This is a genomic window from Cytophagales bacterium (assembly GCA_033344775.1).
Lineage (GTDB): Bacteria > Bacteroidota > Bacteroidia > Cytophagales > Cyclobacteriaceae > JAWPMT01.
The window spans coordinates 403699-461369 of the sequence record JAWPMT010000007.1 but is presented as its reverse complement, the minus strand read 5'-3'; the positions used below and the strand labels follow the sequence as shown (position 1 = coordinate 461369).

55 protein-coding genes (2 of these 55 only partly in view) are annotated in these 57671 nt (G+C 43.6%); 27 read left to right on the top strand and 28 right to left on the bottom strand.

The window, feature by feature from the left end; genetic code table 11:
* The 8 genes from R8G66_34010 to R8G66_33975 form a co-directional block, all read right to left on the bottom strand.
* Nucleotides 1-432 carry the 5' portion of an RHS repeat domain-containing protein gene (locus tag R8G66_34010; GenBank protein ID MDW3197443.1) on the bottom strand. Its footprint begins 3108 nt before the window's first position, so the window shows 432 of its 3540 coding nt (coding positions 1-432); the start codon lies at nt 430-432; the stop codon falls past the left edge of the window.
* A gap of 77 nt (nt 433-509) precedes the next feature.
* Complete coding sequence (locus R8G66_34005; protein ID MDW3197442.1) at nt 510-1931, bottom strand: cell division protein ZapB; 1422 nt, start codon at nt 1929-1931, stop codon at nt 510-512.
* Between the two features lie 3 nt (nt 1932-1934).
* Nucleotides 1935-3065 (bottom strand): hypothetical protein, encoded by a 1131-nt coding sequence (locus tag R8G66_34000; GenBank protein MDW3197441.1) that lies wholly within the window; start codon nt 3063-3065, stop codon nt 1935-1937.
* A 137-nt stretch (nt 3066-3202) separates the two neighbouring features.
* Nucleotides 3203-3928: a hypothetical protein gene (locus R8G66_33995; GenBank protein MDW3197440.1), complete on the bottom strand. Its 726-nt coding sequence runs from the start codon at nt 3926-3928 to the stop codon at nt 3203-3205.
* Nucleotides 3925-4470 carry an RNA polymerase sigma factor gene (locus tag R8G66_33990; protein ID MDW3197439.1) on the bottom strand — a complete coding sequence of 182 codons (546 nt, stop codon included), beginning with the start codon at nt 4468-4470 and terminating at the stop codon, nt 3925-3927. The genes R8G66_33995 and R8G66_33990 overlap by 4 nt, the downstream gene beginning before the upstream one ends.
* Nucleotides 4471-4593: 123 nt before the next feature.
* On the bottom strand, nt 4594-5268 hold the full coding sequence (locus R8G66_33985; protein ID MDW3197438.1) for an alkylmercury lyase family protein: 675 nt from the start codon (nt 5266-5268) through the stop codon (nt 4594-4596).
* 4 nt (nt 5269-5272) lie between these two features.
* Complete coding sequence (locus R8G66_33980) at nt 5273-6016, bottom strand: class I SAM-dependent methyltransferase (protein ID MDW3197437.1); 744 nt, start codon at nt 6014-6016, stop codon at nt 5273-5275.
* A complete protein-coding gene (locus R8G66_33975) occupies nt 6013-6930 on the bottom strand; it encodes a hypothetical protein (protein ID MDW3197436.1) in 918 nt (305 codons plus the stop codon). The genes R8G66_33980 and R8G66_33975 overlap by 4 nt, the downstream gene beginning before the upstream one ends.
* An 88-nt stretch (nt 6931-7018) precedes the next feature.
* Here R8G66_33975 and R8G66_33970 point away from each other — a divergent pair, with 88 nt between their 5' ends.
* From R8G66_33970 to R8G66_33915, 12 genes are all read left to right on the top strand, one after another.
* On the top strand, nt 7019-7756 hold the full coding sequence (locus tag R8G66_33970) for a TrmH family RNA methyltransferase (protein ID MDW3197435.1): 738 nt from the start codon (nt 7019-7021) through the stop codon (nt 7754-7756).
* Between the two features lie 89 nt (nt 7757-7845).
* On the top strand, nt 7846-9219 hold the full coding sequence (locus R8G66_33965) for a dipeptidase (GenBank protein MDW3197434.1): 1374 nt from the start codon (nt 7846-7848) through the stop codon (nt 9217-9219).
* Nucleotides 9220-9289: 70 nt separating this feature from the next.
* Nucleotides 9290-11308 carry a cytochrome c biogenesis protein CcdA gene (locus tag R8G66_33960; protein MDW3197433.1) on the top strand — a complete coding sequence of 673 codons (2019 nt, stop codon included), beginning with the start codon at nt 9290-9292 and terminating at the stop codon, nt 11306-11308.
* A 5-nt stretch (nt 11309-11313) separates the two neighbouring features.
* The gene (locus R8G66_33955; protein MDW3197432.1) at nt 11314-12603 is read left to right on the top strand and encodes a peptidoglycan DD-metalloendopeptidase family protein; all 1290 of its coding nucleotides are present in this window, start codon (nt 11314-11316) and stop codon (nt 12601-12603) included.
* A gap of 83 nt (nt 12604-12686) precedes the next feature.
* Nucleotides 12687-13418 carry an OmpA family protein gene (locus R8G66_33950; GenBank protein MDW3197431.1) on the top strand — a complete coding sequence of 244 codons (732 nt, stop codon included), beginning with the start codon at nt 12687-12689 and terminating at the stop codon, nt 13416-13418.
* Between the two features lie 16 nt (nt 13419-13434).
* Complete coding sequence (locus tag R8G66_33945) at nt 13435-15498, top strand: OmpA family protein (protein ID MDW3197430.1); 2064 nt, start codon at nt 13435-13437, stop codon at nt 15496-15498.
* A 37-nt stretch (nt 15499-15535) separates the two neighbouring features.
* Nucleotides 15536-15976 (top strand): hypothetical protein, encoded by a 441-nt coding sequence (locus tag R8G66_33940; protein ID MDW3197429.1) that lies wholly within the window; start codon nt 15536-15538, stop codon nt 15974-15976.
* Nucleotides 15977-16132: 156 nt separating this feature from the next.
* Entirely contained in the window at nt 16133-18853 is a 2721-nt protein-coding gene (locus R8G66_33935) for an AsmA-like C-terminal region-containing protein (protein MDW3197428.1), read from the top strand.
* A 6-nt stretch (nt 18854-18859) separates the two neighbouring features.
* On the top strand, nt 18860-19051 hold the full coding sequence (locus R8G66_33930) for a hypothetical protein (protein MDW3197427.1): 192 nt from the start codon (nt 18860-18862) through the stop codon (nt 19049-19051).
* A gap of 38 nt (nt 19052-19089) precedes the next feature.
* The gene (locus tag R8G66_33925) at nt 19090-19665 is read left to right on the top strand and encodes a RidA family protein (protein MDW3197426.1); all 576 of its coding nucleotides are present in this window, start codon (nt 19090-19092) and stop codon (nt 19663-19665) included.
* 137 nt (nt 19666-19802) lie between these two features.
* Nucleotides 19803-21482: a DUF1800 domain-containing protein gene (locus tag R8G66_33920; GenBank protein MDW3197425.1), complete on the top strand. Its 1680-nt coding sequence runs from the start codon at nt 19803-19805 to the stop codon at nt 21480-21482.
* A 1-nt stretch (nt 21483) separates the two neighbouring features.
* Nucleotides 21484-23037 (top strand): DUF1501 domain-containing protein, encoded by a 1554-nt coding sequence (locus R8G66_33915; protein MDW3197424.1) that lies wholly within the window; start codon nt 21484-21486, stop codon nt 23035-23037.
* 949 nt (nt 23038-23986) lie between these two features.
* Here the strand turns inward: R8G66_33915 and R8G66_33910 are convergent.
* Nucleotides 23987-24124 carry a hypothetical protein gene (locus R8G66_33910; GenBank protein ID MDW3197423.1) on the bottom strand — a complete coding sequence of 46 codons (138 nt, stop codon included), beginning with the start codon at nt 24122-24124 and terminating at the stop codon, nt 23987-23989.
* A gap of 698 nt (nt 24125-24822) precedes the next feature.
* Between R8G66_33910 and R8G66_33905 the strand changes: the two genes are divergently transcribed.
* Nucleotides 24823-25008, top strand: coding sequence for a hypothetical protein (locus R8G66_33905; protein MDW3197422.1), 186 nt, complete (start codon nt 24823-24825; stop codon nt 25006-25008).
* 85 nt (nt 25009-25093) lie between these two features.
* Here the strand turns inward: R8G66_33905 and R8G66_33900 are convergent, their stop codons facing one another.
* From R8G66_33900 to R8G66_33870, 7 genes are all read right to left on the bottom strand, one after another.
* Complete coding sequence (locus R8G66_33900) at nt 25094-25471, bottom strand: hypothetical protein (protein MDW3197421.1); 378 nt, start codon at nt 25469-25471, stop codon at nt 25094-25096.
* A 32-nt stretch (nt 25472-25503) separates the two neighbouring features.
* On the bottom strand, nt 25504-26517 hold the full coding sequence (locus R8G66_33895; protein ID MDW3197420.1) for an RHS repeat-associated core domain-containing protein: 1014 nt from the start codon (nt 26515-26517) through the stop codon (nt 25504-25506).
* A gap of 222 nt (nt 26518-26739) precedes the next feature.
* Nucleotides 26740-27228: a hypothetical protein gene (locus R8G66_33890; GenBank protein ID MDW3197419.1), complete on the bottom strand. Its 489-nt coding sequence runs from the start codon at nt 27226-27228 to the stop codon at nt 26740-26742.
* Between the two features lie 1044 nt (nt 27229-28272).
* A complete protein-coding gene (locus R8G66_33885; GenBank protein MDW3197418.1) occupies nt 28273-28509 on the bottom strand; it encodes a hypothetical protein in 237 nt (78 codons plus the stop codon).
* A gap of 194 nt (nt 28510-28703) precedes the next feature.
* Nucleotides 28704-29627: a tyrosine-type recombinase/integrase gene (locus R8G66_33880; GenBank protein MDW3197417.1), complete on the bottom strand. Its 924-nt coding sequence runs from the start codon at nt 29625-29627 to the stop codon at nt 28704-28706.
* Nucleotides 29593-30609: a tyrosine-type recombinase/integrase gene (locus R8G66_33875; GenBank protein MDW3197416.1), complete on the bottom strand. Its 1017-nt coding sequence runs from the start codon at nt 30607-30609 to the stop codon at nt 29593-29595. The genes R8G66_33880 and R8G66_33875 overlap by 35 nt, the downstream gene beginning before the upstream one ends.
* Nucleotides 30610-30694: 85 nt before the next feature.
* Complete coding sequence (locus R8G66_33870; protein ID MDW3197415.1) at nt 30695-32230, bottom strand: hypothetical protein; 1536 nt, start codon at nt 32228-32230, stop codon at nt 30695-30697.
* Nucleotides 32231-32389: 159 nt separating this feature from the next.
* On the opposite strand from R8G66_33870, the gene R8G66_33865 reads away from it, so the two are divergent.
* A complete protein-coding gene (locus tag R8G66_33865; GenBank protein ID MDW3197414.1) occupies nt 32390-32725 on the top strand; it encodes a helix-turn-helix transcriptional regulator in 336 nt (111 codons plus the stop codon).
* On the top strand, nt 32722-33072 hold the full coding sequence (locus tag R8G66_33860; GenBank protein ID MDW3197413.1) for a hypothetical protein: 351 nt from the start codon (nt 32722-32724) through the stop codon (nt 33070-33072). Before R8G66_33865 ends, R8G66_33860 begins: the two co-directional genes overlap by 4 nt.
* 41 nt (nt 33073-33113) lie before the next feature.
* Here the strand turns inward: R8G66_33860 and R8G66_33855 are convergent, their stop codons facing one another.
* From R8G66_33855 to R8G66_33820, 8 genes are all read right to left on the bottom strand, one after another.
* On the bottom strand, nt 33114-33464 hold the full coding sequence (locus R8G66_33855) for a hypothetical protein (protein MDW3197412.1): 351 nt from the start codon (nt 33462-33464) through the stop codon (nt 33114-33116).
* The gene (locus tag R8G66_33850; GenBank protein ID MDW3197411.1) at nt 33461-36946 is read right to left on the bottom strand and encodes a DUF6443 domain-containing protein; all 3486 of its coding nucleotides are present in this window, start codon (nt 36944-36946) and stop codon (nt 33461-33463) included. The genes R8G66_33855 and R8G66_33850 overlap by 4 nt, the downstream gene beginning before the upstream one ends.
* Entirely contained in the window at nt 36936-40046 is a 3111-nt protein-coding gene (locus tag R8G66_33845; GenBank protein ID MDW3197410.1) for a hypothetical protein, read from the bottom strand. The genes R8G66_33850 and R8G66_33845 overlap by 11 nt, the downstream gene beginning before the upstream one ends.
* Before the next feature lie 11 nt (nt 40047-40057).
* Nucleotides 40058-41596 carry a hypothetical protein gene (locus tag R8G66_33840; GenBank protein ID MDW3197409.1) on the bottom strand — a complete coding sequence of 513 codons (1539 nt, stop codon included), beginning with the start codon at nt 41594-41596 and terminating at the stop codon, nt 40058-40060.
* A gap of 18 nt (nt 41597-41614) precedes the next feature.
* Nucleotides 41615-42688 carry a hypothetical protein gene (locus R8G66_33835; GenBank protein ID MDW3197408.1) on the bottom strand — a complete coding sequence of 358 codons (1074 nt, stop codon included), beginning with the start codon at nt 42686-42688 and terminating at the stop codon, nt 41615-41617.
* A gap of 157 nt (nt 42689-42845) precedes the next feature.
* Nucleotides 42846-43382, bottom strand: a complete 537-nt coding sequence (locus R8G66_33830) for a tetratricopeptide repeat protein (GenBank protein MDW3197407.1) — start codon at nt 43380-43382, stop codon at nt 42846-42848.
* A complete protein-coding gene (locus R8G66_33825) occupies nt 43369-44139 on the bottom strand; it encodes a GNAT family N-acetyltransferase (GenBank protein ID MDW3197406.1) in 771 nt (256 codons plus the stop codon). Before R8G66_33825 ends, R8G66_33830 begins: the two co-directional genes overlap by 14 nt.
* Before the next feature lies 1 nt (nt 44140).
* Nucleotides 44141-44932: a helix-turn-helix transcriptional regulator gene (locus R8G66_33820; GenBank protein MDW3197405.1), complete on the bottom strand. Its 792-nt coding sequence runs from the start codon at nt 44930-44932 to the stop codon at nt 44141-44143.
* A gap of 146 nt (nt 44933-45078) precedes the next feature.
* On the opposite strand from R8G66_33820, the gene R8G66_33815 reads away from it, so the two are divergent.
* The 8 genes from R8G66_33815 (at nt 45079) to R8G66_33780 (ending at nt 50937) form a co-directional block, all read left to right on the top strand.
* Nucleotides 45079-45474, top strand: coding sequence for a YbjN domain-containing protein (locus tag R8G66_33815; GenBank protein MDW3197404.1), 396 nt, complete (start codon nt 45079-45081; stop codon nt 45472-45474).
* A 14-nt stretch (nt 45475-45488) separates the two neighbouring features.
* Nucleotides 45489-46187 carry a PspA/IM30 family protein gene (locus tag R8G66_33810; GenBank protein ID MDW3197403.1) on the top strand — a complete coding sequence of 233 codons (699 nt, stop codon included), beginning with the start codon at nt 45489-45491 and terminating at the stop codon, nt 46185-46187.
* A gap of 126 nt (nt 46188-46313) precedes the next feature.
* Nucleotides 46314-46457 (top strand): hypothetical protein, encoded by a 144-nt coding sequence (locus tag R8G66_33805; protein ID MDW3197402.1) that lies wholly within the window; start codon nt 46314-46316, stop codon nt 46455-46457.
* Between the two features lie 11 nt (nt 46458-46468).
* The gene (locus R8G66_33800; GenBank protein MDW3197401.1) at nt 46469-47011 is read left to right on the top strand and encodes a DUF4178 domain-containing protein; all 543 of its coding nucleotides are present in this window, start codon (nt 46469-46471) and stop codon (nt 47009-47011) included.
* A gap of 5 nt (nt 47012-47016) precedes the next feature.
* Complete coding sequence (locus R8G66_33795; protein MDW3197400.1) at nt 47017-47778, top strand: hypothetical protein; 762 nt, start codon at nt 47017-47019, stop codon at nt 47776-47778.
* Between the two features lie 40 nt (nt 47779-47818).
* The gene (locus R8G66_33790; protein MDW3197399.1) at nt 47819-48688 is read left to right on the top strand and encodes a DUF350 domain-containing protein; all 870 of its coding nucleotides are present in this window, start codon (nt 47819-47821) and stop codon (nt 48686-48688) included.
* Nucleotides 48689-48709: 21 nt separating this feature from the next.
* Entirely contained in the window at nt 48710-50245 is a 1536-nt protein-coding gene (locus R8G66_33785) for a polyamine aminopropyltransferase (GenBank protein MDW3197398.1), read from the top strand.
* Between the two features lie 125 nt (nt 50246-50370).
* Nucleotides 50371-50937 carry a hypothetical protein gene (locus tag R8G66_33780; protein ID MDW3197397.1) on the top strand — a complete coding sequence of 189 codons (567 nt, stop codon included), beginning with the start codon at nt 50371-50373 and terminating at the stop codon, nt 50935-50937.
* 125 nt (nt 50938-51062) lie between these two features.
* On the opposite strand, the gene R8G66_33775 is transcribed toward R8G66_33780, so the two are convergent.
* Nucleotides 51063-52544, bottom strand: coding sequence for an FAD-dependent oxidoreductase (locus R8G66_33775; GenBank protein MDW3197396.1), 1482 nt, complete (start codon nt 52542-52544; stop codon nt 51063-51065).
* A gap of 75 nt (nt 52545-52619) precedes the next feature.
* Between R8G66_33775 and R8G66_33770 the strand changes: the two genes are divergently transcribed.
* Genes R8G66_33770 through R8G66_33755 form a run of 4 tightly spaced genes read left to right on the top strand, consistent with a single transcriptional unit; the run spans nt 52620 to nt 55157 of the window.
* On the top strand, nt 52620-53330 hold the full coding sequence (locus R8G66_33770; GenBank protein MDW3197395.1) for an RluA family pseudouridine synthase: 711 nt from the start codon (nt 52620-52622) through the stop codon (nt 53328-53330).
* Nucleotides 53314-53628: a DUF6787 family protein gene (locus R8G66_33765; protein MDW3197394.1), complete on the top strand. Its 315-nt coding sequence runs from the start codon at nt 53314-53316 to the stop codon at nt 53626-53628. The genes R8G66_33770 and R8G66_33765 overlap by 17 nt, the downstream gene beginning before the upstream one ends.
* Nucleotides 53609-54580, top strand: a complete 972-nt coding sequence (locus tag R8G66_33760) for an aminodeoxychorismate synthase component I (GenBank protein ID MDW3197393.1) — start codon at nt 53609-53611, stop codon at nt 54578-54580. The genes R8G66_33765 and R8G66_33760 overlap by 20 nt, the downstream gene beginning before the upstream one ends.
* Nucleotides 54564-55157, top strand: a complete 594-nt coding sequence (locus tag R8G66_33755; protein MDW3197392.1) for an aminotransferase class IV — start codon at nt 54564-54566, stop codon at nt 55155-55157. Before R8G66_33760 ends, R8G66_33755 begins: the two co-directional genes overlap by 17 nt.
* Nucleotides 55158-55515: 358 nt before the next feature.
* On the opposite strand, the gene atpC is transcribed toward R8G66_33755, so the two are convergent.
* The 3 genes from atpC to R8G66_33740 all read right to left on the bottom strand — a co-directional run.
* Nucleotides 55516-55776 carry an ATP synthase F1 subunit epsilon gene (gene atpC / locus R8G66_33750; protein MDW3197391.1) on the bottom strand — a complete coding sequence of 87 codons (261 nt, stop codon included), beginning with the start codon at nt 55774-55776 and terminating at the stop codon, nt 55516-55518.
* Between the two features lie 2 nt (nt 55777-55778).
* Complete coding sequence (gene atpD, locus R8G66_33745) at nt 55779-57287, bottom strand: F0F1 ATP synthase subunit beta (protein MDW3197390.1); 1509 nt, start codon at nt 57285-57287, stop codon at nt 55779-55781.
* A 124-nt stretch (nt 57288-57411) separates the two neighbouring features.
* Nucleotides 57412-57671: the 3' portion of a patatin-like phospholipase family protein gene (locus R8G66_33740; protein MDW3197389.1), read on the bottom strand. It continues 688 nt past the right edge of the window; the window shows 260 of its 948 coding nt (coding positions 689-948); its start codon lies off the right edge, out of view — the gene reads right to left on this strand; the stop codon is at nt 57412-57414.

The following is a 57671-nucleotide window of genomic DNA, read 5'->3' as shown; positions in this document are numbered from 1 at the left end:
TTCGCAATTCAGTACATTGTACAAAAAATTCCCTTCTGAATTAAAGTACTGAGCGTTGTGAAAAAAGCCTCTTTCCTCGCCCAAAGCATACTCATCCGGGAGGCCCCGTATCACCCGACTGACACTTCCTCCGGCGTTGAGACTCCATCCTGCTCCAACCCAGGAAGCATGATCGGCCACCTTTAGTCCTGAAGCGTGGTAACTCAGGGAAATGGGCACCGAAAACTGTTGCATTGGAATGGTGAATATCGGTACTCCTATTTCAGGAACACCTGTGTAATGACTGACCGGCACATCAACGTATTGATTGAGGGCGGCCACCGTGGGTGAGGGGGGCACCACATCACCCGATGGCTTCAAACTCTCCTGTGCGTATGACTGAACCGCCCAGATGAGCAAGCCTATTTTAAGTCCGTATTTGAATAAATTCATATGACTCTTGAAGTTATTTTTATATCATGTTAGATTTCTGAGACCTACGATCCTGTAGACAGCAAGCTGGAATTCTTTCATTCTTCCAGTGCTTGAATCCTTGTTGAAAGGTCTGAGTAGTTGTCTTGCATCTGTTTCAGCTCTTTGTTCAAGTCTTGTTTATCAGCATTGAGCTGAATGACATGCAAAGTCAATTCCTCGATCTTTTCGAGCAACAAAGCATTCATTTCAGCCAGTGCTACTCCCTCCGTTTGTACTTCTTCTGCAGAAGGAATATTTGGGAGATGACCTTCTTCTTTGATAAATGTTTCGATCTCAGAAAGCGACTTCAGGTCATATCCTTCTTCGAACACATAATCCGGCCACGGAGCTACTTCGCAGATGATCTCTTTAGAGCGGATGGTGCCATTAACCGAGAGCTTTTGGGTTGGGTCAGCAGTGCCTATTCCGACATTTCCGGAAGTTCCATCAATTGTAAACCTGGCGATTGATCCTGAGTAAAGGCGAAACAAGTTGCTTTCATCGTTTGCGGAAATACTCCAGTGGTTTTCAGCTACTGCAGGAATCAATTTAATTTCCGCTTGCCCTCCATTACCCTGGGCGCGATTTCTTACAATCAATCCAGTCGAGCTTGAAGGAGACGCCCCTAGGTTGTAATCAATCTCTACTTTGGCCTGAGGATTGGATGTACCCACCCCAAAGTTTCCACTAGGTTTGATCCAAACAAGGTCTTGGAATCCATTACCATCGACATTTCGGAAAACAATATCTTTCGAATAGGATGAACCCAGAAACAAAGCATCGTTCCCATAAATCTCATTGCTGTCAATGAGCAATCCGATCGAACCACTTGAAATATTTAAGAAGGCATTTTCCGGTGTGTATTTCTGCCCGAGAGTCGTGGTTCCCCTGATTTCCATTTTACCTTGAGGGGTGGAAGTCCCTACGCCTACTGCGCCATCAATAATGGTTTTTGGTCCCTGGACTACAATACCTCCTTCGAAATCGCCATCGTAGTTTAGAAATAGTCGGTCTGAGGTGTTGTGCACCATGGCCCTTTGAAGTGTCTTTGATCCTGCGTCTCGGGCATTATTCAACCCTAATCTTAGATCAGTACCTTCCAGCAATAAGTTGTGGCTGATCAAGGCATGACCTCTGACTTCAAGTCTTTGAGAGGGTGTCGAGGTTCCAAGTCCTACATAACCATTACTCTCTAGAATAGTCATCTTAGTAGATCCGTCCGTTTGTAACTGCAGGTTATTGTTGCCTAATGAACTGAATACACCTAAGCTTGAATAAACCGGCTGATTAAATAAAAACTTTGATCGATCTGTGAAAATATGGGCCCAGTTAGCATCTCTGGGGCCAAAATCAATATATCCATCAGGGGTGCTAGCTCTATGGCTAAAAGCACCGCTGTAATTACCATATACAATGTCTTGTCCTTGGACACTACTCATGATCATGATGAGCAGGCCAATCATCCAGTATCTTTTCATTTTCTATTGATTTAGTTTTTGTAAGAGTTCGTCTTGTCGTTGATTCTGTTCCTGAAGCTGAATGACATGTAAGGTCAATTCCTCGATTTTCTCCAAAAGCAAGGCGTTCATTTTGGCTAGTGTTACCCCATTTGCTTCCACTTCTTGCGCAGATGGAATACCGGGTAAGTGGCCTTCTTCTTCGATGTATGTTTTGAGTTCTGAAAGGGGTTGAAGCTGGTATTCAGGTTCGAATACATAATCCGGCCAGGGAGCTACCTCGCAGATGATTTCTTTGGAGCGAATGGTGCCATTGACAGAAAGTTTTTCCGTGGGGGTTGTAGTTCCTATTCCTACATTGCCATCACGATCAATTTTGAATTTGACCACATCATCTGAAAACTGTTGAGGGGAACTCCCTGAAGGGAATCGCCAAACTTCAAAAGAATCATTGTGACTTGCAGTACCCGCATCTAATTTCACGGACCATCCGGGATTGTTTGGATCATCCAATAGAAAACCAATACTGTAATCGACAGTCAGGTTCTCACTGATGCCAATGATGTTTGGAGCAGTTGACAACCTACCAATAGAATTCACATCATTTCTGCTAAGGGCTACAGTAGGGTCGTTGTGATGTATGGTCAGTTCTTCCACTGGGTTCGTTGTGCCGATTCCTACAAATCCATTATTTAATATAGAGAACTTACTGGCTCCATCTATTTGAAAGCCTATTCTGGAGGTTGAATTCCCACCCGCATAATTGAGATAAGCATTCCCATCAGTAGATGTGTTCAACTGTAAGTATCTACTACTAGAGAAGGAAGTTCTGAAATCTCCCCTTACTTCAAGTTTTGATTGTGGATCGGTGATCCCTCCGATGCCCAGGTTTCCATTTTCCAGCAACGACCATTTTCTCACATATCCGGTACCATTGTTGTACATGATACTTAGGTTATTTCCGTTCTCAAAGGATCTGGGGCCGGAAAAATGCCAAAACCCATTGGCATTTCTGAGATTCAAAGCGGATGAATGCGTATCATCCCTCCCTATGGTTGCACTGCCCGTATGTGTGTCTTGACCGTGTACATTCAAATCAAGGAAGTACACAAAACACAAAAACGCGATTGTTCTGACTCCTATTGTTCTTTTCATTTTGAATTATTTTGTAGTCTGTTGTTTTGATTAGGCAAACGTTCCAAAAAAATTCAATTCTTTTATCAAGACATCTAAATGCGTGTCAACTTCAAATAGGATTAAGTAGAAAAAATGCACTCAGTTGAGGCATTCAGTTAATCCAGTTGCTCCAGTAGTGCGGATGCTTCTTTTTTAAAGGAGGAATTGCCTTCAGCTAGTGTCTTGATCTTTATTCGGGCATTATCAATATCATCCAGCGCCAGGTCAGTCAATGCGGCGAACCAAAGAATGGTATTGGGATAAACCGGATCTTCAGCAGACAACTTTCCCCAGATCGTTCGTGCTGCCGCATAGTCTTCCACTCCCATGTAAGCCACTGCTAAATACAGTTCGGCAAAGGGTTCTTTAGCTACCACCAATTGTTCCAGGATGGGTATAGCGGCTTTAAAATTACCTTGATTGTAATAGGTCATTGCCCTGGAAGCAAGGCTATCTCCTTCATCTCTGGATGTCATGGCATCTGACAGGGGCTCAAAATATGCTTGAGCTAATTGCTGTGGGGATAAGTCTGGGGAAGTGAAATAGTTAATGGCGAATACTGATAAACCAACCGCAATGACAACAAAAGCCGCTATTCGCCAGTAGACTGTAAATGAAGGTTGACGATTGTCCCTCATGACTTCACCTACCACTTTTTCAAAAGCGGTGATCATAGGGTCTTCATCCACCACTTGCTGTATCCGCTGGTGATGTTGTAGTCTTTCTTGAAGTTCGGGATCATTTTTGACCTGCGCCAAAAAGTCTCTTTCTTCTTCCGCAGAGAGGTTCCCTAACAAGTAGTTTTCAATGAGTAGGTCGATATGTTCCTGCGATTCCTTCACTGTTTTTTCAGTTCCAGGTATCGTCTGTCCTTACTGATCATGTTTATCAGTTCGTTTTTGCATCGAAATTTTTTCTTTCGAGCATGTGCTTCATTATTGAACCCGAAGTACTCCTTTATTTCCGCCATAGTTTTCCCTCGAAAAACGAAAGTTAAGAGTTTTTTACAGGCTTCATCCAGTTTGTTGAAGTAGTACCGATAAAGTTCCAAAGTTTCTTGTTCTTCGATCACTTCTTCCAAATCCTCCACCTCAGGTTGAGTCGAGAGGAACTGCTCATATTTCGCATGAACTCCTTGTCTTCTAAGTTTCTGCAACCAAAGTTTTTTTGCAATCGCAAAAATATAGGTGGTTAATTCGTGATTCAGATGGAACTCGGGATCCTGAATTTTCCGGTACACCGCAACCATGGCTTCCTGAAATACATCCTCAGCATCTTCCTCAGATCCTGAATTTTGCTTCAACCATTGTTTCAAAGCAGGAAACAGTTGATCGTATAATTCCTGGATAACCTGTTTATCCCCTGTTTTGAATGCTTCTATCAATTCTGTTTCGCTTCCTTGGTACCTATCAATGGATCACAAAAATAGTATTTCTCCTCTTTGTATTCCTTACTTGCAGCAGTTCTATATGGCGTTTTTCTGCCCGGATCAATCTGGTTTTCAGCTTTAAAATCGTTCAGCAGTACCTTCCATCTGCCAAACCGGATGTGTCAACTCAAATTCCTTAAAAATGGACTTGGCTTCCTCGACCGACCACTTTCTCCATTCAGGATCAAGGTGATTACCGTACCATTTTCGCGCAAACGGCCAGATCTTGCTGATGGGCTGTACATCGCCTTTGGGCATTTGGTGTTGTGTACACCACTCATCCACTTGTTGTTTGTTCCGAAAGAACAACATGGTGCTACAGGTATAGATCACATTGTCCCAGGCATTTTTCATGGGAATAGGAAAATGCACCACCGGGTCATCTTCGATCTTTCCATCCTTCACGGAAATTTTCAGTATTTCATCCTCTGAACCTAAGGTGGTTTGGATTGTCAGGTCTTCATTTATTAATGCAGCGGCACCTAACGAACACCAGGCGCAATTGCTCCACCACTTTTGACGTTCGGACTGAAGAAAAAAATTGGTTGGTGCCAATGAAAATGGGTGGATCACCCAGACTTTAGGGGCATGTGGATGGAGTACTACGCCATGAATTTCCTGTAATTCCTTCAAGGCAGCGATGGCATCATTCTGGCCCACCTTAAAATGTGTAGCAATAATCTCGAGTTCCGGGGCAAAACCATGTTCAATGATGTGACGAATGAGAAAGTAATGTAGCTCCGAAGTATTCATCGATTTAAACTTTGCCGATTTTTAACTGAAGTGGGAATACAACGTCCATCGTTCCCTTCCATAAAGGAGCAAGTTGCTCAGTCACAGGACCAACAGGGTTAACATGATGTTCCTGTATGTATTTCTGTACAGAGGACCAGGAGTTGAGATACCCTTCCATGGCATCCAGAGACCACTGGACTTTCATGGTCAATGAAGTGTCGGGTAACCTAACCTCTTCAAAAGGAAACGGAATGGTGGAGTAATGCTCATCGATGTGCCGTCTTTCGGGAGCCCAGTAGGAGCCAATTTTATCCGTATAAAATTCCCAAATCACTGTATCGATTTCCGGAGATGTTTGAGACAATTCATAGCACCAAAATGCCAATGTGCCTCCTGGTTTTAATACCCGTTTGACTTCCTCATTGAATGCTTCATGATCAAACCAATGGATCGCTTGCCCGACTGTGATCAGGTCAATAGATTGATCCTTGAAATTCGTTTTTTCAGCTCTACCTACGGAATATTGAATATTAGGCTTTCGAACGGCAAGCGAAATCTGGTTTTCACTTACGTCTGTGGCTTGAACTTCATCGAAATGGTTGGCCAAATATGCTGCAACCTGCCCATTACCGCAACCGACATCCCAACTGGCTGATCTGCCGGGAGTATGTTCCAGAATCAAATCGTAGAGTTCGTCTGGATAGGTGGGGCGGTATTTCTTATAGGCGGAAGATTGCTTGCTGAACAGGTCCTTGGCTGCTTTCATTTGCGTTTTACTAATTCATCCACAATGTCACACATCGCACCTTCAACATACCATAAGTTTTCCTGCGGTTCAAATTGCTTGCTGATCCGGGCATTATCTGTTTCCTGATCTACTCCAATGATGTAACTGTAGTCTCCGAAAAAGTAGGAAGGTTTGAATTTAAGGTCTTCCAAGGCATCTATAGGACCTTGACCATAGGTATCATAGAACTTAAAATCGTAATTGATGCCCATTTCATCCATTGGAAACAAACCGAATTGACCATCACGTCCATGTCCTAAAAATTGCCCAGGACTATATAAATTTTCCAACAAAAAATCGTCTCCGTTTTCCAGGGCTTGATTGCCATTTTCTATTTGTAGTATCCAGCGATCGGTGGGTGCTGCACTGAAGGTCAGATCTTCATATAAAACATTAGAAATTTTCAATACGTCCCGGTCCATGATCACATCCGTGCTCGCCAATACGAAATTCAGTGTCCCACACTTCAAATACCTACCATCAATTTCACAGGTCAATTCAGCGGTACCAAGCATCTCATCGTCGCCTAGTTTAATCTTCAGGAGTTCATCTTCTATGATATATCTACCAGTAGCCACTGCTTCGGCATTGTCATACATCTGAGCCCTGGCATCCAGTCTCGCCATCACTGACATGTCAGCATCCGAAATCCGTTGCAATTCGGTCTTGTAGGTTTCCTGATTGGCAAATTGTGGTTTGATCACATAATCATCGGATGAAACTTTGACTTCACCATCTTCTTCAAATTGAATGCTTATGGTTTTCCAACCACCGAACTCATGATCCTGGCACCGATCGTAGTTTTCATCCAATAGCAATTGACCCATTCCCTGGCCAAAAGCAAGCTGTGAACAGTAGATCAATAGGATAATGCCAAAAAATCGAGTATGCATGACAGATAAATTGATTACGATATTAAAAGAATTTCAGCACACATGGATTTCAGATTTTCAATAAAGTTCGGAGATATCAACTCAAAAAATGAACTTTGTCCATAGAACGATCATCAATATACTATTGGAAATCTATTTCATCCTGGTCAAACCAGCAGTACCTGAAAATGTAGGATTCGTCTGTCGCTCCCTGAAAAACATGGGCCAGTCTCATTTGCGTATCGTAGGATCAGATGCCCATACCCTACAAGGAGCACGTAATACTGCCTATGAAGCGCATGATCTGCTAAATAAGATCGAAACACACGACACGCTTGATGCTGCCGTGATGGACATGGATCTGGTGATTGGTACCACCGGCAAGCCCAGAAAACTGCGCTATGAGGTGGTTCTGAGTGATCAGCTTCCAAATTTCCTAAAAGAAAAGTCGGGGATCTTGTTGAAAGTAGCACTGGTATTCGGGTCGGAAAGCAATGGTTTGAGCAAGGAAGAGGAAAATCGCTGCGATGTGCTTTCTACTATTCCCATGAAGACGACCTATCCATCCATCAATCTTTCACATAGTGTGATGATCTATGCCTACGAATTGTTGAAGCATACAGATCAAGCTAATAAGGTTGTCGAAGTGGATAGCAACAAGGGAGAAGTATCACGGGCCGTCAAGGAGCAATCCAGTGAATTACTTAGCCATTTGAAAATGCAGGAACAACAACCTGGCTTATTCCGAAGGATCATGGATAAGATCGCGCTGATGAACGAGCCGGACACCAGGTTGGTGCTTTCGCTGCTGCGGTACCTGAGGAAAGTGAAGAAAAGCGACAAATAGCAGGCTATTTTCTAACATTTAGATCGCCTGTGCTCTCATTTGTCCGCTGCAAACTCAGCTATAATCATTGATCCAACTATTTTTGTCCGATGCACGCAACAGAATACTTAAAAACCCATCAATCGAGACAATTAGAAGAACTCTTTGAACTCTTGAGGATTCCATCCGTAAGCACCGACTCCAAATTTGCGGATGACGTGAATAAAGCCGCTGACTTTGTGAAAGACAGGTTGCTGGATGCTGGTGTGGAGAACGTACAATTATTCTCTGACGGTCGATACCCAATCGTTTACGGAGAAAAAACCATTGATCCTTCCCTGCCTACGGTTTTGGTTTATGGACATTACGACGTGCAGCCCGCCGACCCTTATGAATTGTGGGACACCCCACCATTCGAACCTACCATCAAAGACGATAAGATCTATGCACGTGGTGCCTGTGACGACAAAGGGCAGATGTACATGCATGTGAAAGCCATTGAGGCTTTAATCCAGACTGATTCGTTGCCCTGTAATGTGAAATTCCTGATTGAAGGCGAGGAAGAAAGTGGTTCAGGCTACCTGAATGATTTTGTAAAAGAACAAGAGGAGTTGCTGAAAGCGGATGTCATTTTGATCTCCGACACCAGCATGATCTCTAACGATACCCCGTCCCTGACGACCGGAATTCGTGGCATGAGCTACATCGAAATAGAAGTGACCGGCCCGAACCGGGACTTGCACTCCGGAACCTATGGCGGTGCAGTGGCTAACCCCATCAACGAGTTGGCAAAACTCATTGCTGATATGAAAGACGAGTACGGTCGCATTACCATTCCTGGTTTCTACGATGATGTAGTAGAGCTCACTGACGAAGAAAGGGCCGATCTTGGTGACCGACCTTTTGATCTGGAGGCCTATAAAGCGGCATTAGACATTGGGGAAGAAGCAGGAGAAACAGGTTACACCACCATCGAAAGAACGGGTGTACGTCCCACATTGGATGTCAATGGCATTTGGGGTGGTTACATTGGAGAAGGAGCAAAAACCGTATTGCCTTCCAAAGCCTACGCTAAACTTTCTACGAGACTGGTCCCGAACCAGAATAGCGATAAAATCACGCAATTACTCGAAGCGTACCTGACTAAGGCAGCCCCTAAATCGGTGAGTATCAAAGTAACTCCCCATCATGGAGGAGAGCCTGTGGTCACGTCTACAACTTCTATTGCTTACCAGGCGGCCAGCGCGGCATTCGAAGAAGTTTGGGGTAAAAAACCAATCCCTACCAGAGAAGGGGGCAGTATTCCGATTGTGGCCCTGTTCAAAAATGAATTGGGTATCGATAGTATTCTGATGGGTTTTGGACTGGATTCGGATGCCATCCACTCCCCTAATGAGCATTATGGGTTGTTCAATTTTTACAAGGGCATAGAGACCATCACGCAGTTTTACGGTCACTTCCTTGAACTGTCCCAAAAGTCGTAAACTCACCACAACCGGAACTTTCGAGTGCCGTTTACTGTAGATCGAAGTAACAGGTTACCCAGTGACGCATATGCAAAGGATTTTCTCTTTCTTGATTTTAAGTTTGACATTGGTCTCGATGGCCATTGCTCAAGTACTGATCCCAGCCAAGTGGCAAGACCAGATCGCTCCTTCTAGCCCCAGTGCGGGTGAGGAAGCTGAGCTCATTTTCAAAGCGAAAATTGACCAGAACTGGTACCTGTATTCTTCGGATTTCGATCCTGACCTGGGGCCCATGGTCACCGAATTCCAATTTGAGGCCAACGACACGTACGAATTGGTAGGTGGGATTGTGCCTCAAAACCCGAGCAAGAAATATGACAGCTTGTGGGAGGGTGAATACACGTATTTTAAGAAGGAAGGAAGCTTCAAACAAAAGGTCAAAATCCTGAAAGATGATTTCGTGATCAAAGGCCTACGTATTTATCAGGTTTGTTCTGACATAGATGGCAAGTGCATTCCTTTTGAGGATGAATTTGAATTTAAAGGAACCAGTGCCAAGGCAGAAGGTTCGGAAGGAAGTTCCGGTAGTTTTTTGACACAACGAGATACGACCGATCCTTATTCTCTGCTTTCTTTCATGATGATCGCGTTTCTTGCAGGATTGACAGCCTTATTGACACCCTGCGTGTTCCCGATGATTCCCATGACGGTGACTTTTTTCACTGGCAGAGGCGATAACAAGAAAAAAGGTGGGATTCAAAAAAGCCTGCTCTATGGTTTTTTCATCATTGCGATCTACACCCTGATAGGTGCTGTTCTTGCCCCATTTATGGGACCGGAAACGGCCAATGATCTGGCCACTGGATGGCTACCTAACGTGATTTTCTTTATTGTATTTGTGGTATTTGCACTCTCCTTTTTCGGATTGTTCGAAATCACTTTACCTCACGGGTTGGTCAATAAAGTAGATGCCATGGGAGACAAAGGAGGAACGGCCGGTATATTCTTTATGGCCTTGACTCTAGTACTCGTTTCCTTTTCCTGTACGGGCCCATTGGTCGGCAGTATACTGGTTGAATCCGCAGGAGGATTGGTGTTAAAACCGATCCTGGGCATGGTTGCCTTTTCAGCGGCATTTGCCATTCCATTTACGCTTTTTGCGCTGTTCCCCGGATGGCTCAATTCATTACCTAATTCCGGTGGATGGTTGAATTCTGTAAAAGTGGTCCTTGGATTTTTAGAATTAGCACTTGCCTTCAAATTTCTAAGCATCGCTGATCAGGCTTATCACTGGCGTATCCTTGACCGGGAAGTGTACCTGGCAATTTGGATCGTGATCTTTGCCTTATTAGGTTTTTATTTTCTAGGTAAGCTTCGCCTCAAAGGCGATGATAAAATGGAGACCGTTTCCGTCCCACGACTCATGATGGCCATTGTGACTTTTTCCTTTGTGGCCTATCTGATTCCGGGCATGGTGGGTGCACCTCTGAATGCCATGGCGGGTTACTTACCACCGATGACTACTCACGATTATGATATCGTGGCAGAAGTCAGAAATGTGATCAGAGAAGAAGGCGGCATCAGCAGTGATGAAAGAACGGCTATTTGCGATGACCCGAAGTTTGGTGACTTTCTGCACCTCCCACATGGTCTTGAAGGTTATTTCGATTATGAGCAAGCTTTGGCATGTGCCAGGTCTCAAGGGAAACCCTTGTTCATTGACTTCACGGGGCATGGTTGTGTCAATTGCCGGGAAATGGAGCAGCGTGTCTGGTCGGATCCGGCTGTCTTAAAACGTTTAAGGGAGAATTTTATCATGGCAGCGCTCTATGTGGATGATAGAAAGGAACTCCCAGAGTCAGAATGGTATACTTCTGAATTTGACAACAAAGTCAAAAAGAGCATTGGTAAGCAAAACATGGACTTCCAGATCACGCGTTTCAACAACAATGCACAACCTTTTTATGTAATCCTTGACGGAAATGGCGAATTATTGGCCGGACCCAAAGCTTACGACCTTAATGTGAGTAATTTTGTGGCGTTTCTGGACGAAGGGAACAATGCACCGAAAAAACCGGGTGCCTTATTCTCAGGATTTACCAAATAGATTAAATGCCATACCTGCCAAGATTAGCAGCATTCGCTTTCCTGATTTTTTTACTGAATGCCTGCCATCAGGACACGATCCCAAATGAGGTACCGATCACAGCCGTTGATACAACGGCTGTAGTGACGGACCCTACGCTACTTTATGGATTTCCTGTCGATTCCTTTCAGGTCACTGAGAAAAAAGTGAAGTGGAACGAAAGTATTTCGGACATCCTTTCGGACTACAACATTCATCACCGACAGATCTTTGAATTGGCCAATAAAGCCGAAGGAGTATATGATGTCCGTAGGTTCAAAGCCGGATACAAGTACACCATTATCTCAGAAGGGGATTCTCTTAATACTGCGCGACAAATGATCTTCGAACCCGACAATCGATCTTACGTCGTGTTCAACCTGGCTGATTCTATCTATGTAGACAAGGTTGATTTTGAAGTGAAAACAGTGGAGCGAGAAATTGCCGGAGAGGTCACCTCATCAGTGTATCAAACCATCGTAGATGCAGGCAGCTCTCCTATTCTGGTCAACAAGTTGGTCGATGTATTTGCCTGGCAGGTAGATTTCTTCCGAATCCCAAAAGGTGACAAATTCAAAGTGATCTACGAAGAAGAACGCATCGGAGATAAAATTGTCGGCATCGGTAAAGTAAAAGGTGCTTACTTCAAGCACTTTGATAAGGAGTATTATGCCATTTACTACGATCAAAAAGGCCAGAGTGATTATTTCGATGAGGAAGGTAACAGTCTCAGGAAAACTTTTTTAAGAGCGCCATTGAATTTCACTCGGATCAGTTCTCGCTATTCGCCCAGAAGATTCCATCCGGTTCAAAAGAGATACAAAGCCCATTTGGGAACTGATTATGCAGCCCCTGTAGGAACACCGATCCGCACGGTTGGAGATGGTGTTGTATTAGAAGCCAGATATGGCAAATACAATGGTAACTTTGTGAAAATCAAACACAACAGCAATTACACGACACAATACCTCCACATGTCTAAAATTGCCCGCGGCATCAAACCGGGGCAACGTGTCAAACAAGGCCAAACCATTGGATTCGTAGGTAGTACCGGATTAGCCAGAGGACCCCATCTCTGCTTTAGGTTCTGGAAAAATGGACGCCAGGTGGACGCACTAAAAGTCGACCTACCCCCCACGGAGCCTATCATCACCAAACATTTAGCGAACTTTTTGCATGCGAAAAACGTCATGCTGCACCGACTAGATCTCCTTGAATGGACCACAAAAAAAGAGCTCGTAGCGGGCATTGCTGAGTCCGTTAATACTAATGAATAATGAAGAGTTCTTTAAATAATGCTAATTGATTTGGCGTATTTCACAATTTTGGCGTTATTTAGTCTGTTAATCATCTGCTTATCATGCCCTTCGCAAGAAAATTCTCGATCCTGTGCCTTCTGACACTTGTTATGCTTTCAGCGACTGGACAAGAACAGTACGTTAAAGTATACGGAAATGCCCTTAGCGCTGAAGACAGTTCTGAGCTTCAGGTGCCCATTTTATATGAAAAACTGCCGTACTATGACGACATGGGTATGGTATCCAGCAGTGCTTCCGGCGCTTTTGAGTTTTATCTGGTCGATGGGCTTGAGTACAACATTACCATCCGTAAGGATGGATTTGAAACCCTGAGTAAGGGAATCAAGGTGAGTGATACCGGAGGAGATGAATCCATGAGCATCAATTTCTATGTTTCACCAATTGCCCAAGCTGAACCTGAGCCAACTCCTGAACCGGAACCAGTCGAAGAAGAAATTTTTGTACTTCAGAACCTGATATTTTCCAGCGGTAGTGAAGTAATTCAACGAAGTTCTTATTCCGCATTAGATGAATTTGCTGCATGGCTCAAAGCACGACCCAGCTATATTGTTCAACTAGAAGGGCATACAGATATTTCCGGAAATCCTGATGCCAATATGAGACTGTCTCAAGCTCGAGTAGAGTCAGTAAAGGAATACATTCGAAAAAAAGGAATTAAGAAAGCAAGGGTACTGACCAAAGCTTTTGGAGGTACACAGCCGCTATCGACCGAGAGAACGGATGCGGCAAAAAGAGCCAATCGTAGAGTGGAAGTAAGGGTAGTCGCACGATAATTTGATATTGAATAACATGAGAAAATACCTCATTTTTTGTCTGGGATTTCTACTGGGAGTCGCCTCAATCGCTCAGGAAACTGTGGTGTGGGGAGCGGAAGTACTGGACGTTTCAAGCGAGTTTGGACCTCTGGAATATTCTGCTTTGCAAGCCTTACATAAACCTAATGTCCTTCCACGAGGCGGAGATGATCCCAATGCCTGGCGCCCTAAAAGGGAAGATAAGCCCGAATTTATCACCGTGGCATTTGATGAGCCTATCGTGGCAAAACAGGTAGCCATTGCAGAATCTGAAAATCCAGGTTCAGTAACCAGGGTGATCGCTTATGATGAAGATTACAATGAATACGTGTTGTTCGAATTACCTGCAAGGGCATTGCCAATCGAACAGCGTTTGCTAAACTTATTCTTTGAGGAAACTCCTTACAAGATACAGGCCATTCGAGTAGAACTAGATGGAGCTGCAACGCCTGGTTACAATAGTATTGATGCCGTTGGTATCTCTGCTTCAAACATTCCAATCAATGTCCTGATTGATATAGCCTCAGGAATCAACAGAAATGTAAAGGCTGAAAATCTCGGTGAAAATGTCAATAGCCAGTACATTGAGCACAGCCCAATCATTTCGCCTGATGGCAAGAAACTTTACTTCAGCCGCAGGTATCACCCAGACAATGTTGGTGGCGCCGATGATCAGGAAGATATCTGGGTTTCTGAATTGGACGAGGAATCAGGTCAGTGGCTCCCCGCCAAAAACGTAGGACCTCCTTTGAATACTGTGGGACCTAATTTCATCAGTTCTATCTCTGTAATAGATGGAGAGGAAGTATTGATACTGGGAAATAAATATGGTAAAAAAGGACGGATGTACACAGGTACATCTATGTCGACTTATAAAGATGGGGAATACCAAAAACCTGTATCTCTGGAAGTTGAGAATGAATACAACTATTCCCCAAAAGCAGACTTTTTTCTTACGCCCGATGGCGAAGCACTGATCCAGGCATTGGAACGTGATGACAGCTATGGTGGAAGAGATCTTTACATTTCATTCAAAGAATCTAAAGTCAAATGGACGGAACCCAAAAATCTGGGTGGTGTCTTGAACACTATCTCAGAAGAGGCCTCTCCTTTCCTGGCTAAGGATGGGAAGACCTTGTATTTCTCCTCCGGAGGACATTCTGGTTATGGCGGTTTGGATATTTATGTTACACGTCGATTGGATGATACCTGGTTGAATTGGTCCACTCCTGAAAACATGGGTTCCGGTATCAATACTGACCTGGATGATGAATATTTCAGCATCCCTTCGTCAGGAAAACACCTCTACTTCACCCGGGGTAAAGTAGATGATGATACAGATATATTCCGTTTTACGGTTGAGGAATTCTTTGTAGATCCGGAAGATCCAATTTATGCTTCCGTAGAACACCTCGAAGAAGAGGAAGTTCCTGTAATCGTTACGATCATGGGAACTGTGACCAACAGCAAGACCGGAGAAGCATTACCTGCAACACCAGTTGTTGTGAAACGATTACCCGATGGCGTAGCCATAGGCTCGGTGGATGCCGACGATCAGGGAGCATATTCGTTCTCTTTACGCCCTGGCGCTCGATTTGGTTTCGCTGCTGAGAAGGATGGATTTATCCCTCAAAGTGAAAATATTGACCTCAATGACATTGATAAATCGGACACCATTACGGTCGATTTAAAGCTTTCACCGATCATCGTTGGCGAGCCTATTGTTTTGAAAAATATCTTCTTCGAGTTTGATAAAGACATTCTAAAAACAGCTTCCTATCCTGAACTGGACAAACTCTTAGGGTACATGCAGGAAGATCGCATCAAGCGCATCGAAATTTCTGGTCACACAGATTGGAAAGGACCGGGAGAGTACAATCAGAAACTTTCTGAACGTCGTGCAAAAGCCGTGTACAACTATCTGATCCAGAATGGCATCGCGGAAGGAAGAATGGAATACAAAGGATACGGCGAATCTAATCCGATCGATACAAACGAAACGGAGGAAGGTCGTGCCAACAACCGACGTGTTGAATTTAAGATCCTGGAAGCTAATTAAAAGCGACGTTCTCAGGAACGATCAATGTAATTTTCGGATGAATCAGCTATTTAATAAAGGCCTTTGGGCAGTATTGGTCCTGGTATTGATTGCATGCCAGTCAACTACACAAGAACAGCCTGTTGAAGAAGAGCAACTAGTAGTAACAGATCCACGTGCCGCATTTTTGGGAGCGTGGGAAGCCAGGTGGCATACCACACAGGAAGCTTTTCCTGATGTGAGCGACGCCCAATTGACGATGGATGGTGTTTTCGATTTTTCTACAGATAGCATTTCGGTTACACTTTACGGTTATCCGGGCTGCCTTTTCAGCCACGATACCCTCTCCAATCAGTCACGATGGGCACTTTCCGGGGATACTTTGTCATTGATCAATGAAGACAACACCCCTGGTATCACGTATGAGATCAAATCTCAGGATTCCACGAGAGTGGAAATGGTCTTTTTGGAAGATATTTTCGTCACACTGACACGCTAAGACGACTCATGAGACGTGTTAATTAAATGTGAAGTCAATAGCCAACGCTATTATTTTCACTTATTTTGTAGGGAGATACGCCTCTGGTAATTCCGAGCCGGATAGCATCATTTTACGGGTCCGCCGTTTTGGAGGCATTGATATAAAACCACGTTCATGAAAAAGTTTTTCATCATTTTTTTTACCATTATCGGCTTGTTGCTGATCGCAATGGCTGTCGCACCCGTCTTTTTCAAAGATGACATTCAAAAAGCTCTGGATGAGCAGGTGGCTAATAACCTCAATGCAAGGATCTATTACAGCACCGATGACTTTAGCCTGTCGCTTTTTCGTAGCTTCCCAAACCTGAGTGTTGCCATCGGGAATTTTGGTGTGGTTGGTGTAGATAAATTTGAGTCTGACACGCTACTAGCCGTCAAAACATTTGACATCACCATTGATGTCATGTCAGCCATCTCCGGAGAAAATATTGTCATCAAAAACATATTACTCGATGAACCACTGATCAATGTCCATGTATTGGAAGACGGAAGTGCCAGTTATGATATTGCGAAAGCCTCAGCGACTACTGAAGAGGAGTTTCCTGAAGAAACGACCACTTCTGAATCTACAGACATTGCTATTACGATTGAAAAGTGGGCCATCAACGATGGAGAAATAGATTATGTAGATCTTAGCTCAGCCATATCTGTCCTGCTGGATGGTTTGAATCACGAAGGGTCAGGGGATTTCACACTAGAAGTATTCGACCTGACCACCAATACGGTGATCGAAGAAGTTTCTTTCGCTTATGGCAACGAAGTATACCTGAGCCGAAAACGTTTTGAAGCAGACCTTACGCTAAACATGGATCTCGCCAAAATGGCATTTGTCTTCAAAGAAAATCGACTGTCTCTTAACCAATTTGGGTTTGGTGTCGATGGTACCGTGAACATGCCTGGCGAAGACATTGATATGGATATTACCTTCGAAGGGAAAGACATTAGCCTGAAAAGTATTCTTTCGCTGATCCCAGGTACTTATCAGGAATACCTGAATGGCGTTACCGCTAGTGGACAAATTGGGTTTGATGGGTATGTAAAAGGCACCTACAATGAAAACAGTATGCCGCAAGTGACAGCCAACCTTTCCGTCGCTAATGGAAACCTTAAATACACGGAATATCCCATTCCTATCGAACAACTCAACATCAAAGCCGGATTTGACTATCCTACAGCTGATCTGAAGGACTTCACATTTGCTGTCGATCAATTCAATCTGTTGGTAGATGGAGAGCCTGCTTCTGCGACTTTAATGTTCAAGGATCTGGAAGATTATTTCTGGGATTTCAAATTCGATGGCAATCTAGACCTGGAGAAACTAACCAATGTCATCCCTGTTGAAGGCATGGAGTTAGCAGGAAAGATCAATGCAAAAATGGCCTCTTCCGGCAGGATGTCTGATGTAGAACAAGAGAACTACCAGGCATTGAGCACTTCTGGAAGCATGTCCATCAAAGATTTCACTTACACTTCACCGGACTTACCCCAAGGTTTTGGAATTGCCGAAACTCAGGCCTCTTTCAGCTCCGAGGACATCACACTGTCATCTTTCAAAGGCAATGCAGGGAATACGGACTTGAACCTGGACGGCAAGATTACGAAGTACATGGAATATGCGTTGGGAGAAGAGACCACCCTGACGGGGGTATTCAATTTCAGCTCTGCTTTGGTGGACATCAACGAGTGGATAACTGAAGAAGATTCTGTTGTGGTAGAGGAAGAAGACACCACAACATTGGAGGTGGTAAGAATACCAACCAATGTTGATTTTGAATTGAATTCTTCCATCGATAAGATGGTTTACAGCACCTACGACATCAACAATTTCAAAGGATCAGTGGTCATTCGGGATGGCGCGCTTCGAATGGAAGGTGTGCAATTTGAATTGTTGGAAGGCACCTTCGAAATGAGTGGTGCTTACGAGACGCTACCGGAAGATCCATTGTACGATTTTGACCTGGGCATCAAAGACCTGTCTATACCGAAGGCATTCCAGGGATTTGAAACGATCAAGACTTTAGCCCCATTTGCAGAGAAAATGACCGGCAATTTCTCCACAGATTTCCAGATCTCCGGATCGCTACTGGAAGACATGTCACCTGACTTTAATACCATGCAGGGGTTCGGCCTGGTCAATGTGGCCAATGCCGCATTAAATGAAGTTAAATTACTAAGCACCGTCTCTGGATTTGCCGGTGGCAACAGCCTTAAAGACAATGATGGTAAAGTGTCTTTGAAAGACGTTTTGCTTCAAACGGAGATCAGGGATGGGCGTGTTTATGTAAAGCCATTCGAAATGCAGTTGGGAGGATATCGAACGGCTGTAGGTGGTAGCAATAGCATCGTGGGCGATTTGGATTACTCCATGTTAGTCAAAGAAGTGTCTACCGGAGCTGCAGGAAGTGCCCTGAACAGCCTGGCCTCCAACACGCTCGGGCTAAATAATGCGGTTTCAACTAAGGTTGATATCGACCTTGGTGTAGGGGGAACATTCACCGATCCTAAGGTGAAATTCCAGGGTTTGAAACCTTCCGGAAGTTCTGGCTCCAACAGCGCAAAAGATGTGGCTGCGGCCAAAGCGAAAGAAGAACTTGAAAAAGCTAAGGCCAGGGCCAAAGCAGAAGCAGATAAAAGGAAAGCGGAGGCTGAAAGAATTGCCAACGAAAAGAAAAAAGAAGCAGAGGCCAAACTGAAAGCAGAACAGGAAGCTGCGCAACAGAAACTGGACACTGAGAAGGACAAAGCCGCAGAGGCAGCCAAAGAAGAGATCGACAAAGCCAAGGACAAGGTGAAAAACTTGTTCGGTAAGAAAAAGAAGAAAGGGGGAGGGAAATAAACCTCAGTGAAAAAATCTTTTCGATATGTCCTTTATATACTGATAGGCGTACTCCTCTATCAGCTCATTGAATCTGGCAATACGTCTTTTACCCGGGAGGAATTACGAGATGGATTGGCCATAGCTATCATTGGCATTTTTGCATTGCTATTAGTTGTTCGCGTGATGAAAAACCGCACGGGCAAAAATGATCAGTAGAAAAAGTTAAATTTAGACCTCTCAATATATTACTCTCGATGAAAAAATTCCTTCCTATCCTACTCGTTGCCTTTTTAGCTGTTTCTTGTCAGGTCACCATGGACAATGATGAAAATACTGATGATACGAAACAAGTAGAATTGTATGATTATGATGTAGAGCAACGCATCACTGAGCTAGGTTATGAGCTACCCGAGCCTTCTAAACCTGTCGCCAATTATGTAAATGCGGTTCGGACGGGCAATCTGGTGTTCATGGCAGGGAAAGGCCCAAGCAAACCTGAAGGAGGCTATATCCAGGGTAAAGTTGGTATAGACCTAACCATTGAAGAAGGATATGAAGCTGCCCGATTGGCTGCCGTTACACAGATTGCAGCACTTAAGGCTGAAATTGGTGACCTTAACAAAGTGGTCCGGGTGGTGAAAGTGCTGGGCATGGTAAATTGTGCTTCGGATTTTGGAAATCAACCAGAAGTGGTCAATGGATTCTCAGATTTCATCGTAGAAGTATTCGGTGAACGAGGAAAACATGCCCGTGCTGCGGTTGGAATGGGATCACTTCCTCGTAACATCGCCGTAGAAGTAGAAATGATCGTGGAAGTTCTACCTGAGTAATCATCATCAGAATTACACTATTCATCGATTTTTTTGGATTAAAGCTATCCGGGTAGGGAATATTCCGTATTGTCTGTCGTATATTTATAAGGTTCCGCTCACTCACTTTTCGATTCGGACCTTTTACGCCTGCAATTGTGAATAAGAATAAAGATCCTCGTAAACGTCCCTCTAAACAGACAATGGATCATTACCGGAAGGTAAAGCCTGTTGTTCTGAAAGAGGAAAAGCTGCCATTTCCCCAACGCGCTACCTTATCTACCGGACTTACACCCCACAGTGGTGAATGGTCTGAGGCGCAGGTGGTGCATTTACTGAAACGCACCTTATTCGGGGCAAAGCGTGCTGAAATCGATCAGTTCTTATCCATGACCATGGATGAGGCCGTTGAAGCCATCGTTCAACCTTCAGCAAGGCATACCCCTCCTGTCAATGACTATGCACCAGACGGAAGTGAATTTGAAGACGAGGTAATCCCTTACGGCGAAACCTGGATTGAAGCCCCTTTTAGTTCCGAACATGAAGGTTCAAGGATCATTTCCCTGAAAGCATGGATCATCAACAACATATTGACCCAGGAGACGACCATTCACGAGAAATTGACCCTTTTCTGGCACAACTTGTTGGTGACTCAATTTTGGGATGTATTCATTGCCAAAACGGGATACGAGTACTACCAGATGCTTTATGACAATGCATTTGGAAACTATCGGGATCTGGCTGAGAAAATCACGCTAGACCCGGCCATGTTGATCTACCTGAACGGAGCATTTAACAACAAAGAAGCTCCTGATGAAAACTACGCCCGGGAACTACAGGAACTGTTCTGTATTGGGAAAGGGCCTAACGCTGGTTTTACCGAAAATGATGTTTATGAAGCGGCCAGGGTATTAACCGGTTGGTCTGTCACCTGGGAACATTATGAGTCCGAAGGAGATTTTGACTCCCGCTTTCACGATTGGGATCACGATACAGGAGACAAGCAGTTTTCAGAGTTTTATGGCAATCGCGTGATAGAAGGAAAATCTGGAGGTGAGGGACGAAATGAGGTATTCGAGATGCTGGACATGATCTTTGAAAATGAAGAAGTCAGTTATTTCATCTGTCGCAGGCTCTACAACTTCTTTGTGTATCACGAAATAGACGAGGCCACGGAGACGAATGTGATCACTCCAATGGCACAGATCTTTCGGGACAATAACTACGAAATCACACCAGTACTGATCGCCTTATTTAAAAGCGAGCATTTTTATGATGTGGCCAATTATGGCGCAAGCATCAAAAACCCGATGGACCTTTTGCTTGGCTTTGCCAGGGTGCTGGACAATGAACGTCCGCAAGACATCAATGAACTGCACATCGCCAATCAGGAGTTCATATGGACCATGGCACAGGCAGGATTGGAAATTGGTGACCCTCCAAGTGTCTCCGGATGGCAGGCATATTACCAGGCTCCTAGTTTTGACAAGCTATGGATCAATACAGAAACGGTGATCCGGAGAATTCAATATTCTCAGTACAACATGTGGCGATCAGACCTGACCATTTTCATCAATAGTTTGCACAATCCAAGTGATCCTAATGAGATGATTCGTGAAGCGGCACTTCTACTGCTGGGGATAGAGCTCAGCGAAGAGGTCAGTAACGGACTGAAAAGCACCTTACTCACCGGCCAGGGTAGTGACGAATACTGGACTTTTGCCTGGGATCAGTTCATCAACTTTCCAGATAACCCGGATTACCGGACGACTGTACAAAACCGACTTGCCGCTATGTTCAGGTCGATGTTAGAATTTGGGGAATTTCAATTGATGTGAGATGAAGAGAAGATCATTTTTACGACACGCTTTCCACGCAACTGCAGTCCCCAGTGTATTAGGCACCATGGGCTTCAACATGGCGCAAGGCCAATCCATGCAAAATATGCTGAAGCAAGCTTCAGAAAGCGGCAAAGCATTGGTCATGATTTTTCTGGAAGGGGGGAATGACGGACTCAATACGGTAATTCCGAGAGATCGATTTGCCGAACTAGGTGCACTTCGTGGAAACCTGGGTCTGAGAGAAAATCAGGTCCTGGATTTGTGGGATGCGCCCGTAGGACTTCATCCTGCTATGACTGATCTTAGAAACTTGTATAATGAAGGTCGTTTCCAGATCATTCAAAATGTAGGTTATCCTGAACAAAACTTTTCACACTTCCGGTCAACTGACATTTGGATGAGCGGATCTGATTCCAATCAGCAACTGAATACCGGATGGACCGGACGAATGCTAAGTGATCTTTACCCGGAATACCCTGAGGCCTTCCCAACAGAGGAAATGCCAGACCCACTATCTGTAGAAATCGGATATGGTTCTTCTTTGTTGTTTCAGGGGCCTGCAGCCAATACCAGCATCACAGTCAACAATGTCCAGTCTTTTTACGAGTTGCTGGATAATGTGGAGCAAGAAGCACCGGATACGGCTGCCGGCGAAAAATTGCGCTTCATCCGCTTGATTGCTCAGCAATCTCAGCTTTATGGCCAGCGCATCGTTGAAATCGCCTCCAGGGTTAATAATCATGTCCCCTATCCGGCTGGCAATTACCTGGCCGATCAGCTGCAGGTGGTTTCTAAACTCATTGCAGGAGGTAGCCAAACACCGATCTATTTGGTTCGATTGGGTGGTTTTGATACCCATGATGCACAAGTGCTGGCCAATGACAATACACAGGGCTTTCATGCAGAATTATTGACCATGCTCAACGACGCCATCAACGCATTCATGGATGATTTAGAATTTCATGGCATCGGGGATCAGGTATTAGGCATGACCTTCTCCGAATTTGGAAGAACCATCCTGGCCAATGCCAGTAATGGTACCGATCATGGTGCAGCAGCTCCTATGTTTTTCTTTGGGAATGCCGTAAAAGGAGGCGTAACCGGTCGCAACCCTATACTGGATGCCAGTATGACTTATGCGGATAATCTGGAACATCAATATGATTTTCGCCAGTTGTATGCTTCGGTCCTGGCTCAATGGTTTGAGGTAGACACAGGATTAAGTAATCGGGTCTTGCTTAAAGACTATCAGACCCTGGAGATCATCGGAGAAAGTACGATATTGGATACACCCTCCAATCATTTTCAGGATTTCAACGTATTTCCAAATCCCGTGAGAGATAGGGCCACAATACAATTTACTGGCAACCAAGAAATGGTTTCTGTAGACGTGCTCGATATGCGTGGCGTCAAAATACAGACCATCCACCGAGGACGTAGCCAGTCAGGGCCAAATACCCTTTCCTGGGACGCCCATCGATTGCAACCAGGTAGATATTTCGTTTTATTGACCCTGGGGAACCAAAGGAAGGTTTTTTCGGTGGTGAAGTAAACTGTTAGGGGCGTATTTTAGGATTTATCATTTTCGGGCTGCATGCCCTAACAATATGCATCACTCGGCCTTAGGAGCCGAGCGATTACTAAGTAGCAGGGTATGTAAGAGCGTAGAAACATCCTACGCTCAGATTCTATTTTTAATACAAACTACACCTAGGTAGGGGTAATGAAGTGGATAGTGCAATCAAAGACACTGCACTTTTGAAGCAATTCAAAGAGATTGACACCATGCCCGATGATGAAAAAAATGCGCTAATGAGGGTCATTAGCGCATATATTCGGGATTACAGAACTAAGTCTGCCTATTCATAGAAAAATCTTCCCACTAGTTTATTAAGGCTATTTCTGGTCAATAACTAAAAACAGTATTGTAAAAGCCACAAGAAAGATTGAGCCTAAAAGGTAGTTTTTCCCGGTAAACCCAACTTGCTTTTTTACTGTTGGCCAATTGATATAAACTAGAAGGACCGGTGATAATATCAGTCCTACATAAGTAATGATCTGTATGTCTAATGGCTTGTGAATTGCCTTTGAAAAGGTAGCGATACTAACCAAGATTGATAGAATCGATGTTGGGAAAAGAAAGGTGAATGACCAACTTCTTTGTAACAGTAGTCCAAGAGAACCAATGAGCCAAAATGACCAGAAGAAGGCTACTGATACATCCCATATCATAGTATTTTCATAACCAAAGTACAAGCCTCTCCCAACAATCAAATATTTTAACTGAAGGAATATCTGCATTAAGGAAACGATCAAAACAATTATTAAGATTAGATTGATCCAAAGCTGCTTGCTATTAATTCTAATCATTTTTCAATTGGTATTTTGATTACTGTACCGTTCGGAAACTTGTACTCCGTTCTTAAAGGTTTACCTTCCCTTGCACGTATTCTATTCGTTGATTGGACAGCCCCCCTCTAAGCGTAAATTCATCTACGCTTTCATATCATTTCTATTTCCAATTGATTAATCATACCCGCATAGTTTCGTGCGCTATTGTACAAATAATGTTCTGCTTCTTCTACCCAACCGGCCCGAACCGGGTTTTCGTGAATGTAATTCAATTTGCTGTCAATCATTTCATTGGTGCCCAATTGCACGGCGTGATTTCATGTGTCCAGAATTGTTTGTTACCTGATCTTTTATTGTATTTGGCATGATACGAAAAGACAATTTGCATCCACTTCTTCCTACTTTCATGATTATTCTCGTCAATTAATTGCATGATTTTTCGAGATGTAAATCGCTTAAAATCCCTCATAGTATCTGAAAGTACTCCCGTTTCGCTTCTGACGATAATATGAACATGATTTGTCATAATCACATAGCCATATAGGATCAATCCTTTATGGGCCCTACAGAATTTCAGGCTTTCTATGATGATATCTCTGTATACCTTCCGACTAAATATATCCACCCATGCGACAACTTGAAAGGAAAGAAAATAGATGGCTGATTGATCTTTGATTTGATAGCTGTCTGACATAATGTTGATAGTTGAATTGGTTTTAAAGGCTACCGCATTTTCCGCTCAGACAGCAGAAAATATAAGAGCGTAGATCGGAATCTACGCTCAGCACTTGATTTTTTGTTTTATTAAATTACGCTTAGTTGGGGTCAGCAGGAAAACAACTCTGAAGAAGGCAAAAAAACGCCAGAAGAAAAGCAAAAGCAAGAGTTTGAGAGGCAAGTTCAGGCCTTCAGCCAACAGCTAGCCAATGTTCAATTTTGGAAGTTTGTAAATGGTGAGAACTATAAAGTTACTGTGGCCAATATCATGAAAAACCTTGCTGGTACCCGTCAGACCTTTTTATTTACCTACTTGTTCGATAAAGGCCTTGTCCTGCTTCTTTTGGGTGCGGTTGTATTTCTTGGTTATTCTAAAATCCTTGACGGTGTAACTATTGGAACACTTGTAGGGGCCATTATTGGTTATGCGCTAGGGAGATTCAGGCAGGACTAGTCACATAAAAGTAAAAAGCCCCTGATCTCTCAGAGGCTTTGCTATTACATTGCATTACTAGTCGAGTTCAATGAATTCAACTGAACTACTTAATCTTAATCTGATCCATAATTTCTTGATATGGCCCAAAGGTTTCACTAGACGCATTTCTAATTCTAATTGATATAGGGAGTTCCAAATAAACATCCTCTTGCCAAAAGTGAAGACTATCACTCTCATATCCATAGCTTCGAAAGACTTTTTTACCGGTAATCATTAGGGTGTCACTTGCAATCACGTTCTCTCTTAACATTGGTCTTTTAACATTAGATATGCATTGAACAACAACTACAATATTGTCTTCAGGGAAAAGAAAATTGTGAAAATCTCCTTCTGTAACATGATCAGTTGTGTAATTATATTCCTTCGAAAAGTTTAGAGAAACTTGCTTTGAACTACAGTCTAATATGACTTCAGTTTCCACAAACAAATTCATTAATAAGGTTATTAATAAAATCATTTACCCCTCCTTTGTTTTAAGAATCTTCTGGTATTCTTCTCTACTTTTTTAATTTGTTTATCTAGCTTCTTATTCTGATCAATCCTTATTTGATTGCCCGTCAAATCTCCATTCTCGTCGGTTTCCCACTCTTTCCTAAAATCATGACCTGCGTCTTCTCCTTTATCAAAAAAGTAAGCATGTCCATAAGCTTCATGTGATTGAGTAACAGTTTGATTATCCTCGGATTGTCCTTTATTAATCATTATCAAATGATGACCAGATTCATTACCATTCTCTCCTTGAGGTCTAAACTCTCCCTGTTTACCTAAAAGAACTTCTCCATCAACCTCAAATGTTGGCCCCCATGCTCCACTCTCACCATTTTCATCTGTAGCTACATGTTCACTAGATCCAAAATCACCGACTTCATCTGATGTCACAACCATATATGAATCATCAGATTGAACTAGTGCATTTAAAGCGGTAAAGTTCTCGCTTGCATTATCTCCAAGCTTCTTTGCACCTCTTCGAATTGCACCTCGTTTAATCTGACCATTTTTATTGAACTTGATATATTGAGATTCTTCCTGACTCACAGAGTTTCTAACAAGGTCCTGATCTCCTTCCTTTTCTACACCGACTTGCATCCCGTCGGGGTCTACAAAACGTATTGGATTGTTCAAAGTGTATGTATAAGGTGACCATTGATAATATTTACCAGCGAGAGGGTCAATATTAAACCACCTACCCAACCAAGGATCCTGCATCCTGGCACCATAATCATACCAACCCGTTTCCTTCTGTTCCTCTTTTCCATTGTACTTGTAGAGATTCTCGGGGCTGGTAGCCGAACTATTAAACGTCCCCCCGAAGGGCAAGTAACTATCACAAAAATTTTCAGCGCGACTTTTTTCGCCTGGGGTACCTAAAAAAAGAGCGTCGGTATTTTCTAAGCGCTCCTTCTTCCATACCTCTAAAAACGGTAAAGACTCCTGATCGTGATCATATAGCAGTTTTGGGCAAGCCATTTAGGTAAAGATAAAAGGTTCATAACTAGCGGGGGGTACTTCGGAGCTTCAAAGAGCTAGTTTTTTACTGGTCGGGGGTACCTCTGAGGTGGGTGCTTGAAGCGCTGAACTAGCTGTTTGCGGCTATTTGCTTCGAAGGGCGAGTAATTTGCTCAAAACAGGGAGCAAAAAGCATCAAAGGGGTACTTCCGAGGTACCCCCTTGCGGCTCTGAGCTTCAACTTTAAGTATCAGTGCTCAGGCTTTGACCATTTGTGGTGGTCACTTTGGAAAAACGTTGCTTCAAGTCATCATATATGGCTTTAGCTCCTGCAATGTTCATTCTCGATGCGATCTTAACAGAGTTGTAGTAAGCCAGTGACGCTACGTAAGCTTCACTGCCTGAGAGCATGATACTATCATTTAACTGCTGTAAGAGTTGCAACAAGGGACGATACACCGCATTGAGGTCTTTCACTGCGTTAAAATCAATCTCCAGCTCTTCTACATTCATGTAAGGTGGTGCAAACTCCGGATTGCTTTTCGCATAGTCCATGACCTTACTAACAAAAGGCTCTGTGCCGTCTCCCATCTTGGGTATCTCTCGTCGCTGGTCAGCTGATAAAGAGATTAATAGCGGCTTTAGCGTTGTGTTGAGTTCTGTAACTGCTGCATTGATTTTGCCCAGGTCTTCCGGGCTAATTGTGATGGATACAAGATTCTCTGTTGCCATGTTTTGTACATTTAGTTATTGTTGATAAAACCATATTAACGGGCATTTATTGCTATTTGTTGGCCTGTCTCGGATCGTCCATCGTTCCGGTGAACAAGTCGGCGTACTCGATCATCAACTAAAGCACGTACCAGGTCGCCGACTTGGTTACCGGGAGGATGTGCCAAGGGAAGCACTGCACCGGATCGGGGCAGATCATTAACAGAGTGCGGCAGGTTTCCACCACCTGAGTTAAAAGCCTGATGAGCTTAGCTATCTTGATAACCTTGGCGGGCCGTCTGCGGGTACTCTCGCCAGCCTGCCGGGTAAAGCGACTGTAAGGAGTGGCCGGAAGTGCCGGAGCAAGCACCTGACTCGTTCAGGAGTGAAGCGCAGGGAACTGGCGTGAGTCGCAGGCCCGCATAAACTAGAGGTGAGTAGCTGGCTTTTTTGCCTAGCTGCCGCAGGCGTTCAATAATTCAAAAAAGACAGAGAGAACACCTGTGACGAGGACCGTACTGGCAGCAACCAAAGGAATAGACAAGGTGGAGCCCCGTTTTTTTCTTGCCTAAAAAAATGAACACCAAAGAAAAAACTGGAACGACCTTTTCTATTTCCGACGGGCAGCCTGACAGACGAACCACAGGCACGCCGCTTTTCCTAAGTGTTTTTTGCCCTGGCTCGATGCCTGGGTAAAAACAGATTACCACTGACCTATCACGGGTAAACTGACCTTTCAACTTCACCCACCCAAAACTGCAAGCGACCCACTGACTTCTAAACCCTTTCAAAACATCACTTCAAAAAGATTTGCTGGACTAGCGGTGCACTGGGCCATACCGGCACAAGAGGGATGCATCCATTGGATTAGAGGCCGATCACATCGGCGAGTGCGGTGAGTACTGCGGGGCTGTCTGGGGAACTGTAGACGGGGCAGGCGGAATGCCGAGGTAGCGTAGCTAATTGTGTGTAGCTCGTAGAGGGGTTAAAGTATTTTGTCCGCTTTTTCTAAAATGGTTTCTTCTGATTCAGGGGATTAAAAAAGGCTCCTTTCGGAGCCTGTAGTTACTTGTTTAGTTTGATGTTGATTCGATCCTTATAGGCCGTAAATAGTCTTTGGCTCATGTGATGGAGTGCAAAACATACGTCCTTGATTTCTGATTCTGTTACCGAACCCGGCTCGATGTAATGGAGCATGTAAACTGCCTTTCTGAGGTCATTGCTGGCCGTGGCTAGATCACCCACATAGGAGTCATTGATAAAGTCAGCCAGCGGGGCTAACTCTTTCGGTTTTACTTTCATTTTACTTGTATTTAGGAGTTAAAAAGAACCCCTGCTTAGGTTCTCCTTGCTCACAAGTAAGCAACACAGTCGTTTCCTGGCTGTAAACCATACAGGGGTAAGTCTTGATGATCTTATTTAGATCACTTGTGATTCGGAGTAAAATTATCTAATTCGTTATTGGCTATGGTCCTCTAGTCTTCATGATTCATGGATTAACCTAATGGATGGTATTGTTGCACTTCTTCTTTGAGCTCTTCCAGATCGTTCTGCAAATAGCTTTCTGTGCTGCTGATATATCTATGCCCGGCCAAGTATTGAACTTCTCGAAGGTTGTACAACTTCAGCCATTTTGTAATCACACTGGCCCGGATGTGCTTTGCATTTAATAGGTCAGGGTTGATTGATCGCGCACTGATCATAGTTTGAGTAATGAAGTTGTTAATGCTGTATCGTTGCCCACCCTGACCAATGAAAAGCAGGTCTGTTTCTTGCTTCTGCTGGTTCCTTCGTTTAGGCTCCATCTTCATAAGTTCCGGTCGTACTTGTAGGATGTAATCGTGCATATCCATTACCTGATAGCTTTCAAGCTGTATTAGCCTTTCATTGCTGTTTCGTCCGCCTAATACATCGATTTTGCCTTCTCTCAGCTTAATGTGTTGCACTTCCAGTCTGCCTACTTCTTCAGTCCGCAAGCCCTGATAAACAAACAGCCCTAACATGATCCGATTGCGCTTTTCTGCTAAGCTGTTGCAGGGGAACTCGTGGTAGAGTTGGTGTAGCTCATGAGGCTCCATGATGTGATAAAGCACTTTGCGCCGCGCACCTTTTACGTTGATGTCTGTTGTCGGATTTAGGGTGATTATACGCTCTCGGATCAGGTAATTATAATAGTGCTTGATGAGCGCAATATGACTTTTGATTGTTCTTTGTTGGAGTCCTTGGCCTTGGCAGTACTTCAGGTAAAGCAGTAAATCATTGTAAGTAATTTGTTCTGGCTCTAGGTTCTCCTGATCTGCCCACAGTAAGTATTGGTTAAATACAGTCATCCGGGTTTGGATGCTTTTGTTAGTGAACTCCTTTGATTTCAGGTATTCACTAAAGCTATCTTTCGTCTTCTGATAATCTTCCTGGTTCATAGGCTCTGAGGTTAGCAAAGGGTTGTTTCGATTGTGGTTTCACACCTGCTAAGTGCGTGTATATCTGTGTGCTGTCTAGGCTATCGTGTCCAAGGAATCGAGCGATACTGTCTAGCTTCATCCCGGCTTGCATAAAGTGGGTGGCGATACTGTGCCGGAGCGTGTGCAGACCTATTTCTTTCTCCAATAGATCAAGATCGCCTGTCTGCAGTTGAAGATACTTCAGCCGGTTGAACAGGCTTTGGCCTTGTAACCTTTGGTGGCTCTGATAACTGATAAAAACCGCTTCACTTTTGCTGGCTTTTACTAGCGTTGATCTGTGGTCGTAGGTGTATTGAGTTAAATACTTTCGGTTGGTTTTGCTAATGGGTACAAACCTTTCTTTATTGTTCTTGCCCTTTCTCACGTGAAGCAATGACCTATCAAAGTTGATGTCTCCAACGTTCAGATTAACCCCTTCATTTCTTCTCAACCCGCAACCATAAAACACCGCTAACATGGCTCTGTCTCTGGCTTGTATTGCTTCCAATACTTCCGGGGTTACATTGGGCAACTTCTCAGGCGATTGATAGGTTACTTTGAACAGTAAGGTGATCTCTTCGGGGGTTAGGTAGATAATCCGGTTCTCCGACTCTTCATTAGATATTTGTGGCTCGGCGATTTCCAGACGGCCTACTTTTCGTAAGTACTCAGTGAACTTCCGTAGTGCTTGGATGTGCTTATTTAGATGTGCATTGCTCAGGCTTCCGCCCCTTCGTTGATTTCTTCTTTCCTTCAGGTTTTGATAGTGTGTCTCGATGTGATGGATCGTTAGTTCTTTAATGCTCTGTATGCCTTCTTGCTCCAGATAGTGAAGCAATTCGCGAACATGTGGCGGCAGTCTATAAACCGTACTTTCTGCGTAGCCTTGGACGTTTAGCCATTCGGTGAAGCTCTTTTCAAGGTATCTAAAGGAGGGATTCGATAGGACTAAATTTTTCACTCGGTTGATGTTTCCGATTTAAAGTGAACTACTTCGATTCTGTAGGTTTGCTGGCTGTATGGGCTGTTATGTGGTTCATTTTTGGCTATGAACTTCTTTTGGTCTTCTTGAACTTCTTCAACTCAGACAAAGTATTGTCCAGCACTTGCCCGATCTTTTCATTACGCTGTTGCTGATCATCGAAGGTGGCCACTTCGTAGGCGTAGCCGTTCTTTTTGTCGCCCTTTGCCTTTCTCACCAAGCCCCATTCTTGTAATGCGATCATGTATCGCTTTTGATTGCTGGCGTTCACTTTCAAGGCCTGTCTGGCTGACACATTGCTAAAGGTGTTCTTGTCTTCCTGCTTCATCCACACTTTCAATCGCTCAAAGTAATTCCTAGTTGCCCCGTTCAGGTCATCAGATTTGCGCAGCAATATTTCACGCATCAGCTTGTTAGCTTCTTCTATGTCTTCCAGTGTCGTCTCGATATACTCTTCTCCGGTTTCCTTGTCGTGTTGTTTCTCTCGCTGGTATTGGTGATAAAAAGTCACTGCTTCGATAAAGGCCAGATAGTGGGCGTTGGTCCTTCTGGGCTTAAACACTTCTTGCGGGATCCGCAGGGATTCAGCGTAAGGATTTCTAATACTCACAGATTGCAACACTCTTTGCATGTTCTGGAACTGCTCAATGACTTCCCACTGCTCTGACAGATTGATTTTGCCCGCACTCAGTTGGCGTTGATAGCTCATAATCTGTTCGTCCTGCTCCGGGCTTTCATCGATGTAGATCAAAAAGCTTCGGTTCGCATTGTCTTCATATAAACTCTCCTTGGTTGTACATCCAGACACGCAGACCGGGCCTTCAACCTTCAGCGTTACGGTTCTGGTCTCGCCCTTTGTGTTTTTGATCACCACCGTTTTAGTTACCTGCTTCTTGCTCTTGATTTCTCGCAAGGGATAAAGCACTTCTTCGGCTCCGTCTAAGTCTTCAATCAGTATCAGTTTATTTCTCAGTTCTTGTTGGCCGAAGTAGTAGAAGGCGTTGCCGCTCAAAGTGGTGATTTCTAACTTGTCTTCATCCGGGATCAGTGCGCTAACCTTTTCTTGTAGGTGTGTTTTGCCGATTCCTGAACTTCCCAAGCTGATGATGTGCAAAGGGCTGTCCCGTTTCCTGCTGGTAAAGATCAGGTACATGAGCAGGCGGTTGATCATTTCACCAATCACACCGGCCCTGCCTATGTCCTGCATGGTTCTAGTCATTAGATTGGGAGCTTTCAGATAGTCTTGGGCGGCTTTGATCTCTTCAGGAGTTAGCATTTTCCTTTTGTTATGTGCCTGTTGTTGTCGTTCGATCTCCTCTAGTCTGTATTGCTCCAAACAGTCGGTTAAATCAGTCAAGGCCGCAGTTGCTACACTCGTACCAATGTCCAGCCGCTCGGCGATCTTCCTAACAAGCTTCTCCGTCTGGTTGTCATTGTACAAGTCCAGGTTATGCCGTAAGCTCAGGTGTTCAACTTTTACCTTCAGTGTTACTCGCATCCGGTCCAAGCCTTCTAAACGGACGCCACCAAGTACGGCAATGTCTAGCGGTTCGTGTTGATAGATGATGTGTTCAGGGTTGGAAGAGTTAAGTCTTTCCATTTTTTCAGCAATTGCGTAATAATTTATTATACAAGTAGGATGTTCAGCAATATTAGATGATCTTATACACTCAATCAAGTATTATATTATTTTTTCATTACCATAAATGACTAGTTTTGTAGACGATCTTACGTTTTTAGTAGTAATTGCTGATTTTCTATGAAGCTGAGTGAGAAGATTACCAAGCTTAAAAAGCTCAAAAGCCTGTCTCAGGTAGATTTAGCCGAAGCAACTGGCATTTCGAGGGATGCCATTAGTAAATATGAAAGAGGGGATGTAATGCCGTCTGTTGAATATGCTAAACGGATAGCTGACGCGCTAGGTGTTTCGCTTGATTATCTAGTCAGTGAAGAAGATCAGGAAGAAGTATTGGACAATGACACAGTTAAAAGGATCAAGGACATTCAACGTCTGCCAGATTCAGAGAAAGATAAAATCTTCTCCGTCATTGATGCCCTTGTAAGAGATTTTAAGACCAAACAAGCATACTCATGAGCCAGCAGGAAAACAATTCTGAAGATGGTAAAAAAACGCCTGAAGAAAAGCAAAAGCAAGAGTTTGAGAGACAAGTTCAGGCTTTCAGCCAGCAGCTAGCCAATGTTCAATTTTGGAAGTTTGTAAATGGTGAGAACTATAAAGTCACTGTTGCTAATATCATGAAAAACCTTGCTAGTAGCCGTCAGACCTTTTTATTTACCTATTTGTTCGATATTGGCCTTGTGCTTCTCCTTCTAGGGGCGGTTGTATTTCTTGGTTATTCTAAAATTCTAGATGGAGTAACTATTGGAACACTTGTTGGTGCCATCATTGGTTATGCCTTAGGGAGATTCAGGCAAGATTGAAGCAGTAAAGAAAAAGCCCCGGCACTGCGGGGCTCTAATTACTAGTCTATTCTGATTTCTAAAGTATCAGGCTTATTATTCTTGTAACTATTGTCAAGCAAAGTCAATTGAACCGTTGAATCATTCACTATTTTGAAGTCATTAAGCGAATTATAACCTTCAAAAGCCTCTATCAGATACTCGTATCCTTGTCTCTCTACTTTTAATTGTATCACTTCTTCCGTCGTAGCATTTCCAGCTAGATAATAAATCCGGTAAGTATTGTTGCCCTCTTTTTGTTCGTGGATTAAGTTGCTCTCGACAGGAAACATTTCAAAAGTTGACCACTGATATAAAAAGAAGGCAAGACCAGAGATAATGATCAACACAACAGCTAATAAGAGCTTTTTCATTTCCTTATTTTATTGTAGTACTGGAATCCGGCTTTTATCCACTTTTGATCTCTAGGATCATCCCCGTAAGGTGGTTGCAGTACTTTACTTTTATAAGTCGTAACTCCACCCATATTAACTGTGGTCCTTGTTTCTTCTTTGTAGACCTGCCATTCTGGTCTTGATGTGCCAGCAGCCATTTGAGCTTCTCCAGCTTGTTTAAGCATAAATTCCTGAGGAAAAATCCCGATAGCTTCTCCAACTGCTCCGAAATGATGGTTTCCTATATCTTGAGCCTCCATTGATTCCCCCTGAAAAGTAAAGGTGGTTTTCTCTCCTTTTGTATGGTTAGCAAGACCAAAAATTGTATTCTTATTATTCTTCAAATCCCACTCTCCTTTATTTTTCACTTTGTTCCTGAAAGAGAAGGGATTCAACATTCCTGCGGCTTCCTCAGTATTTTGCTCAAGTAGATTTGCATAAATGTCATCTACATTAATCTCACCACCAACTTCACCAAGCGCTACTAATTCTCCGTCTTCATTTGTCGTATAGACCAGATTATCAGTCTCATCATTTCTGGTGATATATCCAGTGCTATTAACAAAGATTGTATCTCCTCTAGGATCAATGAAAAGTAAAGGATTATTTCCCATTCCCGTGTAAGGGCTATGGAACTCATTAGCCTTTGGGTCCACTTGTGCCCATCTTCCTAGCCAAGCATCGTAAATCCTAAACTCTGTCAAGTAAGTATCAGTCTCTTTTTGTTGCTCATATCCCTGATACTTATAAAGGTTTTCGGGGCTGGTGGCTGAACTATTGAACGTCCCCCCGAAAGGATAATACCCATCTCTTTGCACCACATCCCCTGATTCGTTGACGGAAACTCGCACATTGCCTAAATGGTCATTGAGGTTGTATTCGTATAACCATGAGCCGCTGTTGTATCTGGCCCTTCCTTCGACATGTTGTAGAAATTGCAGGGTGTTGTCCTTGTAATGAAAACCATTGGAATAGGTGGTCGTTTCCGGCGAACCATCGTCTACCGTTTGACGGTGTTTGAGGAAGACAGCATCGTACGTGTATGAAATGATGGTATTATCATCCAGGGTTACCTGTTGTGGTAGATTCAGATAGTTATACTCAATGGCAGTGATTCCTTTGTTGGTATCACTGAGCATGTTGCCATTCTTATCGTACCTGTATTCCTGTGTTCCCACTACTGATGAAACGTCTTCGAACCCACTGGTGTTGCTTGTAGCATCTTCGACTCGGGTCAATCTGTTACCATAGTAATCATAACTCAGGTTATCGATGGTGTTCCGCTGAAGGGTTTCAATGTTACCATTCTTATCATAGGTGATGTTACTCACATCAAAGTTTCCTGCACCAGAATAATCCGCACTCTTGAGTCGGTTCAGGTCATCATAACCGTATTGATAGTTTTGGGAGGCGGTGGTTACACCCGTTCCTCCTTTGGCCTTCCAAAGCATCTGGCCAATGTTGCCATTGAAATTAGGCGTTGGTGCATTATTGTATTTCAACTCCATGCCAAATTGATCTGTGCCATCGTCAAAAGTTCCGGACCCGCCATTGATGGTTGTAAGCCATCCTCTTTCATTATATCGGTAATCCACCGACTGTACCGGTGATACATCATCGTGTAGGTCTTTCTCAATCAACTGCCCAAGGGCATTGTAGGTATTGCTCGACAGTGTCTTTGTGCCATTTCCTGCAACAGCATGCGTATGGGTAAGTAACCGATCTCGATGGTCATAGGTGAATGTTTCATGGACTGTAGTGGTTGACCCATCTTTTCGATGTTTCATTGTAGTACTTGCCACTAATGGCAAAACATCATTCTTATAAGTGGTAACCACTTCATCTACTTTCCCGAAAATATTTTCTGTCATGACCGCTTTGGGCCTTAGTCGATCATCGTAATAAGTCACAGATTTCAAATGATTTGCAGGGCTGCTATCCAATAGTAATGTAAGTCCTCCCGTCATTTGTCCCCTGGTATGAGTAAAATGACCGGTATAGTTATATTCCGACTCCCAGTTAAAATCAGCTTTGAAATCATAGTTATCATAATAGGTCACCGTTAGCACTTCTGTTCCTGAAGCACTCGGATAACTGCTGTCAGCATAGCCATACACATTACCCCCAGCTGCTCCTACATAACTTACTGAAAAATCGTAATTGGCATCATTATCAATCAAGGACTGTAAATCGGCCCTGGTGGTGGTCATCGATTTGATCCCCGTTATCACCGGGCGATTCAGCTCATCATACTTGGTATAGAGCCATTCACTTGGGTAAGGTGTTGCCGATTTTCTGACACTGAAATTATCCAGTTTGGAGGCTTGAAAGTCAGGTTTCTTGATTAATATCTTGGCTCCTGGAGACCTTACATAGCTTTTACCCTCATAGCTAGTCACGGTACGAGTCCCGCTTGTTACGTATTCTACGCTATTGGCAGTAGACCCAATATCTCTGCGATTACCATCCAAAGTGAATACCAAGCGGTCTCTTTTGTCGTAGACCATCTCTACCTTTCCAGCACCGGGTACCTGCTTTTCGATCATCCGGTTTCGTTGATCATACTTGTATCGGAACAACGAACGATCCCTGAAAGAATAATCGTTGAGTAAGCTCCAATTGGTACCCATTTCCTCTACCGCCTGTGGAGGTATGACAAAAGTTAACCGTTTATAAATGTCGTAAACATAGTAGGTATGCGTTTCGTCCGCTGTTCCCACCGCCGCTTTCTTACAAACTACCTGACCTGATTTATCCGTAAACTCATATGTTCTATTCCCATCCTCATCTTTTGTCTCCACCACATTAAGCTCACCTGTCGCATAATATTGCGTTGAAGTAACAACCTGGTTATCGGACAGGTCAACCGTGAACATACGGATATCATCTTCGGTACTTGAGCCATCCTGAACATTACTCCTGTATACATTGGTCACGACATTCGTCCCTCCAAACCCCGAAGGTCTCCAGCTATATCCCGGCGCGCTCATTTCCACGACCCGACTCAATGGTGAAGTTTCATAGGCTCTTTTACTGTATGGATAACTTACATTAGCTACTTCTCCGTTTGATTGGGTGTCCGTGTAATAGGCAGTATGTTCATTGTACATGTTAGAACGATATTCTCCTGTACCTACTGCGGATTGATAGGGCAGCGCATCTTTATCCATTCTTCCCATTTGATCATAGAAAAAAGGAGTCACCAAATCCTTCAAACCTGGTGTGGCTTCTTTTAGCACGGTTTGCTTGTTTCTTCCCAAACCATCCACATAAGTGATATCGGTTTGGACCTTCGTCTCATCTCCACGGACATAGTAGAGCGCAAAAGTAGTCGTATCACGAGCAGTCATGCTCATGACGTAATTCTGAGTAGTTGTTTGTGCTTTTGCGCTGAAGGCCATTTGAAGCACCAACAGCAGCCCAAATATGCTTTTGAGGTTCATTTTTTGATTAGTTGCCATAGTTGTAGCTGTATTCCTTTAGTGTGTAATTATCCTGATCTTTGACATATTGCAGCCTGCCAAGGCTATCCAATACATACCGAATGGTATTACCCTGATTATCTGTTTGGCTGATCATTTGACCACCAAAGCCTGTCTGGAAGCTTTCTACTAAGGCGCCCTTCGGGTAGATCCTTATTTCATCAATGCGGGTGGCTCCGCTCTCTACAAACGTAGAAGAATTGTAATCTACTTCTTTGTATTGCCAGGCGCCATTCGCATAGTAGTGATAGGACAACATTAAATTGCTTGAAGGACTTGGCGCGCCCAAAGATGATAAATTAACGGTGTTCCCACTTCTGTAATAGAAGCCTGTTTTTGACAAGGTCGTACTAAAGGTACCGGATCCCAGTTCCTCGAAACTGGTGTAGAACACTTCTCCCGGGGCAGCATTGGAAAACTTAGCCACTGATACACCCATGTCCCCTTCCCAGAAATAGGTAACAGGAATGTCATTTTCCTTTTGAACTGATTCAAATTGATCATCGGTATTGAAACTCACATCTGTACGAATCATCTCCGTACCCGTAGGATAAGATTCGATATGTGATAAGTTCATGACGGAGGTGTTCCCCGTAAAAAACGTATTCGATTTACTGATCAGCTGGCTATCTACATATTGCTCTTGCTCGAGCGGCACAATCTGATTCCTTGATTTCAGGTTGTTTGCCATCGTAGAGGTCAAATCAGGCGCGTACTTTGTTGTGGTTTTCTCTACCTCACCCTGAGAGTTGGTCGTACTTACTTCAATGGGTTGCTGATGTAAGGTGCCATACGTATAATTAGTGGTCTGACTTATGCCATCTCGGGTCTCAGTCACCGTCTGTTGGCGTAAGGAGGTACTGGATATTTGGTATACGTTTTTGAAATTCCAGGTCTCAGGAATAAATACCGGTCCATTGTTGCCTCCAGTTGTGGTGAAAATGCCTGTCACCGCAGAGATTCGATTAATGGTAAATGCCGATGTTCCTCCCTGAGGATCATATTGGATCTCTGATCGAGCTACCTCATTTCCCAAATCGTCGAGGGACTCAGTTCTGATCAAAGACCCGTTACTCAGCTTCAATTCCGTTGGCTTCGTTGGATAGTAATTATAAATCGAAAAAACAGGGCTATTGGTATAGACATGTTTTTGACTACTGCCATCAAGATAATTGACCTTTACGGTCGTATATCCAATGTGATAGTTCTGACTGTGTCTTAATGCTGTGTTTGGTGTAGAATTGAATAATGCTCCAAAGCTTCGGCCCATAAGAAAGTTATGGACATAGGGATTATCAATTTCCAGATTGATCCCGTATTCATCCGCTTTGGTATACAGCTGTGAGGATAAGTATTCAAAACTTTTGCTCGTAGCGAGGGTATTATTCTCGTCAAAAGACTCAATTTTCTTGATGCGTAGACCACCTATAAGAGCGCCATTGTGTCGATTACCTTCATAGGTAAATGTAGAATAGCCTCCGGTAGGGTAGGTGATTTTTTCCAGTGACCAGGCTTTCATCTTGATCTCACTAGGATTCCTGTTAGCTCCACCACTGCTGTATATCGGACTAACAGAACCGCTAGGGACATATTGGCTTTCATTTTCAGGAATAAAAGTCCAATTGGTAATATTTACCGTCTCATTTGGTATGAGGCCAGCTTGTGTATCTGCACCATTATAATACCCCCAGTGATCTCGCCCTAAAGAATATCTTCGCCCCATGGTTTGGGACTCATTGTAATCGAAAATATGTGCAGGTAATGTAATATTTCCGGCACAGTCCATTTCCTGAATAGCATTCAATTTCAGTCGCTTACGATCAGATTCCTCATAAGAAACGCCACTATGCAGGGTTGCCGGGCTTTGGAAATAAGAGGTCGTAAACTTGAACTTCTTACACCAGCCATAATTGTCATCTATTTCGATGGCATCCAAAGGATAGGAAGTAATAGGGCCTGCCTCTGTTGACAAATCCTGACGCTTATCATCTGAATTTGACGAAATCAAAAAGCGTGCTTCGTACCTTACTGAACTGGTAGTGATTTTAGATAGCCTTACACCCTCTACCAGATTTCGTACGGTAACCAGTGAAGCCTGATCACAATCTGTTCCTGCAATTTCTCCGCCTACATCTTTTTGGCAGCTATGAGAAGCTCGTGAGTTAAAGGAGTAGATTTCAGGCTGATATTCCAGCTCTATCCAATGACGGTTATTGGCAGATTCAATGCGGTACAAATACCAGGATGATGTACTGTAAAACACATGCGAATTACTAGGAGATCCCTGACCATTAGAAAAAGAATCTTCTATAGCATTGTTACCATTTGGATTCTTGCCAAAGTAATATTTGGTCCCATCAGGAGTAGTCACTTTCCACCGATCAAACTTCTTATTGGTGGCATGGTAAGTCACATCAATTTCAATATCCTGAATGGGCATCAAAACCGGATTTTGTAGTTCATCGAAAAAGAACTTGCCTGAATACCCACCAATATTGAAGGAATAAATATCCGGTTCGGTATCAATTAACCCTCTGGCTGCATCATAGTGATAGTCGTAGCAAGACGGGGTACTGGAAGCGACGGGATTTTGGTTATTGATCTTTGGAGTAGTGAGTGAATCAGTAACTGGATCGAAATATTGATCTGGGCACGCGGTTTGGTAATTGGTAATTTCCGGTGGCGCACCTTTATCACGGTACCAGCCCCAACCCGCTCTTGTTGATACCGCATGAGGTTTAAAATTCCCTTCATCAAGACCACCCTGAACAGAGCGAGAGATCACTCCTCCGGCATTCAGAGACCAACCCAAACCTACCCAACTCGCCATTTCATCCACGCGGATGCCACCACTGTGATATGACATGGATATGGGTAAGGATAAATTACCTTCCGTGATCGTGAAGATGGGAATGCTGATATTGGCAACTCCCGTATGATGACTGACGGGAATGTCTCCATACTTGCTAAACGCCGCCGCATTGGGAGGCAAAAACGTAGGCTCTCCGGTGTTATTGTCCTGTGCCTGAGTCACAAAACCGAGTATGACCATTAGGCCATAACATATTACTCTTTTCATCGTGTCTATTATTAATTATTTTGAGCTGCTTCTAAATTCCGAATCTTCTCTTCTTGTTGAAGTACCTTGGACGTCAGATTCTCCGTGTTTTGTTTCATCTCAATGGCCTCTTTCTCCATCCGGATCAAATGCAAAGTCAATTCCTCTACTTTTTGCAGCAACAGGATGTTCATATCCTTGATTGCTAGACCTTCTTCAGCCATTTCAGCAGCAGACGGAACCTCAGGAAGGTGTTTGTTCACTTTGATGAATTGTTCTGTTTCTTCTAATGACCTCAGGTCATAGTCCTCTTCGAATACAAAATCTGCTCCGGATACATCTTCAAGGATGATCTCCTCGGCGTTGATCTTGCCGTCCACTGAAAGCTCTTGTGTAGGCGAATTAGTACCGATCCCAACTTTGCCATTAGGCTTAATGACCATAAGCTGTTCATACGCCGTGGAACTTACATTTCGAAAACTAATTTCTTTGGTGTAGGAGGAACCAAATATGAGCTTGTGATTACTATAAATTTCATTTCCGTCCATGAGCAAAGAAATATTGCCATCACCTATTCTGAGATAGGATTTTGACGGCTTATACCTACTATCCATGGTGCCAGTTCCTCTGATATCCAATAAGCCCACCGGGGAAACAGTACCTATTCCTATAACGCCACTCCTGGTGATGACCATGCGGTCCGCGTTACTAAAGCCACTGCCATTGTAATAGGTAGTATGAAATCTCAAATCACCATAATTCGCACTTCCGTGAGGGTTGGGATTAACAGAATAAATCCCTGCACCACCTACACCAAAGCTTAGTCCGCCTTTATAGGTTGCTCCATTGGGAGATTTCGTCCCAGCAGTATTTTCTCTTATGATCAATGTTGGCGCTTTACCGTTAGGCTGAGTCCCGTTGGTTACACCTGAATATCCAATAAAATCATCATACACGGCAGTATTACCAGCAATATCTAGTAACGCATTAGGTGTGGCTGTTCCGATGCCAAGCTTATTACCTCTGTAAACAAAATCTCGTTCCCAGGTTGAACCCGCATCGAAACTAACATCGAAAGCAAAACCTGGGGGAGTACTAGATGTGCCATCAATGATTTTGAACCGCTGATTGGTAGAACCCTGGTTATTTTCTATGATTAAATCGGCCCCTTGTCCAATTTCACCCACTGTTCTCCTCAGTGAGAATTCGGCATTCGTTCCAAACGTAAAATCACCTGTAGAGTAGATCGATCCTCTGACATCTAATTTCGCTTGTGGGGTGTACGTTCCAATTCCAACATCGGCTCCATTAATATTAAATTCGTCAGTTCCATTTTCAAGGTTTAGCCTGAATTCTGACAAGTTTGAACTCAATCCCATATAAGCCTTGCGCTGACCTGAACTGTTTAGCCACTGCGTGAAGAGCCAGGTATTATCGGTGGTCATATAAGTTGCAATGGCATCATTATTACTAGTTACATTCAGTGGCGCAGTATAAGTTTGGGCCATCACTCCGGAACCTACCAGCGTCATCAATAAGATAAAAATCTTAGTTCTTGTTGTGTTGTTCATATAAAATTTTTTTTGTCTCTATTGTTTTTCTTCCAGCACCTGCAATCTTTGCCTAATTACTTCCGCCTCTTTCTCCATTCTAATCAAATGCAAGGTCAATTCCTCCACTTTTTGCAGTAGCAGGATGTTCATTTCCTTGATGGCTAAGCCCTCTTCGGCCATTTCAGCAGCAGATGGAATTTCTGGCAAGTGCTTGTTGGCTTTGATGAATTGTTCGGTCTCTTCCAGGGTGCGCAGGTCATAGTCTTCTTCGAACACAAAGTCTGCTCCAGCTACATCTTCTAGGATGATCTCCTCGGCATTTATCTTGCCATTTACGGTTAGTTTTTGGGTAGGCGAAATAGTGCCGATGCCAATATTTCCAGCACTATTAACTCTCAACCCTTCCACCAACAGCCCGGCTTCAGCACTATATAGTACTATATCAGACTTGTATGTTGACCCAACACCTCCTGTATAAGTGCCGGTAGAAATTGATTTTATTGCTCCTCCCGCTCTAAAAGCGCCATTGTGAGTTAATTGTCTAAAATCCACACCAATTTCCGATCCGGTTGAGTTATATGTATTTGGAGTCAGTCTTAAACTAAGACCATCTCCCTTAATGTGAAGTTTGGCTTCCGGATTAGATGTACCAACTCCAATATTTCCTATGGCAGTTAATCTGATACCTTCCACTAGTTGTCCATCACCAGCACTATACAGTACTAAATCCGAATCGTATGTAGAACCTACACCACCTGTATAAGTATCCGTAGAAATTGATTTAATTGCTCCTCCTGTTCTAAAAGCACCATTATGAGTTAATTGTCGGAAATCTATACCTATATCCGAACCTTGTGAAAGGTATGTTGAACGTGAGACCCAAAAACTTAGACCATCTCCTTTCAAGTGTAAGTTTGATTCGGGGTTATTTGTACCGATTCCTACATTTCCTGTATTGAAGTATAGGTTCCCACTGTTCGTTTCCCATTGTTGCGCATGAGAGGAGAAGACAATAAGAAGAACAAATGATAGGATGAATAGTATCCTGGATTCTATGTTATTCAAGCTGGCCTTGAATCCGGTTGAAGCCAAAAATGAAAGAAAGTACATAAGTTGTCAAATGGTTTTGAATCAGTTGTTGATTCAAAGTTCCATAAAATGGATTACAATTCCACTAATGACTTCACAAACGCATCAAAAAACTTCATGTAAGTAACGGATTTAATAACAAACGCAAAACGGTTTGGCGTATTTGACCCAGGAAAAATCAGCTATTCAAATGATCGTCGCACTCCTTCACGCCTTCTTCAATGCCATATTCTGAGTAGATGTCACGCGCTTGTACCCATAATGCATGGGCCTTGGGTTCTGTTGCTTGATTCTTTTCGAGGAAAAGCGCATAGACCCGGTAGAAATTGGCCAGATCCATGGGTGAAGTTTGTGGCAGGCCAGCATAGATGGATTGGCATTGCTCGAGATAGTTTTGGGCAATATCGACGTGTCCAAGTTCGTCTTCCATTTCTGCCAAGTGGCGAAGGGTATGCGCTTGTTTAAGGGACCTTTTCTCCGATTGAAAGTGCGTTAATGCTTTTTGATAAAGAATGGTCGCTTTTTGTAGCTGCCCATCATCTCTGTACAACTGTCCTTCCATGGCGTGTAAGCGCCCTAATAAATCATCACTGTCCGACGGGCAGAGGTCATAAGCCTCGCGTAGACGCATCCATGCTTCCGTATATTCATTGGATCGCCGAAAAAACCTTACTTGTTCCAATAGTTTGCCTACTTGCTCTTCAATTGACACCATGATTTGATTTGATTTCACCTGTTACCATACAACCCACGATTTTGAACCCCGCCTTTAATAAGCTTGCTTTCGACCCGGGGTTAGAGATGTTACACCTTGCCGCGGGAATCCTGCCAGCAAGGTAACAGGCTTTCTTAATCTCCTGCAAGATCAACGCTGCATAACCTTTTCTCCGATGCTCGGGATCAACCTCCATATAAAGATCGGCAAATGGTTCATTGTAATGCAATAAAAACCCTCCCGCAGCGACTACCTGATCATTGAGTAACAGGACATATTCATCTTTGTCACTTTGTTTTCCAAACACCAGGTCCGTAGGTCTGCGTTTGCGAAATGTCGTTCCCTGATCCGGAAAATCGGTTTGCATGGCATCTTCAAATAAGATGACATCACTACGGATATGCTCACAATCTTGACAAAGTAACTGTGTCGTCTGCAGGTCGTTGGTTTGCGCTTCCATATAGCGAGCTCCGGATGAATCAAGTAATACTGAAAGACAATTCGAAGAAAGTCCCCGAAAAGGTGGAAGGATATACACTTCAAAAATCGTATCACGATCACTTAGTTCTTCCAGTCCTTTCACTGCTCCGTAGCCGATGAGTTTTTCTTCCTGGCTCAAGGCATAATGGTCAGCCCAGCCACGCCAGTGACACGAATCATAGCGAATCTGACAATTCTGCTCCTGTAAATACAGTTTTCGAAGTGACTGGATCTCTTGATAAGAACACTTGCGAATACTGATACGGGGCACTCCCATGTTACTCCTTGGTCAGCTCTTCAACGATCTTCTCAAGCTTCATCACACGTTCTTCTAGTATGGTAGGGGGATTCAGATAGGTGGAGTAAACCGCTTCCACTTTCCAGGCTTCTAAAATTTGTCCCAAATCAACGACCATCGCATCATAATTCGGATCATCGGTAATTAATTTCAGTTGCTTGTCGTTGGCACTTTCTATGCGCTTATTAATGATCCCATCTACGGTAACAAGCGTTACCAATGCGCCATGTAAATGATCAAGGTCTGATACTTCGACTTTTTTACCAATCAAAATATCCCCGTGGTGTAACCCTTGCTGATGATATTCCATTTCGCTACCATTCATTTCAAAGGCGCGCATGGTTCTCACATTCCCTTTGGGAATTGCAATCCTGCGAAGGTTGCTGACAAAATCACCATTTTGGTACTGTACCAAATAATTAATGTATTCTTTGACCTCTACAAAGGCGATGGCTTCCGCCAATGGTTCTTTGGTTGTTTCGGTTAATTTGTGTGCCTTGTTGAGCTTTTCATTGACCAATCCAAAGGAATAAATATCATTTACAGTCAACTCTCGGGTGAGTAACACATCAATGGATACTCTAAAATGATGAGCAATTTGTATGATTGTGTCAATTTTTGGCTCTGACCTTCCTTCTTCATAAGCACCCACACTTGGTCTTGCCAAATTAAATAGGCCTGCAAACTCAGCTTGACTAATATTCTTTGCCATTCTGATCTTTTTGATGTTTTCTCCAATGAAAGAAAGATTTTTGCTATTTTTTTGAGCCATGCTATAACTTTTGACCAAATACTCCGTAAAAGTAATTAAATTTAATCCCGGAAACACGAATTGCCCTGATGACAATGACGCAGAAAGATGACAACAAGGAACAAAATTTGTATTTTCGGAACAATGACTAATCTCAATCTCAAACTATGAACTCGTACTTTCAAAAAGTAAAGGACTACCTACTAGAACTCGACTTCACCATCGTTCAGGAAGATGAAGAGGATGGCGTATTTGTAGTCGAAAATGAGGAAGAAGGCATGAAAAATGTTGTCCTCATCGTATCTGAACCGATCGTTATCGTAGAGCAGTATCTCTTCGACCTTTCTGCCGACTCGGGAGAGATCTTCAAGAAGTTATTGATGAAAAACAGAGACATCATCCACGGCGCATTTGCACTGGATGAGACCGGGAAACGCGTGCTTTTCCGCAATACCCACGAGTGTGAAAATCTTGATCTGAATGAAATAGAGGCCACACTAAACTCACTCGCACTATTGTTGAGTGAATACACAGACGAATTAATTGCATTTAGTAAGAACTAATAAATAGAAACAAAATGAACGTTTTCAAAAGAATGTTTAAAATGGGGGAAGCAGAGGCTCATTCTGCCCTCGATAAATTAGAGAACCCTATTAAGCTAACAGAACAAGGTATTCGAGATCTGAAAAAAGATCTGGATGCCAGCCTTAAGGCATTGGCCGAGGTAAAAGCCATGGCCATTCGTGCCAAGAATGACGTGCAAACCAACATGTCTAAAGCCAAAGACTATGAGAATAAGGCCATGTTGCTCTTGAAAAAAGCACAATCAGGTGAAATGGAAGCTTCTGATGCTGATCGTTTAGCTACTGAGGCTTTGAGCAGAAAAGAAGAATTCACTGCGGCACTGACACAATCTAAAAACGAGCAAGATCGTTTTGAGAATAACGTGTCTCAGCTGGATGGCAAGGTGAAGAAGCTTAGAGCGGAGATCAGCAAATATGAAAATGAATTGCGCACGTTGAAAGCGCGCGTGAAGGTGAGTGAAGCCACTGCTAAAGTTAATAAGCAAATGGCGCAGATCGACTCTTCAAGCACCGTAAGCATGCTTGAGCGCATGAAAGATAAAGTTGCCCAACAAGAAGCGTTGGCTGAAGCCTATGGCGATATCGCCGGAGAGTCTAAATCTTTGGATGATGAGATCGATAGTGCACTGGATGGCACGAACACGAAAGCTTCCGATGACCTGGCGGCCATGAAGGCCAAGCTGGGCATGTAACAACGACATAGCGTATTCCGAAGGAGTTCAAAATCCCATCATTAAGAACTAGCGGATTTTAAGGTCAAAAGCTCTTCTTCGGAATACTTTCCTTCTCAAAATTTTAATTCACAAAACATGTTGGTCATGGACTTAATCAAGTCAGCATTGATACTGGTGCTGGTGGTATTTCTCTTCAGTATTTTTTTTACATTTTTGTTTAAGGTAGGCATCATCGCTTTGTTGGTCCTTGGGATCATGTATCTTTATCAAAAGGTTACCGAAAAATAACGACTCGCCGAATGTTTAACTTTTTTAAAAAGAAGAAAGAACCTGATTACGATGTAACCAATTTACAAATCTCAGATTTGGATGTTGGTTTCATTTTTGAGTACGACCTTAAAAGCTGGGTCGTCAAGGAGAAGTACGAATACCAATGGAACACCAATAATTTTTCGTACGAATACAAAATTGACAGTGGAGATGATGTTGCCTTCCTCAGTGTAGAAGATGAGGGCATGCTGAAACTGGGTATTTTCCGGCCGATGAAGATCCGAAAGATCGATGAAGATGTGGCTGATGAAATCGCCCGGACCGAAAAAGCCCCCAGACAGATCCACTACAATGGTGAGCAATATTTCCTGAATTCCGACACAGCCGGGCATTTCCGGGAATGTGGCAAAAAAACGGAAGACTGGGAAGAATTAATTTCGTTTGAATACCTCACAGAAGAAGAGGACAAAATTGTTTCGATCTCCCAGTGGGATGAAGAGACCTTTGAAGCCTCCGAAGGGATTTCCATAGAGTCCTATCAAATTTCCAACATTATACCCGGCAGCAGCTAAGCACCATGTACACCTTTACCATTTCCAGACTATTTCGGTTTTTTAGCTTCGCCTTACTGGCATTCTTTCTTTTGGGATGCGGCGGCGGAAGCAGTTACAAAAAAAGCCCGCTCGATGACATCATCAGGGACCTCCCCGACAATGAAGTGTATTCGATCATCCTTTATGACATGGATGTGAAAGGCAACTTTTTCGAGTCGTATTTCCATAAGTATAAGATCGTTCGTGGTTCTGACCCCAACAATATCAGCGAAATAGAAACCGACTGGAAAGAGGTCAGCGAAAAAGAATTCAAGACTTATGTGAATGACATGGGGATGGAAATCGCTGCGCGAGATAGTACTGGGAAGTTGACCAAGAACGTAGCTCCTCCCGGATATAACAACTATGTCGGGAATCCGCGGTACGGCTACTGGAACAACAGTGGCGGATCAAGTTTCTGGGCATTCTACGGACAATATGCATTCATGAGCAGCATGTTCAATATGATGACTTACCCGGCAAGAAGATCCTACTACAACGATTGGCGCGGCAACTATTATGGCAGCGGTCGCAGATATTACGGCCCACGCGACGAAGGTGGTGGTTCTGGTGGAAGGTATTACGGAACAAATAGTTCTTATAACCGAAACAGTAATCCTTCTTCTAGTTGGAGCCGAAATAATTCCAGCTTTAAAAACCGGGTAGCTAGCAGAACGGGGCGTACTTCGAGTAATCGTAGCTCAAGTAGTAGTTCAAGGTCACGCGGCGGCGGTTTTGGTAAATAATCTGTATTTTTATTCTACACTCCTAATCTAAAATATACTTATGGGAATCTTAGATGGCGTACTGACCACAGTCATTTACATATTGGCCAGTTTCGTTCTTTTCCTCGTTGGTAAAGTCACTTATCAGTTGTTCCATCCAAAAGTGAAGGTCAGCTGGGAACTGGTTGAAAATGACAACCTCGCCTTCTCTTTTGCTTATGTAGGATATTACATTGGGTTGCTTCTTGCCATAGGAAGTGCTGTAGTAGGCGAATCTCAGGGGCTGATCAATGATCTGATCGACATAGGGATCTACGGAGCATTGTCCATCATCCTGCTAAACATCACATTGATCATCAATGATAAGCTGATCTTCTCCAAGTTCAACATGAAGAAGGAGATCCTGGAGGATAAAAACCTGGGTACCGGAATCATTGAAGGAGCCAATGCCATTGCCACTGGTTTGATTGTTCTGGGAGCTATTCACGGAGAAGGACATGGAGATGGTGGTCCTATTGTTACTGCTGTGCTTTACTGGCTACTCGGACAAGGCATTCTGTTTATCACCTCTTTGGTTTACAACCTGATCACTCCTTACGACATTCACGAACACATTGAGAAGAATAATGTTGCGGTAGGGGTTGGTTACGCAGGTGCAGTGATCGCCATTGCAAATCTCATTCGCTTTGCGCTGATGCACGATTTCGAAAGCTGGACTTCTACGCTCAGCGATGTAGCGGTTGACACGACCATTGGCCTTTTGTTTTTACCCATTGCCAGAACATTGACTGATAAAATACTTTTACCTGGCCAAAAACTAACGGACGAAATTGTCAATCAGGAACATCCCAATGTAGGCGCAGCCATCATTGAAGCATTTGCTTATGTGGGCGGATCCATGCTCATTGCCTGGTCACTTACTTCCTATTGATAGGGAGGTAACACCAACCACATGAAGTATACGTCTACCCTCCTGAAGGCGGCCCTATTTGCCACCGGACTGGCAGGTATTGTTTCGGAATACACCTTATCGACCCTTGCCACCTATTTTCTAGGGGATTCTGTTTTTCAATTCACAATGATCGTGTCGACCATGCTCTTTTCCATGGGCCTGGGCAGTCGATTGAGTAAACGAATTGAAACGAATCTCATTGAAAAGTTTGTCTGGATTGAATTCGGGCTGTCGGTGATCGCTTCTAATGTGACGATCATTGTCTACACTTTTTTCGCTATCTACAGTGATCCTACCGCAATCATTTACATTTTAAGCATCAGTGTGGGTTTACTGATCGGCATGGAAATCCCGCTGGTCATTCGACTGAACGAACAGTTCCAAAGCCTCCGGGTCAATATCTCTTCGGCCATGGAAAATGATTACTATGGCAGTTTGGCGGGCGGTGTATTCTTTGCTTTTATTGGTTTACCACATTTAGGCCTGACCTATACCCCCGTTATATTGGGAGCGGTCAATTTTTCCGTGGCCATCACTGTGATCATTGTTATTTGGAAAGAGCTCCCCAAAAATAAGCGTAAACGCATGCTGGGCTATATCTCGGGTGTGATCATCATCATTTGCGCTTCGGCTTTCCTTTCCAAGGCCGTGGTAAATTGGGGAGACCGGGTTCGATACAATGATCGGGTCGTTTACAGCGAACAGAGCAAGTATCAAAAAATTGTATTGACGTATTCCGGAGATGATTACTGGTTTTTCCTGAATGGACACCAGCAACTAAGCACTGCTGACGAAGCACTCTATCATGAACCGTTGGTTCATCCGATCATGCATTTACATGAAGCTCCAAAAAGCGTTCTTGTGCTTGGTGGCGGAGATGGCGTTGCGGTAAGAGAACTACTCAAATATCCTGACCTTGAAAAAATTGTCCTCGTAGACCTGGATCCCCGTGTCACCAAATTGGCCCAAAATCACCCTATCCTATTGGACATTAATGAAAATGCCCTGAATCATCCAATGGTAGAGGTAATTAACCAAGATGGATTTACTTATCTGGAAAGCGTCAAAGGTCAATATGACGTTATCATTGCAGATTTTCCAGACCCCAGAACAGTCGATTTGGGCAGACTCTACAGTCAGGAATTCTACTGGCTATGCAAGCAAGCGCTTCGTCTGGGTGGACTGATGATCACACAGGCAGGAAGCCCCTATTATGCCCAACAAGCTTTCGAATGTATCCAATTGACCATGTCCAAAGCGGGATTTACTACGCTCCCTCTACATAATCAAGTCCCCACACTTGGAGAATGGGGATGGGTGATTGGCAGTAAAGAAGCAACAACAAATCTGGGAGAACAGCTACGAAAACAAGAGTTACGCGTCTCCACTCAGTGGCTCAATCAAGAAGCATTCACTTTGATCTCCTCATTTGGGAAGCAGGTCTTCAAAAAACAATACAATAAAGTGAAGCCCAATCGCATCCACGATCCCGTACTCTATCGTTACTATTTAGCTGGCAACTGGGATTTGTATTAAGACGCATTCTCTTCTTTCTATTGTAGAATTAAATAATGTTCGATTACTTCGCGGTTGAAATTCAAGAAACCATTCTTATGCGTCGTTTCTCTACATTATGCTTGTTGGCTTTGGTAACTTTTTTCATGCCAAATCTGTCAATCGCTCAAGATCAGGAGCCTGTTGCACCTGTTACACTTGATGAAAAATTCAATGCACTCAAAACAACGAGTGAGACCTATGAGCAATTTAAGGTGATCACCACCACTCGAATGGACGACTTTTGGAAGGAAGTGCAGGACAGTCTTCGATTCCAACAAGAAGCATCTGTTCGATTGCTTACGGAAGTCACAGAAAGAAAACTGGAGACGGAGCAATTGCAATCCAAAATGGATGGAATCAGCGCGGAACTGGAAAAAGCACAGAGTAATACCACTACCATCTCTTTCCTTGGTGCGGACATTCAAAAGTCGACTTATCATCTGGTGGTTTGGGGCATCATTGTGATCCTGTTGATACTTTGTGTGATCATTTGGTGGACAGGAAAATCCGGATCTTCCACAGCAAAGCAAGCCAGAGAAGATTACGAAACCATCAGTACTGAATTGGAAAACACTAAAAACAAAGCACGTGAAGCTCAAATAAAGTTGAAGCGTGAATTGCAGACTGCACTGAATCAGATTGAAGAGCTGAAGCGGAGATCTAATTCGTAATTTTAGCTGCGGTTTCTCTCGGCCGTGGTAACGCATATACAAATGTTGAGTATCCGGTACTTCAACATGAAATACCTTTCATAGAAGATGCGTGTACTATGAAGACCGGAATGACGGCTCCTAACTTAAACCTGCAATCCCGAATCGAGCGCGTCAAATAACAGGGGCAGTCGACCCGTATCGACTCCAGCATAGGACAAGCTCGTTGCTGCACTTCTTTCCTGAAACAGATAGCCAGTTTCAGGTATCGGCATGGCATGCCCCATGACCTTGATGAACACTTGCTTGATCGGCAATTTTGTAGCGAGAAACGACTCTATTTTCTCCAGGGTCTCCGATACAATTCTATCCTTATTTTCAGGGATGGTTTTAAGTACCTTACGGTCTTCAGGTTTCAGGCAATAGTAGGCAGTTAACACTCGGTTTCCATTGAGACTCCCACGATCCTGCACACTGGAATCAATAAACCCAAGAAAGGAAGGGTCTTCTCCCAAATATTCATTTTGCCAGAATCCAAATTGTTCCGGTTGTTGATCGGTGATGAAATTGATGACCATCCAGGGAGCATAAATGTTATCAGCAAACAAATCGTACTCCTCTGGGAAAACATATTTCAACGCATGTTTTTGCCCTGCATAAATCACCTGCTCCGCCTCATAAACCTGTACAGATTTTTGTTCAATGTCCAACACTTCCACCACAAAACCTGGTCCCTTCTTCTCAACCCTGGACACAAGATGTTTTTTATGAAGCTTATCCTCATCCATCTGAGCCATCATCTTCCGAACAAAATAGTCATTCCCCATCGGTGGTGAAAAGAGTGAAACAGGCTCTCGATAATAAGGCCGACACATGAAATAGTGAATGCCCGCAAGTGCAGAAACCTGATCGGCCGTTCCTCCATAATCATCCATCATATGGTAATCGAGGTAACGTTTGAATTCGGCATCAACTTCCATGCTTTGAGACAGAAAATTCACAAAATTCTGTTGATCAAGATAAGTCAGGTCCCTACTGATATGACGGGTAGGCAATTTCATCTCACCCAGAAACGGAGTAATCGCTGCTAAAAATTTTACTTTTTGTGGCCCTTCTGGAATAACATCAGCCCGGATTCTTCCATTTTGATAACACTGCTGCCTTCTTGTCGCAGGAATCAAATGCTGACGATCAGTAAAAGACCAGGACTTTTTCCAGGATTGATATTCGATCGCACCAATTTGCTCTAAAAGTTGCAGTACCTCCTCTCCATAATAATCCGGATAATCCAGGTCATAATGAGCTCCCTGACAAATATCAATGCCGTGAAAGGATTGACTGGAAGCTGTGCCTCCAAACCGATCCGACAATTCAAATAATCGAAAATCTTTTTCACGGTGTTTCCATGCCGCGGCTAATCCAGCCACACCACCCCCAGCAATGATCAAAGGAACCGAGGCCGCTTGTTTTCTAGGCCATTGCTGGCTTTCGAACATCAAATGCCCGGTCAAATGATCGGAATGGACCGTAATTGGAAAGTTGACTTTGGATTCCCACTTACAACCCTGCAACCAAAAAGGAAGTGTACTTCCCAGGAGTGTATTCCGAACAAATTGCCTTCTCTTCATCGATGGATAAAGATAGCTCGACAAGTATCAGAATAGACATTCCCATGGGAGGAAATCCATACTTTTGCGCTATTCATGAAGTCCAAAAGCACCTCCGAACCACAAGTCATTTTTGAAGACAACCACTTACTGGTGATTCACAAACCTTCAGGATGGCTGGTACAAGGTGATAAGACCGGCGATGCTACCTTGACAGACTGGGGCAGAAAATACATCAAAGAGAAATACGACAAGCCCGGTGAAGTTTACCTCCATCCGGTTCATCGATTGGACAGGCCTGTGAGCGGAATTGTCACATTCGCCAGAACGTCAAAAGCTTCTGAGCGGTTGAATCGCTTGTTTCGGGAAGACAAGGTTGTAAAGTCTTATCTGGCCGTCGTTCAGGGGGTGCCCATCGAAACTGAAGGCAAACTCATACATTGGCTGGTCAAAGATGGGAGCAAAAACCTCGTTAAGGCCTACAACAGGGAAAGGAATGGAGCCAAAAGAGCTGAACTTTCCTATGAAATCCTACTCGTAGAAAAGGGTCATTCCTTATTACACGTTAAACCTAAAACTGGCAGGCCACATCAAATACGGGTTCAGTTGGCCAGTATGAGATGTCCGATAGTCGGGGATCTTCGATACGGAAAAGGCACGCCTAATCCGGATAAGAGCATTTCCTTGCATGCTTTTCAATTAAGCTTCGTTCACCCCGTGAGAAAAGAACCTTTACAATTAACTTGCGCCCCGAAAGGCCAAAACTGGTCTGCATTTGAAAATAAGATTGATGAGTTGGATCAATAAGCTTCAGGAAAAATGGGGACTGACCAGTATCAAACAGGTCATCATTATACTGATCGTATTCGCCTGCACTGGATTCACAGTCCTTCTGATAAAACCCCTCGTTACCAACTACGTGACTGATAATGGCACGACCAACGAATGGTTCAAAATCGTATACTGGGTCTTGATCTTCCCATTTTACAACGTGATCCTGCTGACTTACGGGTTTCTGTTTGGCCAGTTTGATTTCTTCTGGGCTTATGAAAAGAAAATGATCAATCGCTTCAGACGTAAGAAGAATGATTCGCCAGCGCAATGAAGCCATTGCGTACATGAACGAGCTTGGCCAGGCTCGTACACCCTTCATATTTTTTACCAATTTTGAAGCAACAGAAGCCTATGTTGCAAAGCTCCCATTAAAGGATAGTGCCGTATATTTCGATATTGAAGGCTACCGCAATTACAATCCTTCAACTCCTACGACCATTGAAATCTTTCCGAAACACCTATCATTTCAAGCATTCCGAGAAGCCTTCGACGCCATACAACAGGAAATCAATATTGGTAATTCGTTCCTGACTAACCTTACCTTCAGTTCACCTGTCAAATCTTCTGGCACCCAGCTAGACATTTTTCATAGTACCAAAGCACTTTTCAAAATCTATTATCAGGACCACTTTGTTTGTTTCTCTCCGGAACGCTTTGTATCCATAGATGAATCAGGACAGATTGCCTCTTTCCCCATGAAGGGCACCATTGACGCCTCTTTACCTGATGCCGCAAGCCGCTTATTGAATGACCCAAAAGAGATTGCCGAACACGTGACCATTGTGGACCTTATTCGCAATGACCTGAGTCGCATCGCTGATCAAGTGCATGTTCCTCGGTTTCGATACATCGATCAGATCAAGTCTCGACAAAAAGACTTATTACAAGTGAGTTCTGAGGTAAGGGGACAATTAGACACTAATTGGCAAGATCAAATTGGATCCATACTCTTCGAGCTACTACCTGCCGGGTCGATCTCAGGTGCCCCAAAGCCAAAAACAGTCGCGATGATCCATGAAACCGAGACACATGATCGCAATTTTTACACTGGCGTCTGTGGCATCTATGATGGGAAAAAACTTACCTCTGGAGTCATGATACGATTCATTGAGCAAACTTCTAACGGACTCGTCTATAAAAGTGGAGCAGGCATTACCGCACAAAGTGTCGCTGAAAAAGAATATCAGGAAATACGTGATAAGATCTATGTTCCAGTTTCTTGAAAGCATTTGTTTAGATGGGGAGGGATTTCCGCTCCTGGAATATCATCAAAAGCGTGTCAATCGTGTTTTTAAGGAAGTTTATGGCCATGTTTCACCCTTAGTGTTGGAAGACATTATCCCATCAGAAATACCTGGTTCCTCCATTAGGAAGGTTCGGGTCTTGTATGGCGAGCGTCAGCATCAGATTGAAATACATCCTTACGTCAGAAAGAAAATCAATTCCCTCCAATTGGTTACTTCTGACACCATTGATTATGGCTATAAGTATGCAGATCGAGTGGAGTTAGGGCAATTATTTGAGCAAAGAAATTCAGCGGACGATATCCTTATTGTAAAAAATGGACTGCTGACAGATACCTGTTATGCGAATATTGCCTTACTTAAAAACAACGTGTGGCACACTCCCGAAGAGCCACTATTGCCAGGTGTAAGAAGGGCGAAATTATTGGAAGAAGGGCAAATTATTCCTACAGCCATTCGAACTGAAGATTTAGCTCAATTTGAGCGGCTTTCTCTTTTTAATGCGATGATTGATTTGGGAGAGGTCTTGATTCCAATTGGAAATGTAATTTACTGATCGAGGCTGAGAGCCTCAGGAATAATTGTTTCTCGGCTGGAGCCAAGAAACTACCTCCGGCACAAAATAAAAAAAGCTACCTCTATAAAATAAAGGTAGCCTCCACTCACTGATTGAAACCACTAAGTACCATTAAAGCCCTGAAAGCCGCCAAACAAACAAGGCATTCTACCGGATCAAGAGTCAGCAAAAATCACCGCCAAATGACACTGACCCTCATTGGACGATCACGGTATGTGATCCTGGTTCGATCACAATTACAAAACTAACGTGACTGCCCGATCTGGCATTATTTTTTTAGGGTGACAATAAGGGGACAAGCCACTTAAATGTCTCCTGCTAGACGCAAATGGGGAATTTACTCGCTAAAGATTTTTTCAGCGAGCACAGAAACTCGGTTGTTGAGTACTTCAACAATTCCGCCTTCCACCAAAACGTGGGTTTCTTCCGGCTTCTTTTCTACCAGTCGGATAAATCGGATATCGCCTTTTCCCAAAGTAGAAATAAGCGGTGCGTGATTATTCAATACCTGAAATGATCCGTCAATTCCAGGGAAAGTAGCACTCTCTACTTCCCCCTCGAAAAACTTTTCATCCGGTGTAATGATCTCGATGTACATGATTAAGCTTCAGCTTCAGCCAACATTTTCTCACCTTTCTCAATCGCCTGCTCGATGGTTCCTACCAGGTTGAATGCGGCTTCTGGCAAGTTATCATGCTTACCGTCCATGATCTCGTTGAAACCTCTAATGGTATCCTTGATGTCTACCAGCACACCTTGCAATCCTGTGAACTGCTCCGCTACGTGGAAAGGCTGTGACAAGAATCGCTGTACTCGACGAGCGCGGTGTACAACTTGCTTATCCTCGTCAGAAAGCTCATCCATACCCAGGATCGCAATTATGTCCTGCAGTTCTTTGTAGCGTTGCAACAACTCTTTTACGTTCTGAGCACAGCTGTAGTGCTCGTCACCCAATGTCTCAACATTCAGGATTCGTGAAGTACTGTCCAAAGGATCCACCGCAGGGTAAATACCCAACTCTGCAATCTTACGGCTAAGTACGGTAGTTGCATCAAGGTGGGAGAAAGTAGTCGCCGGAGCAGGGTCAGTTAAGTCATCCGCAGGCACGTATACCGCCTGTACAGATGTGATCGATCCTCTCTTTGTAGAAGTAATTCGCTCCTGCATCAGTCCCATCTCTGTGGCCAATGTAGGCTGGTACCCCACTGCTGAAGGCATACGTCCAAGAAGGGCCGATACCTCAGATCCAGCTTGTGTAAATCGGAAGATGTTATCAACGAAGAAAAGGATATCTCTACCCTGACCTGATCCATCTCCATCACGGAAGTACTCCGCAACTGTCAATCCAGACAAAGCTACCCGTGCACGTGCACCAGGAGGCTCGTTCATCTGACCGAAAACGAAGGTCGCTTTTGATTCCAATAAATCTTTTTTATCAACTTTCGACAGGTCCCATCCACCTTCTTCCATGGATTCTTTGAAACCCTCGCCGTAGTTTACAATGCCGGCTTCGATCATCTCACGAAGCAAGTCATTTCCTTCTCTTGTTCTTTCACCCACACCAGCAAATACAGACAGACCTGAATATGCTTTTGCGATGTTGTTGATCAACTCCTGGATCAATACGGTTTTTCCTACACCCGCACCACCAAACAATCCAATCTTACCACCTTTTGCGTAAGGCTCGATGAGGTCGATCACTTTGATACCGGTAAATAACACTTCCGTTGCCGTAGAAAGCTCTTCGAACTTAGGTGCTCCACGGTGGATAGGCAGCCCCTCTGTAGTAGAGGGTTGCTCGATACCATCGATGGCCTCTCCTACTACGTTGAAAAGACGTCCTTTGATATCATCTCCGATAGGCATTTTGATCGGTGAACCCATATCTACAACTTCCATTCCTCTCGTCAAGCCGTCAGTAGCTTCCATTGCAATGGTACGAACGCGATCTTCACCTAAGTGCTGCTGAACTTCCAGAACAATCTTTGTTCCGTCAGCTTTGTTTACGTGAACTGCATCAAGAATATTTGGTAGGGTGGAGCCTTCAGCGTCGAAACTTACGTCAACTACTGGCCCGATGACCTGGGTAATTTTGCCCGTATTTGCCATTTTTCTCTGTGGATAATGTATATACCTAAAATCGAGTGCGAAATTACATACAATTTTGATTAATTGGGAGTCCGAGGCTTACTATTCTAACTCATGATTGCCTTGAATATTAATCAAGTTGTGATCAATTTGATTCTGACAAGCTTGCCGTCACCTTTTCTCGCTTTTTCTTTTTCGGATGTAGCGACTTTTGTTCATACTTTTTAATGAACTCCTGACGACCTGCTGCAATGATCTCCGAGGCTTTATGAAAATCAAAAATGCCGCCTACATCCCGTGAAACCTGTACAAACAAATCTGGCTGATATTGAGTGACTAATAATTGGGTCAGCTTATCCTGCATCAGATCCATGGTTTTGGCCATGATATCAAGATATCCCATTT

Excerpts from the sequence above, each read along its gene's own strand:
- R8G66_34005 (MDW3197442.1), bottom strand. The coding sequence starts at position 1,931 with ATGAAAAGATACTGGATGATTGGCCTGCTCATCATGATCATGAGTAGT.
- R8G66_34000 (MDW3197441.1), bottom strand. The coding sequence starts at position 3,065 with ATGAAAAGAACAATAGGAGTCAGAACAATCGCGTTTTTGTGTTTTGTG.
- R8G66_33985 (MDW3197438.1), bottom strand. The coding sequence starts at position 5,268 with ATGAATACTTCGGAGCTACATTACTTTCTCATTCGTCACATCATTGAA.
- R8G66_33980 (MDW3197437.1), bottom strand. The coding sequence starts at position 6,016 with ATGAAAGCAGCCAAGGACCTGTTCAGCAAGCAATCTTCCGCCTATAAG.
- R8G66_33975 (MDW3197436.1), bottom strand. The coding sequence starts at position 6,930 with ATGCATACTCGATTTTTTGGCATTATCCTATTGATCTACTGTTCACAG.
- R8G66_33970 (MDW3197435.1), top strand. The coding sequence starts at position 7,019 with ATGAACTTTGTCCATAGAACGATCATCAATATACTATTGGAAATCTAT.
- R8G66_33965 (MDW3197434.1), top strand. The coding sequence starts at position 7,846 with ATGCACGCAACAGAATACTTAAAAACCCATCAATCGAGACAATTAGAA.
- R8G66_33960 (MDW3197433.1), top strand. The coding sequence starts at position 9,290 with ATGCAAAGGATTTTCTCTTTCTTGATTTTAAGTTTGACATTGGTCTCG.
- R8G66_33955 (MDW3197432.1), top strand. The coding sequence starts at position 11,314 with ATGCCATACCTGCCAAGATTAGCAGCATTCGCTTTCCTGATTTTTTTA.
- R8G66_33950 (MDW3197431.1), top strand. The coding sequence starts at position 12,687 with ATGCCCTTCGCAAGAAAATTCTCGATCCTGTGCCTTCTGACACTTGTT.
- R8G66_33945 (MDW3197430.1), top strand. The coding sequence starts at position 13,435 with ATGAGAAAATACCTCATTTTTTGTCTGGGATTTCTACTGGGAGTCGCC.
- R8G66_33940 (MDW3197429.1), top strand. The coding sequence starts at position 15,536 with ATGAATCAGCTATTTAATAAAGGCCTTTGGGCAGTATTGGTCCTGGTA.
- R8G66_33935 (MDW3197428.1), top strand. The coding sequence starts at position 16,133 with ATGAAAAAGTTTTTCATCATTTTTTTTACCATTATCGGCTTGTTGCTG.
- R8G66_33925 (MDW3197426.1), top strand. The coding sequence starts at position 19,090 with ATGAAAAAATTCCTTCCTATCCTACTCGTTGCCTTTTTAGCTGTTTCT.
- R8G66_33915 (MDW3197424.1), top strand. The coding sequence starts at position 21,484 with ATGAAGAGAAGATCATTTTTACGACACGCTTTCCACGCAACTGCAGTC.
- R8G66_33910 (MDW3197423.1), bottom strand. The coding sequence starts at position 24,124 with ATGATTGACAGCAAATTGAATTACATTCACGAAAACCCGGTTCGGGCC.
- R8G66_33905 (MDW3197422.1), top strand. The coding sequence starts at position 24,823 with ATGAAAAACCTTGCTGGTACCCGTCAGACCTTTTTATTTACCTACTTG.
- R8G66_33895 (MDW3197420.1), bottom strand. The coding sequence starts at position 26,517 with ATGGCTTGCCCAAAACTGCTATATGATCACGATCAGGAGTCTTTACCG.
- R8G66_33890 (MDW3197419.1), bottom strand. The coding sequence starts at position 27,228 with ATGGCAACAGAGAATCTTGTATCCATCACAATTAGCCCGGAAGACCTG.
- R8G66_33885 (MDW3197418.1), bottom strand. The coding sequence starts at position 28,509 with ATGAAAGTAAAACCGAAAGAGTTAGCCCCGCTGGCTGACTTTATCAAT.
- R8G66_33880 (MDW3197417.1), bottom strand. The coding sequence starts at position 29,627 with ATGAACCAGGAAGATTATCAGAAGACGAAAGATAGCTTTAGTGAATAC.
- R8G66_33870 (MDW3197415.1), bottom strand. The coding sequence starts at position 32,230 with ATGGAAAGACTTAACTCTTCCAACCCTGAACACATCATCTATCAACAC.
- R8G66_33865 (MDW3197414.1), top strand. The coding sequence starts at position 32,390 with ATGAAGCTGAGTGAGAAGATTACCAAGCTTAAAAAGCTCAAAAGCCTG.
- R8G66_33860 (MDW3197413.1), top strand. The coding sequence starts at position 32,722 with ATGAGCCAGCAGGAAAACAATTCTGAAGATGGTAAAAAAACGCCTGAA.
- R8G66_33855 (MDW3197412.1), bottom strand. The coding sequence starts at position 33,464 with ATGAAAAAGCTCTTATTAGCTGTTGTGTTGATCATTATCTCTGGTCTT.
- R8G66_33850 (MDW3197411.1), bottom strand. The coding sequence starts at position 36,946 with ATGGCAACTAATCAAAAAATGAACCTCAAAAGCATATTTGGGCTGCTG.
- R8G66_33845 (MDW3197410.1), bottom strand. The coding sequence starts at position 40,046 with ATGAAAAGAGTAATATGTTATGGCCTAATGGTCATACTCGGTTTTGTG.
- R8G66_33840 (MDW3197409.1), bottom strand. The coding sequence starts at position 41,596 with ATGAACAACACAACAAGAACTAAGATTTTTATCTTATTGATGACGCTG.
- R8G66_33835 (MDW3197408.1), bottom strand. The coding sequence starts at position 42,688 with ATGTACTTTCTTTCATTTTTGGCTTCAACCGGATTCAAGGCCAGCTTG.
- R8G66_33830 (MDW3197407.1), bottom strand. The coding sequence starts at position 43,382 with ATGGTGTCAATTGAAGAGCAAGTAGGCAAACTATTGGAACAAGTAAGG.
- R8G66_33825 (MDW3197406.1), bottom strand. The coding sequence starts at position 44,139 with ATGGGAGTGCCCCGTATCAGTATTCGCAAGTGTTCTTATCAAGAGATC.
- R8G66_33820 (MDW3197405.1), bottom strand. The coding sequence starts at position 44,932 with ATGGCTCAAAAAAATAGCAAAAATCTTTCTTTCATTGGAGAAAACATC.
- R8G66_33815 (MDW3197404.1), top strand. The coding sequence starts at position 45,079 with ATGAACTCGTACTTTCAAAAAGTAAAGGACTACCTACTAGAACTCGAC.
- R8G66_33810 (MDW3197403.1), top strand. The coding sequence starts at position 45,489 with ATGAACGTTTTCAAAAGAATGTTTAAAATGGGGGAAGCAGAGGCTCAT.
- R8G66_33805 (MDW3197402.1), top strand. The coding sequence starts at position 46,314 with ATGGACTTAATCAAGTCAGCATTGATACTGGTGCTGGTGGTATTTCTC.
- R8G66_33800 (MDW3197401.1), top strand. The coding sequence starts at position 46,469 with ATGTTTAACTTTTTTAAAAAGAAGAAAGAACCTGATTACGATGTAACC.
- R8G66_33795 (MDW3197400.1), top strand. The coding sequence starts at position 47,017 with ATGTACACCTTTACCATTTCCAGACTATTTCGGTTTTTTAGCTTCGCC.
- R8G66_33790 (MDW3197399.1), top strand. The coding sequence starts at position 47,819 with ATGGGAATCTTAGATGGCGTACTGACCACAGTCATTTACATATTGGCC.
- R8G66_33785 (MDW3197398.1), top strand. The coding sequence starts at position 48,710 with ATGAAGTATACGTCTACCCTCCTGAAGGCGGCCCTATTTGCCACCGGA.
- R8G66_33780 (MDW3197397.1), top strand. The coding sequence starts at position 50,371 with ATGCCAAATCTGTCAATCGCTCAAGATCAGGAGCCTGTTGCACCTGTT.
- R8G66_33775 (MDW3197396.1), bottom strand. The coding sequence starts at position 52,544 with ATGAAGAGAAGGCAATTTGTTCGGAATACACTCCTGGGAAGTACACTT.
- R8G66_33770 (MDW3197395.1), top strand. The coding sequence starts at position 52,620 with ATGAAGTCCAAAAGCACCTCCGAACCACAAGTCATTTTTGAAGACAAC.
- R8G66_33765 (MDW3197394.1), top strand. The coding sequence starts at position 53,314 with ATGAGTTGGATCAATAAGCTTCAGGAAAAATGGGGACTGACCAGTATC.
- R8G66_33760 (MDW3197393.1), top strand. The coding sequence starts at position 53,609 with ATGATTCGCCAGCGCAATGAAGCCATTGCGTACATGAACGAGCTTGGC.
- R8G66_33755 (MDW3197392.1), top strand. The coding sequence starts at position 54,564 with ATGTTCCAGTTTCTTGAAAGCATTTGTTTAGATGGGGAGGGATTTCCG.
- atpC (MDW3197391.1), bottom strand. The coding sequence starts at position 55,776 with ATGTACATCGAGATCATTACACCGGATGAAAAGTTTTTCGAGGGGGAA.
- atpD (MDW3197390.1), bottom strand. The coding sequence starts at position 57,287 with ATGGCAAATACGGGCAAAATTACCCAGGTCATCGGGCCAGTAGTTGAC.